Source organism: Ruegeria sp. O4 (genome assembly GCF_056535125.1).
Window position 1 is genome coordinate 1 of the sequence record NZ_JBQERO010000022.1, and the last position, 56,639, is coordinate 56,639.

Here is a 56,639-nt window from a genome sequence, read left to right on the forward strand (position 1 = left end):
CAGAGCCAATGATCCCAAACGCATGTTCAATACCATGCATCTGCAAAACCTTAACAAAGGCCTCTTCCGTCGTCATCTTCATAGGGGTGTTCTCCAAGCAAGAGTGAGAAAACCGGGCACCGGGACCCGGGGGTTGATATGGTTTTGGCGTAAGGGTGCGACCTGCGTTAGGGCCAGACGCGTCTGCGGAATATGTCCAGTGCGATCTCAGGCAGACCGGATGGCATCCGCGATCAGTTCGACGCCGGGGCCTATGCGGTTGGTCGAAATTGAAGAGTACCCGAGGCGGTAGAAATTCTGCGGCCTGTCGGGCCCCGAGAAAAACGGAGCACCCGGTTCGATATGAACACCCTGGTTCTGCAGCTTTAGCGCAAGCTGCGTTGTGTTGACGTGCTCGGGGGCCGACATCCACATTGATGAGCCGCCCATTACGCCCCGTCCAGCCACTGTGAGCCCGCTTTCTTCGATGGCTTTGTCCATCGCATCGCGCCGCTCTTGCAGGGCTTTCGACATACGTCGGATCTGCGCGTCGTAATGGCCCAATGACAGAAAATACGCTGCCGTGCGTTGAATATGACCCGGCGGGTGGCGCAGGACCAACGAGCGAAGAGCACGAGCTTCGCGGATGAAAGGCTCGGATCCGACCATGTATCCAAGCCGCAATCCCGGAAACAGCGACTTGGAAAAACTGCCGACGTAAATCACGCGCCCATCCCGATCCATGGACTTGAGTGCAGGCGAAGGTGCGCTGCGAAAGGCCATTTCGAATTCATAGTCGTCCTCGACAACCATTGCATCCAGATCGCGTGCCCGATCCAGTAGCTTGTTGCGGCGGTCGATCGGCATCGTCGCGGTTGTCGGGCTTTGATGGCTGGGGGTGGTAAAGATGACATCCGCTTCGTCGGGGATCGCTTCTGGTGGCAAGCCGTCGCGATCGACGCTCAGGGGGGTCACAGCGCAATCCCAGTGGTTCAAAAGGCTTCGCAGCGCGTAGTAGCAGGGATCTTCGATTACGGCCGTGCGTTTGTGTGTCAGCAAGATGCGTGAGGCCAGCCAAAGCGCGTTCTGCGCGCCCAGGGTGATCAAGATCTCTTCGGGGCGGGCGACGATACCACGGCGCGGCAGGGTGTGGCGCGCGATGAATTCGATTAGCAACGGATCATCCTGATCCACGTAATCCCCTGTCAGCGAATCGAAGTCTTTGTGCCCCAATGCGCGAACCGCGCATAATCTCCAGTTGGCGTGATCAAACAGGGTTCGGTCGGCCTGACCGTAGATGAACGGATAGCGGTATTCGCGCCAATTGCTGGGTTTCGGCAGGACGTCGCTGTCCAGAAAGCGGCGCGCCAATGCCCTGTCCCAGTCGACAGATTCCGTGCCGCGCTGCACGGGCGAGTATTTGGGCGGAACCGGTGCGTTTTGCGAGACGTAATATCCTGACCTTCCCTTTGCCGTCAGATAATCATTTGCCAGCAACTCGGTATAGGCCAGCGTCACCGTGATGCGGCTGACACCTAGATGTGCGGCCAGCTTTCGCGAGGATGGCAGTTTTTCCCCGACATGAAAGCGACCGGACAGAATGCCCTCGGCAATCATCTGCTGGATCTGGGCCTGCAACGTGCCCTGACCGTTAAGCTCAAGAAAGAATGTTTCGACCGATATCCCCATGCCTGCTTATAGGTTGGACTTAAGGCAGGGGCAATCTGGACTTACAGCGTCATGGAAAATTTTCCCAAGGTGGGTTGACCAGGGTTCTTTGTGAAACTACAAAACTAGAAATCTAGTTTAATGGAGGCAATCCATGTGGGAAACTGCTGCAGCCGGATTTTCCGCCATGGGCTCGGAAGCCCGGCTGAAAGTCCTCAAGACACTGGTGCGGGCTGGTGAGGCCGGTCTGACCGTTGGCGAAATCCAGAACCGGACGGGGATTGCTCCGTCGACTTTGGCGCACCATCTGCGGTTTCTTGCAGCCGGAGGTGTGGTTGAACAGGAAAAGATCGGTCGCACCACGATTAACCGAGCCTGTTTTGATGAATTGAAGATGCTGGCGCAGTTTATTCTCAGTGAATGCTGCGCTGACGCGGTTGGAAAGGCGGCCAACGATGGCTGAATTGACGCAATCCCCCCGACTGACCGCCAAAGGCGCGATGGAGATGATCAAGACGCCCTGGGCATTGATCGCCGTCATTCTTGTGGCGGTGGCCGTTCTCGACCCCGGCAACCTGCGTGAGGTTGCGAGTTTTGCAGTCAGGGCCTTGGCGCATACAGGACAATATATCCTGTTTGCCGTGCTTCTGTTGTCATACCTCAAGGCAACCGGGGCTGAGGTGATGGTGGCGCGCGCATTTGAAGGGCGCGAGACCCGGATGATCTTTCTGGCCGCCCTGTTCGGCGGACTTGCACCATTTTGTTCTTGCGAAGTCATTCCCTTTATTGCGGGCTTGCTTGCACTCGGAGCGCCGCTGTCGGCCGTGATGGCGTTCTGGCTCAGCTCGCCGTTGATCGACCCGCCGACGCTTTTGATTACGGCTGCCGCGCTGGGATGGCCCTTTGCCATCGGTAAGGCGGTTGCCGCCGTTGCGCTTGGCCTGTTCGGCGGGTTCGCGGTTCGGTTACTGATGCGGCAGGGGGCATTTGCCCAGCCCTTGCGCGAATACAAACCTGCCGGGTGTTGCGGATGTGGTCCGAAAGCGGATGACAAGCCGGTCTGGAAGTTCTGGCAAGAGCCCGAGCGTCGCGTTCGGTTTCGTTCGGAATTCGTACACAACGGGCTGTTCCTGCTGAAGTGGCTGGCACTGGCCTATGTGCTCGAAGCTTTGTTGGTCAACTATGTGCCTGCGGACCTGATCGCTGGCGTCGTTGGCGGAGAAGGCGTGCTGCCGATCATCGTTGCTTCTCTGGTGGGGATGCCGGCCTATCTGAACTCTTACGTCGCGCCGCCGCTGCTGGCGGGTCTGATCGATCAGGGCATGACCGCGGGGGCTGCGATGTCGTTCATGGTTGCCGGTGCCGTCAGTTCCATACCGGCGATGGCCGCAGTCTGGTCATTGGTCAAACCGCGCGTGTTTGCGACTTACCTGAGCCTTGGTGTGGGGGGCGCAATAATCGCAGGCATCATCTTTCAGGTGGTATGAACGAAAAAGCCGCCCGGTGTCAGCATCGGGCGGCTTTTTCGTTGGATATCTCGATCAACCGGATTCGCAGAGACGGGGCAGTTTGAACCGATACCGGGCTTCGCCGCTTTTGACGTAAATGCGTTTTTCCACGCAGGCCGTCGTTCCAACGGTTTGTGAAATCTGCGACTCGGTCGACGTAATCGACGTGGCCGATCCATCGGGCAGGCGAACCGAGGCTACGACGCCGTTCTTCAGGTCCCCGTTCACCGGGGTTGCGGACAGAACCGGTACGATCAGGAAAGCCTCGTGTTCGTGTTCGCCTTCGTCCCCCAGCAGAAACAAGGTGGTGACGATGGCGATCATGACAACACCACCCGCCAGACCCAGCCCCCATGTCCTGAGAAAGGCGTAGATCGTTACGGCGCGGTGCGGGCCGAAAATCGCAGAAAGAATGCTCAGCATGACAAGTCCGTCAAAAAAGCCCCAGCCGTTCCGACCGGGGCTGATTGTCTGTTACAGACGAGGATCATCCTCGTCTTCATCATCCGCCCCGCCTTTGGGCAGGTTGAAGAAACTGTCGGCGTCGATGATAGGCTCGTCGTCTTTTTCATCCGACCGATCATCGGACAGCGAGAAGGTTTCCAGACCTTCGATCGCGGTCGGGATTTTCGGCGCAGCGTCCATTTCCAGCGACTGCTCGGTCGAAACCAGCTTGCGACGCTCGTCATCGCTCATCACGCCGCCTTCGGCCGCTTTCTTGGCAGCGGCCTTCTGCACGATCGCATCCAGTTCGGACTGTTTGCACAGGCCCAACGCAACCGGGTCGATCGGCTGCATGTTTGAGATGTTCCAGTGCGTGCGCTCGCGGATCGACTGGATGGTCGGCTTGGTGGTGCCAACCAGCTTGGCGATCTGGCCGTCGCTGAGTTCGGGGTGGAACTTGACCAGCCACAGGATCGAGTTCGGACGGTCCTGACGCTTGGACAGCGGGGTATACCGCGGGCCACGGCGCTTTTCTTCGCCGGATGCCGCCGGGTTGAACTTGAGCTTCAGCTTGTGCAGCGGGTTGTTCTGCGCGGCGTCGATCTCATCCTGAGTCAGCTGGTTGTTTGCGATCGGGTCAAAGCCCTTTACGCCTGCGGCCACATCGCCATCGGCGATGCCCTGCACTTCCAGTTCGTGCATCCCTACGAAATCCGCGATCTGCTTGAAGCTGATCGTGGTGTTGTCCACCAGCCATACGGCGGTTGCCTTGGCCATAAGCGGTTTTGCCATCAGCCCGTCTCCTATACATACATCTTTCCCGTCGCCGGAATTCGGCGGCCCCTTGGTCTTGGGGCAGGTTTCCGTTGTCGGGGAACTTGGCCCGTATATAGTCGCCACGCAGCAAGAAGGGAAGAGGCGAATGCGCTGGGTCGTATTGTGGGTCTTCAGCGCGATGACAGCGCTGGCCGAAGGTGAAAAAGCAGGTGAGTTCGACTATTACGTCCTGTCGCTTAGCTGGTCGCCCAACTGGTGCGCCCGTGAAGGGGACGCGCGCGGGTCAGACCAATGTGACGACCGGCACGACCACGGATGGATCCTGCACGGGCTCTGGCCGCAATTTCATCAGGGCTGGCCATCCTTCTGCCGCTCGCCCGAGGCGCCGCCAACACGCCGCATGACGCGGGAAATGGAAGATATTCAGGGTAGTGCGGGCCTTGCATGGCATCAGTGGAAGAAACACGGCACCTGTTCGGGGCTATCTGCGCCCGACTATTTCGCCCTGTCCCGGCGTGCCTATGACGCTGTCGAACGCCCGCAGGTCTTCCGCAAGCTGGACGCATCCGTCAAACTGCCGGCTTCGGTGGTCGAGGATGCGTTTTTGAAAGCCAATCCGGAACTGGAGCGCGATATGATCACGGTCACCTGCAAACAGGGCTATATCGAAGAGGTCCGCCTATGCCTGTCGCGCGACCTTGATCCGGTGCCATGCGGCCGCGATGTAATTCGCGACTGCACCGCCAAGGACGCGCTGTTCGATCCGATTCGCTAGAGCTTCTTGTTCTGGCAGTCCCGCGCATAGTCCAGCGCCTTGGCGGTGCCTTTCAGATCAATCGCCATCACCACCTCGCCTGCGGGATTGTAAACCGTCATCGTCTTGTTCTGGGCAATCGCGGTGACGAAATTCCGGTCGGTAAAAAACACCGTCGCACCCGGCACTTTGCGTTCATTGAACCCGATAGCGGTGGCATCAAAGCTCTTGCCGTCCAGTTCGAACCGGATGGGATAGCTTTTGCCTTGTTCAATATTGCCCCAGGCCTTGTTGTAAACGGCGAAGTACCCGCGATTACCCAGTGCGTCATAGCCCAGCCGCACGACCGAGAGGTCCTGATAGACCGTCTGGATCAGACACCCGTTCCCAAGCGCCGGGTCCATCATGATGTTCCAGCCTTCGACAAAGCCCTTGTCGACCAGTTCCTGCGACAGGGCAGCGGTTGCGGAGAAGGCGGCGAGGGTGAAGGCGAGAAGTCGGGTCACAATTGGTCTCCAGTATTGAGTAACTTGTTTGCCGCAACCCTATTTGACGTGCTGGACCAAACAAAGGGGCCATCTGCCTTAGAAATTACTAATTTTCTTTTGATCCTACCCGCTCAGATTTACATTTGCTAAAATGAAATCCAAAGCCATTTGTTCCGATCAATGCCTCTCGATACTTTGACGATACAATACTGGATGTCAGCATTCAAAAGTCTATTTGTAGCTTGTTTCTTAACCTCTTCGGTCATTCTGGACAGGGCGGTGTTCGCTGAAGTCAGCGGCAAGTTCCAATTTGACGCCGAATCCTACTGCGAAACGCATGGATGTAAGAAAGGCCCATCACTTTTTGATCCGCAAATCTTGGATCATGAGTGGCAACCTTTTGAAAGCTCAGACCTGTTGGTTTGGGGCGCGGACGTTTGTCTCGGGTATTTTCTGACCAAAGATGAGAGCGCGTGGAATGGCGGCATGACAGAAGACAAAGTTGGCGACAAACATGGGATCTATGTAGTCTTAGGCAATTTCTTGGCGCGGATTCACATCTTCGACTGGCCACCCATAGATGCCGCCAGCCCATATTCCGAATATGGGGTTTTTCAGTGCGAAACTACGAGCCGGCCTGAATACAAGCTGGACGCCGAGCGCAGCACAGAACTCAAAAAGTGGGTCGAGTTCAGGCTGACAAAGGAGGAAGGATGGGTCGGAAGCATCGAAAGCTTCACCGGGTACCTGAAAGGACTATTTAGGAGTGATGCTCTCGGCCTAACGATTCATTTCGAAAACTACAGTGGAGCGCGCGTCCGGTTTGAAGCGGACTATTGGGGGCCGCCGGTGCTGATTGACGAAACTGATGGGCTTTATTGATGTGCTAGTGTCTACAACCGGCTACAATTCCTTTCGCGCCCTGAGCGCCGCCGTGATCGTTCCGTCATCCAGATAATCCAACTCTCCGCCGATGGGCACGCCTTGCGCCAGTGAGGTCAGGCGCACCTGGCCTTCCAGCTGATCGGCGATGTAATGGGCGGTGGTCTGGCCGTCGACAGTGGCGTTCAGGGCAAGGATCACTTCGGTGATCCCTTCGGCCAGGACCCGATCCCTGAGGCGAGGAATGCGCAGCTCGTCCGGGCCGATACCGTCCAGTGCAGACAGTGTGCCACCCAGCACGTGATAGCGGCCTTTGAAGACCCCTGACCGTTCCATCGCCCAAAGGTCGGCGACGTCCTCGACCACGCAGAGTTCGCCGGTCGCTCGGGCCTCGCTATTGCATATGTCACAGATATCCGTGGTGCCCACATTGCCGCAACTCAGGCATTCGCGGGCGGTGATGGCCACTTGCTGCATGGCGTCTGACAGGGGCGTCAGCAGCAGAGCGCGTTTGCGGATCAGGTGCAGCACCGCGCGGCGGGCCGAGCGCGGGCCCAACCCCGGCAGTTTGGCCATCAGGTCGATCAGATTGTCGATTTCGCTGTTCGTGCCCATGGCCTGTCCTGCTTTGCGCCGGAGGGAGCCTCCGGCGGGAGTATTTGGGAAAAGATGAAGCTCAGAATGGTAGCTTGATGTCTTTGGGTAGGCCCATGCTTTCGGTCAGCTTGCCCATCTCTTCCTGTGAACGTTCGGCAGCTTTGGCCTGAGCGTCCTTGATGGCGGCCAGGATCAGGTCTTCGACCACTTCCTTGTCGTCGCCGTTGAAGATCGACGGGTCGATGTCCAGCCCCTTGAGTTCACCCTTGGCTGTGGCCGTTGCCTTGACCAGCCCCGCACCGGATTCGCCGACAACCATCATGTTGTTCAGCTCTTCCTGCATTTCGGTCATCTTGGTTTGCAGGTCTTGTGCGGATTTCATCATCTTGGCCATGTCGCCCAGTCCGCCAAGCCCGCCGAGTCCTTTCAGCATCAGTCGTCTCCTGTGTTTCTGTTTGGTTCTAAATACGGACCGCAGGCAGGCGGCACAAGAGGTCTCCCGCCTGTCCTGATCAGAGCGTCGCCGACCGATCAGTCATGCGCCTGCATTCCCACCCTCAGTTGTATCGTGGAGGGGCGTGAGTATGCCGGTTTCTTGAAACTTGGACCCACAAGCTTAGGGCTAATCCTCTTCGAAGGGGTCCCATTCATCTTCGACCTCGGGAAGGGCCTCGGTCTCAACCTTGGCGGCGCGCTGCTCCGGTGTTTCGATCCGAATGATCTTTGCCTTGGGGAATTGCGTCAGCACGGCCTGAACCAGCGGGTGTTCTTCGGCCTCGGCTTTCAGGGCAAGTTCGGCCCGGTCCCGTACTTCCGCAATGGTCGCCGCATCTCCGTCCGAGACAATGGAGACGGCCCACCGATTGCCGGTCCATCGTTGCAGGGCAGAGCCCAATCGCGACGCCAAATCCGACGGTGCCTGAGGCGTCGGGGTGAATTCGATCCGGCCGGGCTGATACGACACAAGGCGCACGCCGCTTTCCACCTCGACAAGCAGTTTCACATCGCGGTTTGTGCGGATCAGTTCCACCACATGCCCGAAGGTTGGATAGCGGGCCAGGGCCGTCTGTGCATCCTGCGACAGTGCGGCAACCGGTGCGCCACCCGCTCCGCGCGGGGGCGATGTATAAGCAGGCGGCGGGGTCGCGTTGGATTGCGTTGCCACCGGGGCCTGTCGCGACATTGACATGCCTCCGCCCGGCCCGCCGGGAGGCGGAGGTGGGGTGTCTTGCAGCCGTTTGATCAGTTCTTCGGGGCTGGGCAAATCAGCGACATGCGTCAGCCGGATAACGGCCATCTCGGCGGCCATCATCGCGTTGGGCGCCGCAGAGACTTCCTCCAGCGCCTTCAGCAGCATTTGCCACATCCGGGTCAGAACCCGCATCGGCAAAGCCTCGGCCATGTGCTGGCCCCGTGTGCGTTCGTCGGGGGAAACCGTCGGGTCTTCGGCCGCGTCAGGTGTGATCTTTACGACGGACACCCAATGCGTGATTTCGGCCAGATCGCGCAGCACGGCCAGAGGGTCCGCGCCTTCCGCATATTGCCCGCTCAGTTCAGTAAGCGCCCCTGCCGCGTCACCGCGCAGGATCATGTCCATCAGGTCCAGAACCCGACCACGATCCGCCAGACCCAGCATCGCACGGACCTGATCCGCCGTCGTCTCTCCGGCCCCGTGCGAGATTGCCTGATCCAGCAATGAGGTCGCGTCGCGGGCCGACCCTTCTGCAGCGCGGGTGATCAACGCCAGCGCATCGTCGGCGATCTGCGCGCTCTCGGCCCCGGCGATCTTGCGCAGCAGGCCGATCATGTCTTCGGGCTCGATCCGGCGCAGGTCAAAGCGCTGACACCGCGACAGAACCGTGACCGGCACTTTGCGAATCTCGGTGGTCGCGAAGATGAATTTCACATGTGCGGGCGGTTCCTCGAGCGTCTTGAGCAGCGCGTTGAATGCGCTGGTCGAGAGCATGTGAACCTCGTCGATGATGTAGATCTTGTAGCGTGCACTGGCGGCGCGATAGCGGACACTGTCGATGATCTCGCGGATATCGTTGACGCCGGTACGGCTGGCCGCATCCATTTCCATCACATCGACATGGCGACCTTCCATGATTGCGACGCAATGCTCGCACTGACCGCAAGGCTCGGTTGTCGGTCCTCCGGTTCCATCCGGTCCGATGCAGTTCATGCCTTTGGCGATGATCCGCGCCGTGGTGGTTTTTCCCGTTCCGCGAATGCCGGTCATGATAAAGGCCTGCGCAATCCGGTCGGCCTCGAAGGCGTTTTTTAGGGTGCGCACCATAGCATCTTGACCCACCAGGTCGGCAAAGGTTTCCGGGCGGTATTTGCGGGCGAGAACCTGATAGGCGGGGCTTGGCGTGTCTGTCATGTCTTCTCGCTCGGATTCGGTGCTTCGGCACAGCGTAGTGGCGGCGGCACTCCGCGTCCACTGTGGGGCGTGATGATTTTTTGTTTCAGAAACGGGCTGGTTTCCAACTAAACTGGTCCAGCGGATTTAATGACTCATTTCTTAAAGAGTACCTTGGGGGAGGACGCACTTCATGTCGCAGCTGGTCATTTTTGCTCTGCAGGTCGGAGGCGGAACGCTTGCCCTTACTTCAATGCCCGGGCGTGGCGGGGATTACGTCGGCGATCTGGATATGATTGCGGCTTGGAAACCGGGCCTTGTGATTTCAATGACGACGGATGTTGAAATGCTTCAGGATGGCGCGCAGCACTTTGGCAGCGACATCCAAAGCCGTGCCAGCCGGTGGGTTCACCTGCCGATCGAAGATTTTGGAGCACCGACGCAGGCGGTTCAGAAGGCCTGGCCAGAGGTCAGCGCCACGGCCCGACATGCGCTGTCGGGCGGTGGCCGGGTTCTTGTGCATTGCCGTGGGGGGTGCGGCAGATCCGGGATGATTGTTCTGCGACTGATGGTTGAATGCGGTGAACGCGCCAGCGACGCACTGGACCGCCTGCGGGCCGTGCGCCCCTGCGCTGTCGAAACCGATGCGCAGCTGGCCTGGGCGTCCCGGATCACCCCGGCACAGGTGGAAGTGGGATCAAGCTGACAGCTGCTGGGGTGCGTAGCCGGTTTTCCGGGGCCGGATCGTTGAAACCTCGATCATGGCGCAAGGCGGGTTCGCGACAATGCCCGAGGGCAGCGTGCTGAATGTAGGTCCGAAGATCAAATCGGCATAGGCATCAAGGTCCCGAATTGCCGTATCAGGGTGCGCCCCGCAGAAAACGCGAACGCTGTCGGATCGCGCTCGGATCGTTGCCATGCACCCTTCCGCGCAATGTGACAGCGCGCTGTTGCCTTCAAATTCGAAATCTTCGCTGGTGGCCGAAACCGCCTGCGCCATGGCTTCGGAAATCGAGCGGGCCAGTCGCGCCAAAGCCGGGCAGGTATTGCCCGTCCGCTGGCACACAGTTGCGCTGTATTCGTGTGACTTTGTCTTCCAGATCATCCTGCGCCCTCCGCGCGTGGTGGGCTGGATATTGGGGCAGGTGGGACAGCATCTCGCTGTCAGGACCTGCCCGGACACCCCGCCCGAGTTTCGGTTTCAGTTCCGATGGCAGGTCTCCTGACTTGCGGGTCATTGCTCTGCCGACCTTCCCAGCCCGTGGGCCAGTGGTATTTCGGCATTGCTTACCGCTTACAGTTGCGGGGGCAGTCGCGGACTTGGTTGATATCTGTGTGACCAGACAAACCGCACCGTGTTCCCTTTTCATCCCGACCTCTTGTGGGGGCCGGAAACCATCACACAACCGCTAGCGCCTGATCGCGTTCCGAGTCAAGCCGATCTTTAGGCCGGACGTTTGGTCATGCTGGATGCGGTTTACGTTCCGGCTTAGTTTCGTCGGCATCGAAGGCAGGCAAACCATTGTTTCAGCGAAAGCCGGGGATCATGTTGGATACGGAACAGACGGTGTTGATCGAAGATTTCCGCTTTCCGTCAGGGTCCGTGACCTTGTCGGCGCGGCTGTACCGGCCAGTGGGTGAGCCGGAAACCGTTGTCGTACTTAACAGTGCCACGGGTGTGCCGCGTGACTATTATCAACACTTTGCGCGATGGCTGGCTACCGAGCGGGGGATAGCTTGCCTGACCTATGACTATCGGGACTACGGGCTTTCTTTGGTCGGCCGCCTGAAAGACGCAACTGCAACAATGGCGGATTGGGCGTTGATCGACATGCCAGCGGCACGGGCCGAAATGCGCAGGCGGTTTCCAAAGGCGCAGCACTGGACCATCGGCCATTCGGTCGGTGCGATGCTGGGGCCGGTGCAGCCGGATATCGACCAGATCGACCGAATGATCGGTGTGTGTTCGGGACTGGTGACTTTGAAAGATCACCCATGGCCCTATCGGGGGTTGGCAGGGCTGTTCTGGTATGGCCATGCACCGCTGATGGTGCGGGCACTTGGCTATCTACCCGGCAAAGCAATCGGGTTTGGTTCGGACCTGCCCGCCTCGGTCTACTGGCAATGGCGCAAATGGTGTACAGCCCCTCTTAGCTACGTTCCCGAGATCGGGCAGAATTTGCCTGATGCGCATTGGGGCAGTTCTGGAACACCAGTGGATCTGTTCACGTTCGAAGATGACCAGATGGCTCCGCCCGAGGCGGTTTGGCGCCTTGCTGATTTGTATGGCCCCGAGGCCAGACGCCACCTTCTGAAGCCTGCTGAATTCGGACTGCCGGAAATAGGCCATATCGGAGCATTTGCCCGTCGCAATGCAGCGGTCTGGCCGCGCCTGATCGCCTGATCAGACGCGACGCAGGTTTTCCTAACACCTTGCAGTTATGGCCGTTTGCGAAGCTTCTTGTCCTGCATGACACCGCGCACCATCTTGCCGAACGCCTTGTCCCGCGCCCGCGATTGGGCAACGGTTTCCGAGTTTCGCTGATCTTCACGCCGCAGCTTGCGCCAACGGTCCAGCCGGGTCGGGTCAAGTGCGCCTTCGCCGATTGCGTTCTGCACGGCACAGCCGGGCTCGGTCTCGTGCTGACAATCCGAAAAGCGACAGCTTTGGCCAAGCTCCGTGATGTCCGAGAACACGTTGTCGATCCCGTCCTGAGCGTCCAGCAAACGCAGTGCGCGCATTCCCGGCGTATCGATCAGCCAGCCACCGTTACCCATCCGGTGCAACGCGCGCACCGTTGTCGTGTGTCTGCCCCGTGCGTCGTCTTCGCGAATTTCAGACGTGGCGAGGTTTTGATCCGTCATGGCGTTGCTGAGCGTCGTTTTACCTACGCCCGACGACCCGACCAGCGCGCCGGTCTGGCCTTTGGGGCACCATGCCAGAACCTTTTCGACATCTGCCGGGTCCAGCGCATTGACCGCCAGCACCGACAGAAAAGGGTCCAGAGATTGCACTTGTCCCGAGAAACTGCCGGGGTCATCCGACTGGTCAGCTTTCGTCAGGACAACGACCGGATAACATCCGGCCTGATGCGCCAGCGCCAGATAACGTTCCAGCCGGGGAAGGTTGAAGTCCGCATTGCACGAGCTGACGATGAACAAAACATCGACATTGGCGGCAATCAGTTGGGTTGCGGCACCTGTACCGGCAGCTCTGCGTTGCAGCAGGCTGCGCCGGTCCAAAAGGTGGCGCACGCGGTTTTCGGCGTCCGCAAGAACCCAATCCCCGACGGCATATGAACCGGTCGGATTATCCGGTGTCCGCAAAGGGATTTCACCATCCGGGCTCAGCCCGATCAGACGGTCCCGATGAACGGAGGCGACGCGAAAGGGCGTGTCGGAAGGAAAAGCCGCGTGTTGCGCGGCAAAGTGAGAGGACCATCCCAGGTCCGAAAGCGTATAAGACATTTATCTGCCTGTTTTCAGAAACAGCAATGCCAACGGATGGCAATCGCGCATCCGCAGGTCGTGTGTTCAGGCAGTCCGGTGATTCCGGTGAATCAGAACCAGTCTGCCCGAAGGGTTTTCACTACAATCATAAAGCCCTCCTGCGGCTGTGGTTCACGAAGTGAGAGGTTGGACATCGACCCAAGCGGGGCTCGTTGTGGCTGCTTCCTTCCGGACCTGACCAGGTTGGCGAGGCGCTCGCCCGCGCCAACCTCTCGAGTCCGAGATATAGGGAAGGCATCGGGAAAAGACAACCCATCAGAGCGTCAGGCGAATGCGTTCAAATCCCCTGCCATCCGAGCCCAGCGACACGGGATCGAACCTGTGCAACTCATCCAGATATTTCAGGGCACCCGGACCTGTGCGAAGAATTGTTGTCACGCCCCGTTGCGGCATCAGCGAGAACGGGTAGGGCTGCGTGGCGATCGGGTCGGGCGGAAGGTGCTGCGCCAGGTAAACCTGCACAAGGTCCTTGATGCTCAGCGGTGGCAGGCTGATCAGCTCAGACGTTGTCGCATGCGGGAAATGCCCGCCTCCGCTGGCGCGGTAATTGTTCAGCGCCATAACGAACATCTGCTCCGGTCGTACGGGACGGCCTGCATATGTCAGATCGCTGATCCGCTTTTGGTCGGGGCGGATTATTTTCCCCTGCGCATCGTAACGAGGCGGCCGCGTGGGATCGATCTGATAAGACAGTCCAAACACGATGTCGAAATTGTATCCGGCCCGTTCAGGGTTGATCAGCTCGGGTTCGGAACCGGGCTTTAACTGGTTGAATACGCTGGCCGACATCTCCAACCAGTCCAGCAAATGCGCGCCGCTGATCCGGATTGCACGCAACTCGTTGGGAAACACATGCAGATCCGCGACATGGCGCAAACATATTTCTCCGGCGGGTACCTCGGTATAATGGCGCGGGCCTGAGCGTCCGCCGGATTTGGCAGGCGAAACAACCGACAAAATCGGCAGATCCGCTAGGTCTGGTCCCTGCAAAAACGGGCGCAGTGCGGCGGCTTGCGCCGCAGCTACAAGGGTCAGCCCGCGATCCGGCGCACAGCAACTGAAATAGCTGTGCAATGTATCCGGGATATGTGCCACCGGTGCGGCAACGGATTGACGGGTCATACGATGTGCCACCTCACACAAGCCCGCAATTTCACTGTCTTCCCCGACGGCTGTGCCGTTGCTGATAACCGGGCGCAGTTCGACGCAGCAATCCCGGATTTGCACTTTGCCGTCCGGCCCGGCGGTCACGGCCAAATCGATAACCCCCAGGTAAGAGCCCGCTGATCCCGGCATGACAACGGGTGTTCCATGTACCAGCCCCGTCAGGTGATCGACCATCGGGGTATTGGCATGGCCCTCTCCTGGAAGTGTCAGGTGAGTGTGCCCGGCCACAATGGCATCGATGCCTTTGATCGCGGCCAAGGGTATCACGGCGTTTTCCATCCCTGCCACCGGTTCGTTGCCCCCAAGGCCGGAATGAGCAAGCGCCACGATGATATCACACCCCTCGTCGCGCAATGTCTGCGTCAGGGACTTTGCCGCAACCAGGATATCCTCGACGACGATATCGTCATCCAGATTATGCGCCTCCCAACAGGCCGTTTGCGGCGGAAGAACCGAGAAGATGCCGATGCGAACGGGAATGTCTTCACCGTTCAAAGATACAGTGCGGTCCAGAACGGTGTATCGCTGCCAGAGCTGTGGGCCGCGCGTGCGATACAGGTTGCTGCAAACGACCGGACAGGGGGCTTGCGTCAGGATGTTGCCCAATGACACCAGCCCGAACCCGAAATCATGGTTGCCCAGCCCGATCGCGTCATAATCCAGGGCTTCGAACGCCTTCATCATCGGATGGGCAGTGCCACTCTTTGCCGCCCAATCGCCCATTGGGGTTCCCTGCAACGAATCCCCGTTGTCAAACATCAGCACCAGCGCGCGTTCGGCCTCTTGTCGGGCAGCGCGGATCAGGCTGGCAGTGCGCGTTAATCCAATCGTCTGGTCTGGCGTGTCGGTGTAATAGTCAAAACCGGTCAGGTTCATATGCAGGTCGGTTGTGGCCAGAATGCGAATTTTCCCAATGTCACCAATGGGCTGTACCTGCGTCGAGGAGGGGATCTTCACTTTGAGTATTCTGCTATTGAATGTGTGTATTGATTAAATCCATCAAAATTCACTCTAGATGATTTTTCCGAGGCCACCATGCGGCTTTTCAGCGGCAGGGTGGTGGATTTTCTATCCCTGAATAGCCATTGCAACACGGGCTGAGACGTGGCAGCCCTGTGCGCAAGACCAAAAGGAAATCCAATGAAAAACGCAGAGCAGGTAACCTTCGGGGGTTCGGGCCTTGATCGGGCGGCGCAGTATCGCGGAGATGCGGACAAGCTGGCCGAGGCGATGCACAACCCGGCCGCCCGCTGTGTCTTGCTGTGGCGTGGAAAACTGCTGGTACAGGGTGAGGGGCTGGACCAGCTTGCCATGATCCCGATGACGCACCCGCTGATTAGCAATGGTCCCGGCGGCGTCATTGAATCCCCGGTGTTTTTGAGTCTGAGCGCTGACAGCGCCCCCGTGTTTGCCGTTGATATTTCCGCATGGACAGCCGAGGGGCTGGATCTAACAGGTCTGGGCGCGTTCGTGGACAAGTCCGAACAACAGCACCCGGAGTTACCGCAAGGCCACGTGTTTGCCGAGCTGCGCCGGATCATGACACGGCTGTCGGCACGCGACGCGGAACTGGCGGCCACGTCTAAGGCAATAATCGGGTGGCATGAAACACATCGCTATTGCGCCCGATGCGGTGCCGCCAGCGAGGTGTCGCAGGGGGGATGGCAGCGCAGTTGCCCGTCCTGTGGCGGGCAGCACTTTCCGCGCACCGATCCGGTTGTGATCATGTTGATCACGCATGGAGACAGCGTGCTGATGGGCCGGTCTCCGGGTTGGCCTGATGGGATGTTTTCCTTGTTGGCGGGATTTGTTGAGCCCGGCGAAACACTTGAGGCAGCAGTGCGCCGCGAAGTGATGGAAGAGGCGGGCGTGCCGGTGGGTGCGGTTTCGTACCTGTCCAGTCAGCCCTGGCCATTTCCGGCCTCATTGATGTTTGGATGTGCGGGTGAGGCGCTGTCACGCGACATCGTGATCGACCCGGTCGAGATAGAAGAGGCGATGTGGGTCAGCAAATCCGAAATGATGCAGGCCTTTGCCGGTGATCATCCTAGGCTATTGCCAGCGCGCAAAGGGGCAATCGCTCATTTTCTGCTTCAGAACTGGCTTGCAGATACTCTGGACTGAGGAAACATTAGCTCAGCAATAAAACAGCAAAGGTCATTATGCAGTTTTCAGCGCGCGAAGATATCGAGGCCCCCATCCAATCGGTATTCGACATGGTGTCGGATTTTGAACGATTCGAGCGTATGGCAATGCGCCGTGGCATCGATGTGCGCCGTTTGGGCGGTGGCACAGCGGTGACGGCCGGAACCGAATGGAATACGGAGTTCAAGCTGCGCGGAAAGCCGCGTCAGATGTCGGTGGTGATGACGGATTTCGACAGGCCTTCGCAAATGCGATTTGACGCTGCCAGCAAGGGCATTACCGGGTTCACGACCGTGGATTTTCTGGCCCTGTCCCCGCGCCGGACGCGCCTGAGCGTAGAAATGTCACTCGCCGCCAAGTCCCTGCCGGCACGGTTGCTGTTGCAATCCATGAAGCTGGGGCAATCCAGATTTCGCAAACAGTTCCAGGTGCGTCTCAGCGAATTCGCACGCGAGTTGGAGCAAAGGTACCTGCATGGCGGGTAAGACACATGATCGCACGGCAGGTGCGATGGGCCCGGACCACCTGAGTTTCAAACCCGCATCCGAAAGCGATGCCGAAGGGGTCGCTGGCGTTCTTCACGATCTGGTCTTGGTTGGCAAGCGGCGCAAAGCCCACGATGTCGATTTTGCCCTAAGGCACTATGTTCGCCACCCGGATCAAATACGGTGTACAATCGCCACGGACCCGAATGGTCACGTGCTTGGGTTCCAATCCCTGAAATATGCGGTCGAAAACCACCCCTACGACGTGTCAGTCGGGTGGGGCGTGATTGGAACCCATATCCGACCATCAGCCGCCCGGCTTGGGATCGGGCGCGCACTTTTCGCGCACACTCTGGACGCGGCCCGCGCGCATAGTCTCCCTGCTATCGATGCAACAATTGGCGCAGGCAATACCGAAGGTCTGGCCTACTACGAAGCCATGGGTTTCCGGACCTACCGCACGCAAGATGGGTCTGTGTCAAAGGTCTACCGGATTAACCGCTAGAGAGCGACGATTCCAGGCGCAGCGGCGCGGGACATTGGGAGCCACCGGCATTGCAAACAGCTTCGAAAAACGGGCAACATCCAAACAAGCCCAAAGGAATACCGTCGCGAACCGTGATTATCCGCGCGGATGTGCTGCCGGATAGACGCCCAGAACTTCGACATTGGTCGTGAAATGCTCAAGCTCGTCCATGGCCAACTGCACGTTGCGGTCTTCGGGATGCCCGACAATATCCGCGTAAAACTGCGTCGCGGTGAAGGAGCCGTCGACCATATAGCTTTCCAGCTTTGTCATGTTGATCCCATTGGTGGCAAACCCGCCCATCGCTTTGTAAAGCGCGGCAGGGATGTTGCGGACCTGAAACACAAAGCTGGTGATCATCCCATGATCGCCCCGGCGGGACAAATCCGTTTCGCGCGACATAACAAGAAAGCGGGTCGTATTGTCGTCATTATCCTCGATATGGCGGGCCAGAACGTTCAGGTTATAGATCTCAGCGGCCAGCTCGCTGGCCAGCGCGGCTGAATGCGGATTGCCTTCCTCGGCCACTTCGCGGGCGGCGCGGGCGTTATCGGGGCTGACACGGCCGCGGATGCCGTGTTCCTTAAGGAAACCTGCACATTGCGGCAGCAGCACCAGATGCGAATGCGCCTCGGTTATGTCTTCCAGTTTTGCACCCGGCACGGCAAGAAGGTTGATGTGAACCCGGACAAAGGCCTCATCGATGATATGCAGCCCGCTGTGGGGTAACAGCCGGTGAATATCGGCCACCCGCCCATAGGTCGTGTTCTCGACCGGAAGCATTGCCAGATCCGCATCGCCTGAGCGGACCGATTCGATCACATCCTCGAAAGTGCGGCAGGGCAGGGCTTCCATATCTGGCCGAGCGTTGCGGCAAGCCTCGTGACTGTAGGCGCCGGGTTCCCCCTGAAAAGCAATGCGATTGGTCATTTGGTCGATTCCATGCAACAAGTTCGCGATTTGGTCGTTTCGTCGCGGTGTCTATACCTTGCCTCTCGCAAGGGGAAGCCTTAGACAGCTGCCCAGACAGCTGAAATGGACTCGCGATCAATGTTCGACACGATGACAGTAACCAAGGCCGCCGCAGGCCTGTTCGGCACATTCCTGGTGCTGCTTCTGGCCAAGTGGGGGGCGGATGTCCTCTATTCTTCCGGTGGCCATGGCTCGGCTGAGGCCGCCTACATTATCGAAACCGAAAGCTCAGGCGAAAGCGCCGACGGTGAAGAAGTGGTCTTTGAAGACCTGCTGGCCGCCGCAGACGTCGAGAGCGGCGCAAAAGTGTTCCGCAAATGCACCGCGTGCCACAAGCTGGAAGACGGCGCAAACGGCACCGGCCCTTACCTGTACGGTGTGGTTAATCGCCCCGTCGCCTCGGCCAACGGCTTCACCGGTTACTCGGCCGGTATGCAGGCGCATGGCGGCAACTGGACACCCGAAGCGCTGGATGCCTTCCTGACCAAGCCCGGCGGCTATATCTCGGGCACATCGATGAGCTTTGCCGGCCTGAAAAAGCCGCAGGATCGCGCCGACGTGATTGCCTATCTGCAGACAATCGGCAACTGATTGCCTGACCGATCAGAACCATTCAAAGCCGCTGCCGCAACGCAGCGGCTTTTTTGTCTGAAGAAACCTTCACAAAGTGCTCACGCATTCTAAACTTGAATCTGCACGTGCTGGCACTTTAGCTAGCGGTTACGACATTGACGGTGACAATGACCGAGAGGATGAGCAATATGATATCCCTGATGCCTGCTGCACGTGATCTTGAGGTAAGGCCATGGGTTGGCATTTTGGGGCTCTGCGCCGCTCTGATTGCTCCGCATGCAGCACAGGCGCTGGATGAAGGCGTCACCCGCAGTCACGGGTATTCGTATTTCGGAAATCTGGATTACCCGGCGGATTATTCGCATCTGAATTATGTGAATCCCAACGCCCCCAAGGGTGGCGAGCTTTCGCTGGCAGCCTCTGGAACGTTCGATTCTCTCAACCCCTATTCACGCAAAGGGCGCGCCGGTGCGCTGACCACATTGCAATATGACCGTCTGTTTGAAAGTACCGAAGACAGTGTCGGGCAGTATTACGGCGTAGTTGCGGAAAGTCTGGAATATGACGAAGGGCGCAATTTCGTCATTTTCCATTTGCGCCCCGAAGCAACTTTTTGGGATGGCACGCCTGTCACGGCGGAAGATGTTGTCTACAGCCACCGTTTGTTCATCGAACAGGGGCTGCCGTCTTATGCGCAGGCCGTTGGCCGTATGGTGACAGGAGCCGAGGCGTTGGATGACCATACCGTAAAATTTACCTTCAATCCCGAAGTCACCCGCCGCAGCCTGATCGAAACCGTCGGCTCAACTCCTGTTTTCTCAAAAGCATGGTTCGAGGCGGATGAGACACGGCGGCTGGATGAACCGCGGCTGGAAGTGGCGGTGGGCTCCGGCCCCTACAAGCTCGACAGCTACGACATCAATCGCCGCATCGTTTACAAACGCCGGGACGATTATTGGGGCAAGGACCTGCCTTTCAATGTCGGGCGCAACAACTTCGATACAATCCGGGTTGAGTATTTCGCCGATCAGACGGCAGCGTTCGAGGGTTTTAAGGCGGGTGAATACACATTCCGGATCGAAAGTGACCCTAAGCTTTGGGCGACCGGGTATGATTTCCCAAAGCTGGATGAAGGCACAGTTATTCGGGATGAGATCGCGGATGGCAGCCCGCCGACACCTTCGGGCTTTGTCTTCAACCTTGGAAAGCCGCAATTTGCCGACAAGAATGTTCGCAAGGCCCTGGCCCTGGCCTTCAATTTCGAATGGACGAACGAGTCATTGTTGTTCGGCCTTAACACGCCGCGGAATTCTTTCACGCAAGGAACCCCGATCGAGGCGCAAGGCCTGCCTGAAGGGGCGGAGCTGGCGTTCCTGCAGGCGCTTGGCGACGTTGTTCCCGAAGATGTCCTGACGGAACCCGCTGTTGTGGCGCACGAATCAAACCCTGCACGCCTGAATGACCGAAAAAACCTGCGCAAAGCTGCCAACATGCTGGATGAGGCAGGCTGGTCCGTCGGCGAAGGCAATATTCGTCGCAATGCCGAAGGGCAGACTTTGAAGGTGAATATTCCATATCCTTCAAACCTGCCGACCTCGACTGCAACGATGATCGAAACCTATGTCCAGAACCTGCAATCCATCGGGGTGGATGCCTCGACCGAGAAAGTGGATCCGGCGCAATACACGTTGCGCAGCCGCGAGCGGGATTATGACATGGTCTATTCCACGCGCTACGGATCGTTCTTGTCTACCGGGGGCGGTCTGAGCCAGATGTACGGATCGGAAGAAGCGGCCTTTAGCCTGTTCAATCCGGCAGGTCTGGCCAGCCCCTTGGTCGACGCAATCATCGAAGCGTCCTTTGAAACGGACAATCAGGCCGATCAGGACACGGCGTTGATGGCTTTGGATCGCGCCTTGCGGTACGAGTTTTTCGTAATCCCCGTGGGGTACATCGCAGAATACTGGACAGCATATTACGATATGTACGAATACCCGGAAAACCTGCCGCCCTATTCGCTGGGTTATCTTGATCTGTGGTGGATCAATCCGGAAAAACAGGCTGCGTTGAAAGCGAAAGGCGCGCTGCGATAACATGGGCGCCTATATACTAAGACGCTTATTGCTGATCATTCCGACCCTTCTGGGTATCATGATCGTCAACTTCACGCTGGTCCAGTTCGTACCTGGCGGGCCGGTCGAACAGATCATCGCGCAAATCGAAGGTCAGGGTGACGTGTTCGCCGGGTTCGCCGGTGGGGGCGATGCCGGAGCGGGTTCCGAACCGGCGGGCGGTGTCTTCGACGACAAATATGTCGGCGCACGCGGCCTTCCGCCCGAGTTTATTGCCGAACTTGAAAAAGAATTCGGCTTCGACAAGCCCCCGCTTGAACGGTTCGTGATCATGATGGGCAACTATCTGACGTTTGATTTCGGCGAGAGTTATTTCCGCTCGATCAGTGTGATCGACCTGGTGCTGGAAAAGATGCCGGTCTCGATCTCGCTGGGGCTGTGGTCGACCCTGATTGCCTATCTGGTCTCGATCCCGCTGGGTATTCGAAAGGCGGTCAAGGATGGATCGCAATTCGATACCTGGACAAGCGGGGCGATTATTGTGGCCTATGCCATTCCGGGCTTTCTGTTTGCGATCCTGCTGCTGGTGCTTTTTGCTGGCGGGTCATACTGGCAAATCTTCCCGCTGCGCGGCCTGACGTCGGACAATTGGGATAGCCTGAGTTTCTTTGGCAAGATCACGGATTATTTCTGGCACATAGCACTGCCGACGATTGCGCTGACGATATCTGCCTTTGCGACGCTGACCCTGCTGACCAAGAACTCGTTTCTGGATGAGATCAAGAAACAGTATGTCATGACCGCCCGTGCCAAAGGGCTGAGCGAGCGCAAGGTTCTCTATGGTCATGTCTTCCGCAACGCGATGCTGATCGTGATTGCAGGGTTCCCGGCCGTGTTCATCGGGGTGTTTTTTGGCGGGTCGATCATCATCGAGACGATCTTCTCGCTGGATGGTTTGGGCCGATTGGGGTTCGAGGCCGCCGTGGCCCGCGATTACCCGGTGATCTTCGGCACGCTGTTCATCTTCGGTCTGATGGGGCTGGTCGTTGGCATCATCAGCGACCTGATGTATGTGCTGGTCGACCCGCGCATCGATTTTGAAAAGCGGGAGGGGTAAATGGCTTTTTCCCCGCTAAACCAGCGCCGCTGGAGCAATTTCCGCCGCAACAGACGGGCCTTCTGGTCGCTGATCATCTTCGCGGTATTGTTCGGCCTGTCGTTGTTTGCCGAGTTCATCGCCAACGACAAACCCATCCTTGTAAAGTATCGGGGAGAGTACTTTACGCCGGTTTTCAACTTCTATGCCGAAACCGAATTTGGCGGTGATTTCCAGACCGAAGCGATCTATCGCGACCCCGAGGTTCAGTGCCTTATCGACAGCGGTGGATTGGAAGACTGTTTCGACGATCCCGAAGGCATCATCGAACAGATCGACGCCGGTACATTCCAGGCCGAGGGTTTTGAACGCGGCTGGTCGCTCTGGCCGTTGATCCCCTATTCCTTCAATACCTCGGTGGATCGGCCCGGCGCGGCGCCCCTGCCGCCCAACGGCCAGAACCTGCTGGGTACCGATGATACCAAGCGCGACGTGCTGGCCCGCGTGATTTACGGCTTTCGCCTTTCGATCCTGTTCACGCTGCTTGTGACGGGCGCGGCAAGCCTTATCGGGATTTTCGCAGGCGCCATACAAGGGTTCTTTGGTGGGTGGCTGGACCTGATCTTTCAGCGGATCATCGAGATCTGGTCCGCAACCCCGTCGCTTTATGTCATCATCATCATGTTTGCGGTGCTGGGGCGAAGTTTCTGGTTGCTGGTCGCGCTGATGATCCTGTTCAGCTGGACCGGGCTGGTTGGCGTGGTGCGCGCCGAGTTCTTGCGGGCGCGGAACCTTGAATATGTGCGCGCCGCGCGGGCGCTGGGCGTGGGCAACATGACGATCATGTTCCGCCATATGCTGCCCAATGCGATGGTGGCCACGCTGACCTTCATGCCGTTCATCGTCACCGGAACCATCGGCGGGCTGGCTTCGCTGGATTATCTGGGCTTTGGCCTGCCATCCTCGGCCCCCTCGCTGGGAGAGCTGACCTTGCAGGCCAAGCAGAACCTGCAGGCCCCATGGCTGGCCTTCACCGCCTTCTTCACCTTTGCCATCATGCTGTCGCTGCTGGTCTTCATATTCGAAGGCGTGCGCGATGCGTTTGATCCCAGAAAGACCTTCTCATGAGCTTGCTGGATGTGAAAAACCTCAAGGTCTCGTTCCGTCAGGATGGGCAGATCAACGCGGCGGTCAAAGGCGTGTCCTTCACCGTGGACCGCGGTGAAACCGTCGCGCTGGTGGGTGAATCCGGATCAGGAAAATCCGTGACGGCGTTATCGACCGTTTCCCTGCTGGGCGACAGCGCCTTGGTCGAAGGCTCGGTCACCTATGACGGGCAAGAGATGATTGGCGCCTCGGAACAGCGTCTGATGGATGTGCGGGGCAACGACATCAGCTTTATCTTTCAAGAGCCGATGACGTCGCTGAACCCTTTGCACACGATCCAGAAACAGATGGCTGAATCGCTGGCCCTGCATCAGGGTGTGGCTGGCGATGTGGCACGGGACAGGATTGTCGAATTGCTGACCAAGGTCGGTATCCGCGATCCTCAAGACCGGCTGGACAGCTATCCGCATCAGTTGTCAGGCGGTCAGCGGCAGCGGGTGATGATCGCCATGGCCCTTGCCAACAAACCGGACATCCTGATCGCGGATGAGCCGACAACGGCACTGGATGTGACCATTCAGGCGCAGATCCTCGAGCTGCTGGCTGAATTGCAGAAATCGGAAAACATGGGGATGCTTTTTATCACTCACGATCTGGGCATCGTGCGCCGCATCGCCGACCGGGTCTGTGTGATGAAAGACGGCGAGATTGTCGAGACCGGCGTGACGGCCGAGATATTCGAAAACCCGCAGCACCCCTATACCCGCAAACTACTGGCGGCAGAACCGTCGGGTCAGCCTGAACCCGTTGCCACAGATGCGGAAGAGGTCGCACGCACCGACCACCTTAAGGTCTGGTTCCCGATCCAGCGCGGGTTTCTGAAGCGCACTGTTGGATATGTGAAAGCGGTGAACGACGCGACCCTCAGCGTGCGCGCGGGTGAGACGTTGGGGATTGTTGGCGAAAGCGGATCAGGCAAGACCACACTGGCGCTGGCCATGATGCGGCTGATCGCGTCCGAGGGTGGCATCACCTTTCGCGATCAGGATGTGCGCAAATGGTCCACGCGGGAACTGCGCCGGTTGCGCAAGGACATGCAGATCGTATTTCAGGACCCGTTTGGCAGCCTCAGCCCGCGGATGACCTGTCAGCAGATCATTGCGGAAGGTCTGGCCATTCACAAAGTCGACCCGGACCGCGCGCCACGCGAACTTGTGGCCGAGGTGATGACCGAAGTGGGGCTTGATCCGGCAACGATGGATCGATACCCGCACGAGTTTTCCGGCGGTCAGCGTCAGCGCATCGCCATTGCCCGCGCGATGGTTCTGCGGCCCAAACTGCTGGTCTTGGACGAGCCAACCAGCGCGCTGGATATGACCGTTCAGGTTCAGATCGTCGATCTGCTGCGCAATCTGCAACAGAAATACGGGCTGGCCTATCTGTTCATCAGCCATGACCTGAAAGTGGTCCGTGCCATGTCGCACAACGTGATCGTCATGCGAAACGGCGATGTGGTCGAAATGGGCGCGGCAGAGGATTTGTTCGAAAACGCCCAGACCGACTATACCCGCGAGCTGATTGCAGCGGCGGGCTGAGAACAGCCCGCCCGGTGTCGCGCGTCAGGCGCTGGCTTTTTCCCGTGCAGATGACTGGGGCACAGGCCCGCGCAGTTCCTCGTAGTGATCAAAGCTCAGCTTGACCCACCCGGTCCCGCGCGTGGCACTGGCAAGGGTGCGGTGCAGTTCGTCCTCGGCAACGGCGGGCAACTGGGCGTTGAATATCTCCCAGCCCGTCGCATTCGGGTTGCCCTCAAATCCCAGAACCTGCCCCTGAAGGGTGCTGATCGTTGGCACAAGATCGCCCACAAAAGCCGAGGGCAAGTGTATCTCGGCGCTCAGGATTGGTTGCAGGACAACCGGCTTGGCCTGCGGCAACGCCTCGCGCACGGCGTTTTTGCCTGCGGTCCGGAAGGCATAATCCGAACTGTCCACATTGTGGTGTTTGCCATCGCTCAGGGTCACTTTGACATCAACCACGGGAAAGCCCTCGGGGCCTTGTTCCAATGCGTCCTTGGCCCCGTGTTCCACCGACGGGATGTAGTTCTTGGGAACGGCACCGCCCTTGACCACTTCATCGAACTGGAACCCCGATCCGCGCGGCAAAGGCGCGACCGAAATCACCACATCTGCAAATTGCCCCGCACCGCCGGACTGTTTGCGATGGCGATGGCGATGCTCAACCGTTGAGCGGATGGTTTCACGATAGGCGGTTTCCACCTGTTCCGCCTCGATCTCGATCCCGAAATCCTCGGCCAGTTTGGCGGTCACGCGGCGCATGTGCTGCGGACCCTGCGAGCCCAGAATCGAATGACCGCTCATCTCATCCTGTTGCAGGTGCAGGCCCGGATCGATTTCGGCCAGACGGCTCAGGGCGTTTGACAGGCGCACATCGTCCCGCTCATGCGCGGGCGAGACGACCTGACGATGCGCAACCGGATGAGACGACGCCCATTCCGGCAGTTCCGTCGCAGAAGAACTGTCATAAATGTATCCGGGGTTGAGGTGATCGGATTTGACCGCCAGTCCGATCTGCCCAGCCTCCAGCGTGGCGATCTGGGTCTTGGCGTCCAGAGTTGTCAGGTTGCCGACCGTTTCACCGCCCAACGCCTCATGCGCTTTTACCCCGTCCCCAAGGCCGCGCAGAACGATGATCTTTCCGATATGCTTTTTGACATCCGCAAAGCCAGCAATGGCACGGGCGCTTTCGGCGGCCTCGTCCCGTCCGGCAGCAATATCAAACTCGGGGGCCTCATGACGCAGCGCTTTCATCAGGCGCGTCAGCCCGTTGCCGTGGCTTGCGGCGCCCAGACAAGCGGGGATCAACTGATGATTCTGTAGAACTTGCGCGGCCAGCTCATAAACCTCATCGCTTGGGGGCTGTTTGTCTTCGATCAACTGTTCCAGCAGGTGATCATCGAAATCGGAAAGCGTCTCAAGCAACTCGGTCCGGGCTTCCTGCTCGCGATCCTCGACAGATTTGGGCAGCTCAATCAGGGCCGACGGCTGGCCCTCCTGATACTTCCACGCCCGTTCCGAGATCAGATCGACCGCGCCGATGATCGTGTCGCCCTCGCGGATCGGAACCTGACGCAGGGCGATGTGGTGCGTGCAATAGGTTTGCAGCGCCGCGATGATGTCGCGGATGCGGCCATTGGGGTTGTCCATGCGGTTGATGAAAAGAAAACAGGGAATGCCCGCCTCTTCCACCAGCCGAAGATAAGGCGCGCACAGCACGGCGGCATTTGGATCGGGCGGTACCACGATAACGGCTGCATCCGAGATTGCCATGGCAGGCCCGACATAAGCGAGGGAATCGCCACCCCCATCCACATCGATCGCGCACCAGGGCTCGTCCAGGTAAGAAAAACCGTGCAAGTGCACGGTTCCGGAAACATCGAATGTGGTCGGGCGCCCGTCGAGGCGGCTGATGGCCTCGACCAGGGTAGATTTGCCCGACTGGCTGGGCCCGAGGACGGTGAATACGCGCATGAGTGTTGTCCCTCTTTCAGGTTGCAGAATGGCTGCACGAAAAGGGCCATCCGACGCAGTCGCGTCAGCTAGGACTGTCTGTAATTTGCCCGCCTCAGGCCGCAGGGCGAAACATCACCCCACAGCTTGAGTGTGGGAAAAACCGCAGGCGTGCGTCAAGCCCCCGATGTGTTTTGTGCTTTACGGGCTGATTGTTGCCCGCAAAAAGAGAGGTCAGATCGCCGAACTGTGCCCGGCTTTGCTGAGGTCGTATGCGTCAAAGCTGCGGGCAACCATCCGGGTCAGCGCGCGCGCCTCGGGGGGAATGAACAGCCCTTCCTCGCTGATTTGCAGCAGCCCGTCGAATGAGGCGTTGGCGGCACGATACATCTCGTTCAGCGCTGCGGCTGAGATATCGTGATCGCGCAGGATTTCAGACGAATCGATCCGGAAATCGCACATCAATGCTTCGATCAGACGGGCGCGCAGAATGTCCTGACCTTTGAACAGGTGCCCGCGGGATGTCGAGAACTGCCCGTTGCGAATGGCCTTGGTATGAGCAGACGTAGCCGGGGCATTCTGCGCATAGCCTTGTGGAAAGCGCGAGATCGAGCTGGCCCCGACACCGATCAGAACATCGGCCTGATCGTCGGTATAACCCTGGAAGTTCCGCTTCAGACGACCCGCGCGCAGGGCATGGGTCAGCCCGTCATCCTGCGTGGCAAAATGGTCAATGCCGATCTCGGCGTAGTTGTCCCACAGGAACAGGCGGCGGGCGGTGTCGAACAGTTCCAGCCGTTGTTCGGGCGTTGGCAGTGCGTCCGACGGGATCAGTTGCTGCCGTTTGGCCATCCACGGCACATGGGCGTACCCATAAAGCGCCACGCGGTCCGGGCTGAGCGACAAAAGCTTCTGCACGCTTTCCGTCATCCGGGCCTTGGTCTGATGGGGCAGCCCGTAAAGGATATCCGCGTTCAGGCTGGCAATGCCACGTGCGCGGATCATGTCGATCGCGTCGCGCGTTGTATCGTAGCTTTGAATGCGGCCAATGGTTTTCTGGATTTCATCGTCGAAATCCTGCACTCCAATCGAGGCGCGGTTCATGCCTGCCTCTGCCAGCGCATCCAGACGCGCCTCGTCAATCTCGTTCGGATCGATTTCAACCGAAAACTCGGCGTCCGGCCCCATGGGGACGATCCCCAGAATGTGCTGTGCCAGATCGCGCATCAGCTGGGCATTCAGCAACGTTGGCGTACCGCCGCCCCAGTGCAGGCGCGACAGGACCACACCCGCGGGCAGGCGCGCCGCCAGCAGGTCCAGCTCGGCTTTCAGAACATCCACATAGGCAATCACCGGATTGTCGGTTTGTGTGCCTTGCGTTCTGCAGGCGCAAAACCAGCACAGCCTGCGGCAGAACGGGACGTGGATATAAAGGGATATGGCGCTGCCGGGTTTGATTCCCGAAATCCAGTCGCCAAACATGTCCGCCCCCACGTCATTGTTGAAATGGGGCGCTGTGGGATAGCTTGTGTAACGCGGTACTTTCGCGTCAAAAAGTCCAAGCTTTGCCAATTGTGGTTTCACTATCATGACGATACCCTTAGGGGGCAGGCGACTTAGGTGCTTTGACGGAGATCAAGTGGAAACGCAGATGACAATAAAAGCACAGTTCGATCACTCAAATTGCGAAGACTGCCCGATACGACATCGCGCGGTCTGTGCCCGCTGTGACGCGGACGAGCTGGAAGCGCTTGACGGCATTAAATATTACCGCAGTTTCGAGGCGGGTCAGACCATCATCTGGTCGGGTGACCAGATGAATTTCGTCGGCTCGGTCGTATCGGGGATCGCTTCGCTGACGCAAACCATGGAAGACGGGCGCACCCAGATGGTCGGCCTGCTTCTGCCCAGCGATTTCGTCGGTCGCCCGGGGCGCGACGTTGCGCCTTACGATGTGCAGGCGACAACGGATGTCGTGATGTGCTGTTTCCGCAAGAAACCATTCGAAGAGCTGATGGACGAAACGCCTCACATCGCGCATCGCCTGCTGCAGATGACATTGGACGAGCTTGACGCCGCCCGCGAATGGATGCTGGTTCTGGGTCGCAAGACAGCGCGCGAAAAGATTGCCAGCCTGATTTCGATCATTGCCCGGCGGGATGCGTCGATTGGTCAAAAGGGCCTGTCAGGACCGATCGTGTTCGATCTGCCCCTGACCCGAGAAGCCATGGCGGATTATCTGGGACTTACGCTTGAGACGGTCAGCCGCCAGATTTCAGCTCTGAAAAAGGACGGTTTGATCTTACTGGAAGGCAAACGTCACGTGACCATCCCCGATCTTGGGCGACTCATGGAAGAAGCAGGCGACGATTCCGATGGCGGGTTTCTGGTCTGACCAGTCTTTCGTTCGGCAGAGTTCGCTTACCGCGACCAGCCGGTCGGTTCACGTACTAACATAGGAGTGTGGCATGGGGTTCAGCAGTCTGTTGGCAATGCTGTTCATTGGCGCAATCGCCGGATGGCTTTCGGGAAAGATCATGGAAGGCCGTGGGTTCGGCCTGATCGGCAACATCATCGTCGGCATCGTAGGCGCGTTCCTGTCGGGCATGATCTTTCCGGCGCTTGGTTTTTCCGTTGGAGGGGGCCTGTTCTCGTCGATCCTTTTCGCGACAATTGGGGCGGTGATCCTGTTGTTCCTGATCGGCCTCATCCGCCGGGGGTGAAAAAAGCCGCCTGTCGAGGCGGCTTTTTAACTTGATTGGGTCAGTGCGCCAGGAACACCGGAACCGAGGATTGTTCCAGCATGTTCCGGGTCGCCCCTCCCAGAATGGCTTCGCGAAAGCGGGAATGGCCATAAGCGCCCATCACGATCATGTCCGATTCGGTATCCGTCGCGTGGCGATTAAGGATATCCGAGACTCGGGTCATGGTCTTGCTGAGCACGTCGATCTCGCATTTGACACCATGACGGGCCAGCATCTGGGACAGCATCCCACCCGGGTCTGACCGGTCCGGCCCATGCTGTGGCGGGTCGATGACCACAATACGGACGATCTCGGCCTGTTTGAGGAAGGGCAGGGCCCGCCGGATGGCGCACATGGCCTCGACGCTTTCGTTCCAGGCGATCATGATGTTGCCCGGCGCTTTCAATGGCGCGCCGCTGTCGGGAACTACAAGAACCGGGCAATGTCCTTCGAACATGGCCGCTTCGATAATGGGTTCGGCCTCGGCCCCCCGACCATCACCATACGGATGCGGCAGGATCACAAGGTCGGAAAACCGGGCCCGGTGCGCGACGTGGCGCCCGATATCAGCAATCTGTGCAACGCCGTGTTCGGCGGACCAGCGTACGCCGGATTTGCCGAGATAATCATTGGCAAAGGTCAGCAAATCCTGTGCCTCGGCATTGGCCCGGTTCAGCGTTTCCTGAACGATCAACGCATTGGCACCCGCATAATAATAACCTGTCTGACTGCGATCGACACCCAGACACAGGACTTCGGCATGGGCATCCTGAGACTCGGCCAGGGCCACAATCTGCGCCAAAGCAGCCTGTGCAGTCTGCGTTTCGGTCATGACTGTGAGAAGAGATTTATACGCCATTTTGACCTCATGTTTCGGGCAATTGGTCTCATGTGACCTGTTAGCCCTTTTCTACTACCATGCGTGTCATAGAAAACGCTGGGCTGTCTTGATACAGATCAAAGCAATGAAGGTGGCCGTGCTTCAGAACGGCAGCCAGTCAAATGGGTTTCGCGCGTCACAAGAATCAAAAACGCGCGGAGCATGGCAAAGGGACGCAATATGTCGAATTACATCAAGCTGATCGTGCTTGGTCTGATCGCGCTGTTTGCAGCGATCGGAACCAATTATGCACGCGATTTGGCGTATCAGGTACATGCGCTGCTGGTGATGCTCATCGCCGGTGGCCTGTTCATCTGGACGCTTCGAAACACTGACGAGCCAGGTAATCAGATCGACCGCTCGGGCGAATACATGGATGGCGTGATCCGCTATGGCGTGATCGCAACTGCCTTCTGGGGCGTGATCGGGTTCCTCGCCGGGACCTTTATCGCGTTTCAGCTGGCGTTTCCGGTACTGAACTTCGAATGGGCGCAGGGTTATCTGAACTTTGGTCGTTTGCGTCCGTTGCACACCTCGGCAGTCATTTTTGCCTTTGGCGGTAACGCATTGATCGCAACCTCGTTCTACGTGGTTCAGCGTACCAGCGCGGCGCGGCTTTGGGGCGGAAACCTCGCGTGGTTCGTGTTCTGGGGCTATCAGCTGTTCATCGTGCTGGCCGCAACCGGCTATGTGCTGGGCGGAACGCAGTCCAAGGAATATGCCGAACCTGAATGGTATGTCGATCTGTGGCTGACCATTGTCTGGGTCGCCTATCTGGCTGTCTACCTGGGTACGATCATCAAGCGGAAAGAACCCCACATCTATGTGGCCAACTGGTTCTATCTGGCCTTTATCGTCACCGTCGCCATGCTGCATCTGGTCAACAACATGACCATCCCGGTCAGCATCTGGGGTTCGAAATCGGTCATCGTCTGGTCGGGTGTGCAGGATGCCATGATCCAGTGGTGGTATGGCCACAACGCTGTGGGCTTCTTCCTGACCGCGGGTTTCCTGGGCATGATGTACTATTTCATCCCGAAACAGGCCGAACGTCCGGTGTTTTCCTACAAGCTGTCGATCATCCACTTCTGGGCGCTGATCTTCCTGTATATCTGGGCCGGTCCACACCACCTGCACTATACCGCGCTGCCTGACTGGGCGTCGACGCTGGGCATGGTGTTCTCGGTGATCCTGTGGATGCCGTCCTGGGGTGGTATGATCAACGGTCTGATGACCCTGTCGGGGGCCTGGGACAAGCTGCGCACCGATCCGATCATCCGCATGATGGTCATCTCGGTCGGCTTCTACGGCATGTCCACCTTTGAAGGTCCGATGATGTCGATCCGTGCTGTGAACAGCCTCAGCCACTACACCGACTGGACCATTGGTCACGTGCATTCGGGCGCGCTGGGCTGGAACGGCATGATCACTTTTGGTGCGCTGTACTTCCTGGTGCCTGTCCTGTGGAAGCGCGAGCGTCTGTACTCGCTGCAAATGGTCAGCTGGCACTTCTGGCTCGCCACGATCGGCATCGTGCTTTATGCCGCGTCGATGTGGGTCACCGGTATCATGGAAGGCCTGATGTGGCGTGAAGTGGATGCAAACGGCTTCCTGGTGAACTCGTTCGCTGACACCGTGGCCGCCAAGTTCCCGATGTATGTGGTGCGTGCTCTGGGTGGCGTGATGTTCGTCGCTGGCGCCGTGATCATGTGCTACAACCTGTGGATGACTGTGCGGAAAGCGCCGGCCAAAGAGGCCAGCCTGACCGTCGCGGTCCCGGCTGAATAGAGGGAGGGCCGGAGCAATGGCAATTCTCGACAAACATAAGATCCTCGAGACCAACGCGACCCTCCTGCTGATCTTCAGCTTTCTGGTCGTGACCATCGGTGGCCTGGTGCAGATCACCCCGCTGTTCTATCTTGAGAACACCATCGAGAAGGTGGAGGGCATGCGCCCTTACACCCCTCTCGAAATGGCAGGGCGTGAGATCTACATCCGCGAAGGCTGCTATGTCTGTCACAGCCAGATGATCCGCCCGATGCGGGACGAGGTCGAGCGCTATGGCCACTACTCGCTGGCGGCTGAATCGATGTATGACCACCCGTTCCAGTGGGGATCAAAGCGTACCGGGCCTGATCTGGCGCGTGTCGGTGGCCGCTATTCGGATCAGTGGCAGATGGACCACCTGCGCAACCCGCAGTCTGTGGTGCCTGAATCGGTGATGCCGAAATACGGCTTCCTCGAACATCGCAAGATCGACGGCAAGTATATCGGTGACATCATGGCGACCAATGCGGTTGTCGGCACCCCCTATACCGACGAGATGCTGGAAAACGCGGTTGCCGATTTCAGCGCGCAGGCCGATCCTGACAGTGACTACGACGGTCTGCTCGAGCGGTACGGTGACAAGGTTAACGTGCGCAACTTCGATGGTCAGCCTGAACTGACCGAAGCCGATGCGCTGATCGCCTATCTGCAAATGCTGGGTACGCTGGTCGATTTCTCGACCTTTACCCCGGATGCAAGCCGTTAACAGGAGGGTGTGATGGAAGAATACACACTTCTTCGACAGTTCGCGGATAGCTGGATGCTGCTTGTGTTGTTTGTCTTCTTCGTTGGCATCGTGATCTGGGTTTTCCGCCCCGGTGCCAGCAAGGAATACAAGGACACCGCCAACATCCCCTTCCGGCACCAAGACAAACCCGCCACACCCAAGGAGGCGCGGCAATGAGCAAGACACCTGATAAACAGCCGGGCGATCCTAATACAACCGGGCACAGCTGGGACGGAATCGAGGAATTCGACAACCCCATGCCGCGCTGGTGGCTATGGACCTTCTACGCCACCATCTTCTGGGGCGTGATCTATACGATCATGTTTCCGGCCTGGCCCCTGGTCCATGGCGCGACAGCCGGTGTGCTGGGATGGTCAACCCGTGAAAACGTACAGCAGGACATGGTTGCCTTCGAAGAGGCAAACGCGCCCTGGAACGCCAAGCTGGTGGAAACTTCGCTGGAAGACATCTCTAAGGATGCAGAGCTTCAGCAATATGCCGTGAACTCGGGCGGTGCGGTGTTCCGGACCTGGTGCGCACAATGCCATGGTTCGGGTGCGCAGGGTGCGCCGGGTTTCCCGAACCTGCTGGATGATGCCTGGCTGTGGGGCGGAACGCTGGACGACATCGTCTACACCGTCAGCTACGGTGTCCGGAACGAAGAAAGCGACGATGCGCGCTATTCCGAGATGCCGGCATTTGGCGAAATCCTCGAACACGACGAAATCACGCAGGTGGTCCAGTACGTCATGTCGCTGAGCAATGCCCAGACCGACGATGCGGCAGCGCAGGCAGGCAAAGTTGTCTTCGAAGACAACTGCGCGGCCTGCCACGGCGAGGATGGCACAGGTGATATCTTCCAGGGTGCGCCGAACCTGACTGACGCGATCTGGCTTTACGGTGGCAGCGAAGAAACGCTGACGGAAACCGTAACTTACAGCCGCTTTGGCGTCATGCCGAACTGGGATACCCGCCTGACCGAGGCGCAGATTCGCGCCGTATCTGCCTATGTCCACCAGTTGGGCGGCGGTCAGTAAAATATAAAGAACACCTTCGGGCGGTTCGCCGCCCGAAGGCTGGGGCACCGGCTGTTCCATCTGTTCGCGCGTTTCCTGAACAGCCGGTGCTTTTTTCCAACAATAAGGCCACTTAAACCTGTGGTCCAGATTCAGGTTTACTGTTCCCTGCGTCAAAAGTTGCTCGGATCCACTTCGCGCGGGTTTTTAATCCACCAATGACCTTCCGGCAGCCAACGGCGTTTGTGGCGACCCGGCTTTGGCGCATCGCGAATATGCGGTGCATTGATCCGGGTTGCGGTCATGAAAGATCTGGCAAAAACAGTCAGCATGGTTGGTCTCCTCTGCATGGGTATCTCTGCAATAAAGATTGACCTTTGAGGTGCTGAATGCGACTCAAATACCATTCCATGGTGTAAGTCAGGGTTACATATGAATTGGTTGTCGCTTCCCCCGTTGGCCGCGCTGAGGGCGTTTGCGGCATTTTCTGAGAAGCGCAATGTGGTCGAAGCTGGGGCTGCGCTAAACGTAAGCCATGCGGCGATTAGCCAACAGTTGCGCGTACTTGAGAAACATCTGGGTGCTGCCTTGCTGGATCGAACCGGCAAAGCCCTGACCCTGACCGCCGATGGTGAACACCTGGCCCGAGCCCTGCAACTGGGGTTTGGCGCGATCGAGGCGGCAGTGGGGGATTTGGCGCGGTCTGGTCAGGATCGCCCGGTCCACGTGTCGCTGACATCCTCTTTTGCAGCCTCATGGCTGATGCCGCGCCTACCGGCCTTTCGCGATACCCACCCCGAGGTGAACCTGATCCTTGATCCCACCGCGGAAATTGTCGAACTGCGACCGGGTGGGATCGATATTGCCATTCGGTACGGCCCCGGCGGTTGGACCGGTGTGCAATCTGAAATGCTGTTGCAGTCGCCCGTGGTCATCGTCGCCGCCCCGAAACTGCTGGGGGAAAAGACATCATGGACCCCGACCGAACTGGCCCAGCTCCCCTGGCTTGAGGAAATCGGCACCACCGAGGCGACGACCTGGCTGGCCGAACACGGTGCCGGTCCTGAACGCGGTGCGGGTCGAACCGAGCTGCCGGGAAACCTGGTACTGGACGGACTGAGGGCCGGGCAGGGGGTCACTGTCACAGTGCGACATTTCGTCGAGCCTGACATTAAGGCCGGTCGCATCGTTGAGCTTTATGCAGAGCCGGATACGCGCGGTTACCATATTGTGACGCCAAATTCGGCACTTAGACCCGCAGTAAAGACATTTGTGACGTGGTTGAGGCGTCAGGCTCGGGAAATGTGATAAAAGGTGTCTGTACGATGCGCGTTTTGACCCATGTCAAAGTTGCTATGCGCGTGATCTGGAAGAACACACACTCAGAAGAGCCAGTACCGGAGCCAGCCTGTGAGCGATTCCAACCCCACCCCCAGCCTATACGCCGCACGAGAACCGATCTTTCCGAGACGCGTTTCCGGGCCATTTCGGAACCTGAAATGGATCATCCTTATCGTGACACTGGGCATTTACTATGTAACGCCCTGGATCAGATGGGATCGCGGCCCCAGCCTGCCGGATCAGGCCGTGCTGCTGGATCTGGCAAACCGGCGCTTCTATTTCTTCTGGATCGAAATCTGGCCGCACGAGTTCTATTTCGTGGCGGGCCTGCTGATCATGGCGGGGCTGGGTCTGTTTCTGTTCACATCTGCACTTGGGCGGGTCTGGTGCGGTTATGCCTGCCCGCAAACGGTCTGGACTGACCTTTTCATTCTGGTCGAGCGCTGGATCGAAGGCGACAGGAACGCCCGTCTGCGCCTGCATCGTCAGGAAAAGCTGGATTTCCGCAAGGCGCGGCTCCGGGTGACGAAATGGGTAACCTGGTTCCTGATCGGTCTGGCCACCGGCGGCGCCTGGGTGTTTTATTTTGCGGATGCGCCGACGCTGCTCCGCGATCTTGTGACGGGTAACGCACATCCCATCGCTTACACGACGATGCTGGTTCTGACTGGTACGACCTTCTTTTTCGGCGGGTTCGCCCGCGAACAGATTTGTATCTACGCGTGTCCTTGGCCGCGCATTCAGGCCGCGATGATGGATGAAGACACGCTGGTCGTAGGATACCGCGAATGGCGTGGTGAGCCGCGCGGCAAAGGCAAGCGGACAGCCGATTCAGAGTTGGGGGATTGCATCGACTGCATGGCCTGCGTGAATGTCTGCCCTGTCGGAATCGATATCCGGGATGGTCAGCAGCTTGAATGTATCACCTGTGCCCTGTGTATCGACGCGTGTGATGACATGATGGCCAAGATCGGCAAACCACGCGGGCTGATCGACTATATGGCGCTCAGCGACGAGCCGCGCGAACGCGCAGGCCAGCCGCCCAAGAATATCTGGAAGCATATCTTCCGGCCCCGCACGATCCTGTACACCTCGTTGTGGTCACTGGTGGGGTTTGCGCTGCTGTTCGCCCTGTTCATTCGCTCTGACATCGATCTGACCGTAGCGCCCGTGCGCAACCCGACCTTTGTCACCCTGTCAGACGGCACCATTCGGAACACCTATGATGTCAGACTGCGCAACAAGCACGGCGAGGACCGCCTGTTCAAATTGTCTCTGGCGGGCGATCCGTCGATGCGACTGGAAATTGAGGGAACCAAGATCGATACTGTGAATGTCACGGCGGATACGGCACAATTGACCCGTGTATACATCGTGGCATCCCGTGACAGCGGTCCGGCGGCAGCAGAAGCGACACCAGTGCGGATCTGGGTCGAAGACCTCAGCAGCGGCGAACGCGCTTACAAAGACACCACGTTCAACGGACGGGGGAACTGATCATGGCCGAACGTAAATTCACCGGAAAGCACGCTCTGGCGGTGTTTGTCGGTGCCTTTGGCGTGATCATCGCGGTGAACCTTGTGCTGGCTTATAATGCGGTGAAGACGTTTCCCGGGCTGGAGGTCAAGAATTCCTACGTTGCCAGCCAGGAGTTCAACGATCGCCTGAAAGAGCAGCAGGCATTGGGCTGGACGGTTCGGGCAGAAACCAAAGGTGGCCTTCTGATCCTGCATATTACGGACGCGACCGGTGCACCGGTTCAGGTCAGCGAATTGCAGGCGGTGGTTGGCCGCGCAACCCATGTGCGGGACGATTTTGCACCGAATTTCACCTTTGACGGCGCGGCCTATGCCACACCTGCCACGCTGGGCAAGGGCAACTGGAATATCCGGTTGGTCGCGCGTGATGGCAGTGGCGCCGAGTTTTCGCAGCGCGTTCCGCTGTACGTGAAAGGGTAGCCGATGACGGCGCAGCTTTCATCCGGTACGGCGGCCTGTCCGGGGTGTCTGGCAGCACCAGCAGAACCCGCGCGCCCGATTCCGGAAGATGTGCAGATTGCCTTGTCGCTGCCGGGCATCCACTGCTCGGCCTGTATCGCGACGGTCGAACGTGAACTGAACGCCCATCCTGGTGTCGAAGACGCGCGGGTCAACCTGACTCTGAAACGGGCGATGATCAAAGCCGCGCCGGAAACCCGCGCGGCCGATCTGATCCCGGTGCTTGAACGGGCAGGTTTCGAAGCGCACGAGCTTGACCCCGGCGCTTTGTCGGCAACACAGGCGGACAAGGCGGGGCGTGACCTGCTGATGCGACTGGCCGTCGCCGGGTTCGCATCCATGAACGTGATGCTGTTGTCGGTGTCGGTCTGGTCCGGTGCAACAGACGCGACGCGCGACATGTTCCACTGGATTTCCGCTGCAATCGCGCTGCCTGCCATTGCCTTCTCGGCGCAACCGTTCTTTGCCAACGCCTGGAGCGCCCTGCGGGTGCGGCGGCTGAACATGGATGTGCCGATCACGCTGGCGATCCTGCTGGCGCTGGTCACCTCCCTGTGGGAGACCGCACTGAGCGGAGAGCACGCCTATTTCGATGCCGCGCTGACCCTGACTTTCTTCCTGCTGGCGGGCCGGTATCTTGATTACCGCACCCGCGCCGCAGCCCGATCCGCCGCAGAAGAGCTCACCGCTCTGGAAGTGCCGCGCGCGATCCGTATCGTGGACGGGGTGGAGGCCGAAGTTGCGGTGGCCGATCTGAAGGTCGGTGATCTGATCCTTGTGCGCCCCGGTGGCCGAATGCCGGTGGACGGTCAGATCGTGTCTGGTCAGTCCGAACTGGACCGTTCGCTGTTGACGGGGGAAACCCTGCCGGTGTTTGCCGAAGCCGGCCAGTTGGTCAGCGCGGGCGAGGTCAACCTGACAGGACCGCTGACCCTGCGCGCCACAGCAGTGGGTCAGGATACGTCGCTGCACCGGATGGCGGATCTGGTGGCCATCGCTGAATCGGGGCGGTCCCGCTATACCTCGCTGGCCGACAAGGCCGCCAAGCTTTATGCGCCCGGTGTCCACATCCTTTCGGCGCTCAGCTTTGTGGGGTGGTACATCTATTCGGGCGATTTGCGCACCGCTCTGAACATTGCCGCAGCGGTTCTGATCATCACCTGTCCCTGCGCCTTGGGTCTGGCTGTTCCAGCAGTGACCACCGCTGCCTCGGGCCGGTTGTTCCGCAAGGGTATGCTGATCAAGCACGCAACCGCGCTCGAACGGTTGTCCGAGACCGACACCGTGGTTTTCGACAAGACGGGCACACTGACCTCGGGGGCGCCGGAACTGGTCAATCTTGGCGACCACGCCCGCGCACAGGTCGAGGTTGCTCTGGCCCTGGCCGAGGCCTCTGCGCATCCCTTGTCCGTGTCATTGGCAAAGGCCGCGCGACAGGCCGGGATCAAACCGGCTAACGTCCGGGACATAACCGAAGTGCCGGGATACGGCACCGAAGGGGAATACCGCGGTCAACCTGTTCGTTTGGGCCGGGCCGCATGGGTTGGCGCACAGCAGGGCGCGGAAACGTCCGCCTGGCTTGCAATTGGCGACGATGCGCCCCTAGCATTCCGTTTCTCGGACGCGCTGCGTCCGGGCGCGGACGAGGCAGTGGAAGCGTTGCGCGCGTCAGGCAAGCACGTGCTGCTGATCTCAGGGGATTCGATGGGTGCCGTGCAATCATTGGCCGAGAAGCTGGGAATAACGGATTGGGTCGCCGAGGCTTTGCCGCAGGACAAAGCACAGCGCATTCAGGACCTCAGGGGCCAGGGCCGCAAAGTTCTGATGGTAGGGGACGGCCTGAACGATACGGCTGCTTTGGCGGCGGCACATGTGTCGATCTCTCCGGCCTCGGCGCTGGATGCGGCGCGGGTTGCCTCGGACATCGTTCTTCTGGGCAATGACCTTCTGCCCATCGCGGATGCCTGCGATACGGCCATCAAGGCCACCCGTCGCATCCGCGAGAACTTTCAGATCGCAACCGTTTACAACGTGATTGCCGTTCCGCTGGCCGTGATCGGACTGGCGACACCGCTGATCGCGGCCTTGGCGATGTCGACCTCGTCGATTACCGTATCGCTGAACGCATTGCGGCTGAGGTAACCCTGATGGAAGTGCTTGCCTATCTGATCCCGATTTCCCTGTTTCTGGGGGGCGTTGGTCTGGTCGCCTTTATCTATACCGTTCGTTCCAATCAGTACGAAGACCCCGATGGCGACGCGCGCCGCATCCTGAGTGACGAGTGGGACGACAAACCCAAACCCTGACCAATCGCCCGATACGCACAGAGTTCATCCAAGCGCCCTTGAAATTGCCGCAATGCCCGGCTATGTCCGGCCCATCCGCAAGCAGAGAGAACACGCCAAATGGCCACCACCAACCCGATCCAGTTCATTCAGCAAGTCCGTGCCGAAGTTTCCAAGGTCGTCTGGCCGACCCGGCGCGAAGTGCTGTTGACCACGGTCATGGTCTTCATCATGGCGGCGCTGACAGCTGTGTTTTTTGCTTTGGTCGATCTGGGTATCCGGGGCGGCCTTCAGCTGATTCTGGGCGCTTTCGGCTAAGCCGGTTCAGGCGGGGGCAATTGCGACTGCCCCTTGCACCTCGCGCGATGTCAGAGTAGGTGACGCATATTCGGAATGGGCGTGTGGCGATTCGGGTCACGCGCCGCTTTTTATTCCGGATGACGTGATAGGATTTAAATGACGGGTGTGTCCGCAAGATGTGATACCCCGAAGACAAACAAGGACGACAGGTTCATGGCGAAACGGTGGTACTCGGTCAGCGTTCTTTCGAATTTCGAAAAGAAGATCGCAGAGCAGATCCGCACGTCGGTGGCTGAACAGGGCCTTGAGAACGATATCGACGAAGTTCTGGTGCCCACCGAAGAGGTGATCGAAGTGCGCCGGGGCAAGAAGGTCACCACCGAACGCCGCTTTATGCCGGGTTACGTGCTGGTGCATATGGAAATGTCGGATCAGGGCTATCACCTGATCAACTCGATCAACCGCGTCACCGGTTTTCTGGGTCCGCAGGGCCGCCCGATGCCGATGCGCGACGCCGAGGTGAACCAGATCCTCAACCGCGTTCAGGAAGGCGAAGAAGCGCCCAAGTTGATGATCACCTTCGAGATCGGCGAGAAGGTCAAGGTCAACGACGGCCCGTTCGAGGATTTCGACGGCATGGTCGAAGGCGTGGACGACGAAGCGCAGAAGCTGAAAGTATCGGTCTCGATCTTTGGCCGCGAAACCCCAGTTGAGCTGGACTTTACTCAGGTCACGAAGCAGAGCTAAGCGCGCTTCCAGAGAAATTCGAAACGCCGCGATGTGAAAGCATAGCGGCGTTTTCGTATCTGTGCCGCAGAAAGCACAACGATCTACCTGCGCCAAAGTATCGACACAATTTGTTGATTATTTCCAGAACGGCGACAATTGAGGGATTACTAGAAAATGACAGCTTTTGCGCAAGATGTGTTGGCCGTCAAAAGCAAAGAAGCACCCAATGTTTCCAGTCTTCTTGTCGAAGTTGCTCGACGGACCGGGAGAAGTCCATTTTCGCTGGCCTTTGACTTTTTCAAGCTTCGCAAGAAACGCGGAAAGCTGAGGTTTTACGAGTACTTTCTTTACGAGCTTTATGATCGGGAGCGTTGGTCTGATATTGAGCGTGAGGAGTTCGTTTCATCTCATGTCCACTGGCCGCTTGTAAATGCTTGCAACAACAGTCAATGGCAGGCCCTCACCGAAGACAAATGGTTGTCTGCGTGTTTCCTCGAACACAACAGGCTGCCCGTGCCGAAAACTTTGGCTGTCTTTGATCGCAGCGCGCGCCAGTTCGGTGGAACGCCAAAACTGACAAACGCCGAAGACTTGAAGTCCTTCTTTTCGACCCACGGGTCATGCTCGGTTTTCGCGAAACCTATCGTCGGGATGTGGAGCGCAGGTGCCATGCGCATTTCGGGGCACACTGATACGCATGTCATTCTGGACGGGCAGGAACCTCAAACCTACGAGGACTTCGCAAATTCGACACTTGGTGAAATCCCCTACATCTTTCAGGACTGTCTGAAACCACATGGTTTTTTTGACGGTATTACCGACGCTATTGCGACCGTGCGCAGTTTGAACATTATCGACGACAATCAACTTTCCGTTCCGTTTACAATGCTAAAGCTGCCCCTTGCGGGGAATGTTGCGGACAACTTCTGGCGGCCCGGCAACCTTCTTTGCAACCTGAACCCGGAAACCGGCGAGGTTAAGGCCATAGCCTCAGTTGAAGACGGTCGCCGAGTTGAACTTAGCTCTCTGCCGGAATGCGACCGCACTCTTATTGGTGAAAAACTGCCATTCTGGGCTGAACTGAAAAAGCTGAACCAAGAAATCGCTTTGTTGCACGCAGAAAATCACTTTGGATCAACGGATATCGCTCTTACAGAGAATGGCCCGGTTGTGGTTGAAGTGAACAATGGCTGCGCTTTTGAACTTGTGCAAATTGCGACTGGTAAAGGGTTTCTCGACGAAAAAATGAAAGAGTTCTTTAGCAAACACAATGTGAAATTCTAGAATATTGGCGAATGCGGCCTTCAACGTTGTCGGATAAGTTCCACTCGCACGTGATTTCAGGGCTCGTATTCTTGTGTCAGGTCATTGTGATAAGCCAGAGGGGCGTACAGCCAGTAATAGTTCGCCCCAAAGAACGCCCAGCAAGCTTTTGCTGACCAGAACGCAGTGCCTTTTGTAGGCCGGGTTCTTTTTTGATTTTGGAAGCGTAACACCGCGGTGCATTTGGCACCGCGGCGGTTTAGTTTAAGACGCGGAGTCTCGACGCCGTTTCGCGTTTGGGCTTACTGCGACTGAACCATGGCTGCGCGCAAAAGCTGCGGGCGGTCGGTCTGGGACGGCAGGAAGACCGCCTGCGACCCGGCATCCAGCGCCGAAAGGCTTGCATCATACCATTGCATCGCAAGATCGCGGCGCGCCTGAACACCAAAGCCTTCGCGCAGATGGTGACCGACCAGTTCTCCGTATGCGGGTTCACCCATGGCAACCAGCATCAGCGCAGACCCAACTGCGGTATCCATGTTGTCCTGACGATATCCCATCGCAAGGCAGACCTTGCTGGTTGCGGCAAGATCAGCAGGGCTAAGACCCGAATCCAAGGCAAGCTTGCGCACCTGGGTTTCAGCCTCTGATTTCGAGTTGATAGACAGCGCGTCAACTTGCGGTGCCAACATGTCGCCAAAGGCGGCGCACTGGTCTGCGACCTGATCGGGTGTAAGACCCTGAATGCCCTGCATCAGCTCTTCGCCCTGTGCCATCGCATAGCTGCGGGCAAGGCAGAATTGTTCGCTGAGCGCAAAGTCAGGATCGGACATGTTAGACAGGGTCGTATAGCCGCCATTGGTCGACGTTTGCAGCATGACCCCGCTGCACCGATTGGCCAGCGACGGGCCTCCGGTTCCGCCGGAAAACAGGCTCGGCAGGCTGGCTGTCGTGGTTTCAGTGGCGCTTGTTGCGGGTTCGGCCTGTTGAGGCGTGATAACCGGGATGGCCGGTGCCTGGGTCTGAGGTGCAGCCGCCAAGGCAGAGCCGGTTTGCACCTGTTGGCGATAGGCCATCAAAAGCGGTTGACCCGAAAGCTGGGTTGCCGCCTGCCCACCGCTTGTCGCCCAGTAATAGGCCTGCATCAGAAAGTCATACTGATAGGGCTGGAAGTCATAGCCATTCACAGGATAGCCCATGGACACCTGGTAGCGTTCGATCGCCGACCGGGTTCCATGCCCGACCTGCCCATCGACACGCCCGGCGTTATAGCCGAAATAGTTGAGCGCGGTCTGCGTTTGCGCCCCTTGCGAGGTCGATGGAATGCCCGACCGGTAGGTCTGGCTCGAAGACCGGGACTTTTTCTTTTGCTGGTCTTTGCCGATCGCGTATCCGACGACCCCGCCAACGACAGCACCGCCGATAAAGTCGCCCGCATCGGCCCGCGCGGTCTGGGGAACGGCCGCTGCAAAAGACAGCGCAGCGATTAGAGTAGTTAATAAACGAAATATCATGACGAACCTCCGAACAAATTTGTTCTGCCCAAGTATAGCACAGCTACGGCATGGCTCGGTCATTTATACTACTTCAAAGATCGACGCCCTGAGGGGATTACCGCCAAGCGACGGATTCGCCGATATTGCTCAAGCGATTTAAGCCTTTAACATCCAGTGATACCTTGGGGTTCATGCCGACTTGTAACTCCTTGGGTTGGCCGGAAAGGGTGGCAGTTTCTTGCCCACGGGTTTCAATGATGTTGGTCATCGACTTTAAACTCGATTCGGTGATCCCGAATTGAAAGGCAGGCCACTTGCCAACCCCCATGATCCCCTGTAAACGCCGCCTCTATCGTCTTCGGGCGAGATTCTCTCGTGGGAGGTTACCGGGGTCGCGATCCCGGGCCGGACCACGCAACAAAATCCGGGTGAGACGCGTTTCACCCTAGTTGAAAGGAAAACCAAATGGCCAAGAAGCTTGCTGGTACAATGAAACTGCAGGTTCCTGCAGGTCAGGCGAACCCGTCGCCGCCAGTTGGTCCGGCGCTGGGTCAGCGCGGCATCAACATCATGGAATTCTGCAAGGCGTTCAACGCCAAGACCGCAGATATGGAGCCCGGCGCGCCGTGCCCGACCGTGATCACCTACTATCAGGACAAGTCCTTCACCATGGACATCAAGACGCCGCCCGCGTCTTATTACCTGAAAAAAGCTGCTGGTCTTAAGCCGGTCGGTAAGCGTAACCGCCCCCGCGGCGCGGAAAACCCAGGTCGCGAGACCGTGGCAACCGTGACCTCCAAGCAGGTTCGTGAAATCGCCGAAGCCAAAATGAAAGATCTGAACGCCAACGACGTCGAAGGCGCAATGCAGATCATCCTGGGCTCGGCCCGCTCCATGGGCATCGAGGTGAAGTAAGATGGCAAAACTCGGTAAACGTACCCGCGCTGCGCGCGAAGCCGTCGCTGGCAAGGAAAACCTGTCGGTGGACGAAGCTGTTGCCCTGGTCAAAGCCAATGCAACTTCGAAATTCGACGAGACTATCGAAATCGCGATGAACCTGGGCGTTGACACCCGTCACGCAGACCAGATGGTGCGCGGCGTTGTCGGCCTGCCGAACGGAACAGGCAAAGACATGCGCGTTGCTGTCTTCGCACGTGGCGCGAAGGCTGACGAAGCGAAAGAAGCAGGCGCGGATATCGTTGGCGCAGAAGACCTGATGGAAACCATTCAGGGCGGTACCATCGAATTTGATCGCTGCATTGCAACCCCGGACATGATGCCGATCGTCGGTCGTCTGGGTAAGGTTCTGGGCCCCCGCAACCTGATGCCGAACCCCAAGGTTGGCACCGTGACCATGGACGTGAAAGCAGCCGTGGAAGCAGCCAAAGGCGGTGAAGTTCAGTTCAAGGCGGAAAAAGGCGGCGTTGTACACGCAGGTGTTGGTAAAGCGTCGTTTGACGAAGCCAAGCTGGTCGAAAACATTCGCGCCTTCGTCTCGGCTGTTGCCCGGGCCAAGCCGTCGGGTGCCAAAGGCACCTACATGAAGAAAATCGCGCTGAGCTCGACCATGGGCCCCGGCGTGACCGTTGATGTGGCAGAAGCTTCGGGCGAATAAGTCTGATCTTCGTCAAAGCAATGTTGCGGGCGGTCCAAACGGACCGCCCGTTTTCGTTTAACTGAACGGCAACGCGGTGTGGCTGGCTGTATCTCCGGTCAGGGTGAAGAAGCTCCGGTCTTCAATGGGCGTCCATTTTCCTGTGCCCTTGTCCAGCGGCTCGGACGCAATGACCTTGCCGCCGTGGTCCAGACCTTCCCCGAAATACAGGGACGGGCTGCGCTGATCGCTGGAATACCGAAAGGCATACAGGTTCTGCCCATCCGAAAAGGCGACGGCCATGCGATCCGGTTGCGTCCGATGACCGTCAAGCGCATCGATCTGACGCAGAGTTGCGACAACAGCGTCCTGCGGCGCATCATCCAGCCCGTTTGCCAGCAGGAGCAGAAACAGAAGCTCTGAATCCGTCGACCCGCGCCGCGCCGCATAAAGTTCGTCCGGCAGTGAGGATTCAAGCCGTCTTCGCAAACGCCCGAACTCGCCAATCTGGCCATTATGCATGAAGGACCATTTGCCAAACGTGAAAGGGTGGCAGTTTGCGCGCGACACTTCGCCGAACGTCGACGCGCGGACATGGGCCAGAAACAGCGAGGATTTTATCATCCTGCAAAGATCGACCAGGTTACCATCCGACCACGCGGGCAGGACATCCCTGTACAGGCCGGGGCGATCCTGGTCTGCGTACCAGGCCATACCAAAGCCATCGCCATTGACGGCAAGTTTAGCTTCGGCCGCGTGCTGGCTTTGCTCCAGCAAGGAATGCTGGGGCCGGATGACGATGTTTTCAAGCGGGATACTTGGTCCGCAATAGGCGGCAATTCTGCACATTTGTTCAGATTCTTCTTGTTTCTGAGAAAAATTGTCGGGTTATAGTCTTGAACTTGGAACAATGTCACGAACTATTTTGCGCTCAGCCCTGAAATTCGACCAAATCAATTGCTCGTCACCGCACTTAATCTTGTGGTTCTGGTCATCCCTTGTTGCGTCTGATTAATCCCAATTTACCTCTTGGAAACCCCGGCCATCTGTCCTAAGTAGACCTGCGGAATAAAGCGTGCGATTCGTCGTGCGCTTTATTTTGTTTCGTCCAAGACGGTGGGTGGTGCCATATGGCCCCTTAATTCCCTGCCTGAGACGGGTAAGACCAAAGAATTCTGAGGGTCCCACCCTCGGGCGAGTTTTGGCCAATCCCGTAACAACGGACCTGAACGCCGGGGCGCAAGCCGCGGCAAATATGAGCCGGGGTGAGAACTCACCCCTAACTTGGAGAGAACTGTGGATAGAGCCCAGAAAGAGAAAGTGGTCGAGGAACTCGGCCAAATCTTCGAAAGCTCTGGCGTCGTAGTGGTTGCCCACTACGCCGGTCTGACAGTTGCCGAGATGCAGGACCTTCGCGCACGTGCCCGTGACGCGGGTGGCTCCGTGCGTGTTGCCAAGAACAGGCTCGCCAAAATCGCCCTCGAGGGTAAGCCGTGTGCAAGCATGGCCGACCTGCTGACAGGGATGACCGTTCTGACCTATTCCGAGGACCCCGTGGCAGCAGCCAAGGTGGCCGAGGACTTCGCCAAGGATAACAAGAAATTTGAAATCCTCGGCGGTGCAATGGGCGAGAACGCTCTGGACCGCAAAGGCGTTGAAGCCGTTTCGAAAATGCCGTCTCGCGAGGAGCTTATTGCTTCGATCGTGGGCTGCATTGGCGCACCTGCTTCGAACATCGCCGGCGCGATTGGCGCACCTGCAAGCAATATCGCAAGCATCCTTTCCACCATCGAAGAGAAGGCGGAAGCTGCGTAAGCGGTTGGCACTGAATGATCTGCGTAGGGTACCTACCCTGACGTTGGAACACACATTGTAAACGGAAAGAGCTGATAAAATGGCTGATCTGAAAGCACTCGCAGAAAGCATCGTGGGTCTGACCCTGCTGGAAGCACAAGAACTGAAAACCATCCTCAAAGACGAATACGGCATCGAGCCCGCAGCTGGCGGCGCCGTAATGGTCGCAGCAGCTGGTGGCGACGCCGGTGGCGCAGCTGAGGAAGAAAAAACCGAATTCGACGTCGTTCTGAAGAACGCCGGCGCTTCGAAAATCAACGTGATCAAAGAAGTTCGCGGCATCACCGGTCTGGGCCTGAAAGAAGCCAAGGAACTGGTCGAAGCCGGCGGCAAGATCAAAGAAGGCGTGTCGAAAGACGAAGCCGAAGACGTCAAAGCCAAGCTGGAAGCAGCTGGCGCCGAAGTCGAGCTGGCCTAAGCCTGGTCTCAGGCGCATCGCTGATGCGCCGAAAATTTTGGCTGGATCCGGAGAAATCCGGGTCCAGCCGAACCTGTCTTAGAAAGGGCCTCACGGAATGGGGCGTTTTCTAAGACACGGTTTTCGGATCGGGAGGCCGCCTTCGGGACGGTGGCCACGAATTGATCCGGACGTGTTGTCTCGATTGTGCAAGATGCCGGGGCCCGACGGTGTCTTTGCCCGCTGAGAACATCGAAAGGTGACATCTGACATGGCTCAAACGTTCCTTGGCCAGAAACGTCTTCGTAAATATTACGGCAAAATCCGCGAAGTACTGGAGATGCCGAACCTCATTGAGGTACAGAAATCTTCTTATGATCTTTTCCTGCGCTCCGGCGATGCAGAACAGCCCACAGACGGCGAAGGCATCAAAGGCGTGTTCCAATCGGTTTTCCCGATCAAGGATTTCAACGAAACCTCTGTTTTGGAGTTCGTGAAATACGATCTGGAGAAACCCAAATACGACGTCGAAGAGTGCATGCAGCGCGACATGACCTACAGCGCACCGCTGAAGGTTACCCTGCGCCTGATCGTGTTCGATGTTGATGAGGACACCGGCGCGAAATCGGTAAAAGACATCAAGGAACAGGATGTCTTCATGGGCGACATGCCCCTGATGACCCCGAACGGCACCTTTGTCGTCAACGGCACCGAGCGTGTGATCGTCTCCCAGATGCACCGCTCGCCCGGTGTGTTCTTTGACCACGACAAGGGTAAAACCCATTCCTCGGGCAAGCTGCTGTTTGCCTGCCGCATCATCCCGTATCGCGGCAGCTGGCTGGACTTCGAGTTTGATGCCAAGGATATCGTGTTCGCCCGTATCGACCGCCGCCGCAAACTGCCTGTGACAACCCTGCTTTATGCGCTGGGTCTGGATCAGGAAGCGATCATGGACGCGTATTACAAAACCGTGTCCTACAAGCTGGACAAGAAGAAGGGCTGGGTCACGCCGTTCTTCCCCGAGCGTGTTCGCGGCACCCGTCCGACCTATGACCTGATCGACGCGAAATCAGGTGAGGTGATTGCCGAGGCAGGCAAAAAAGTCACCCCGCGCGCGGTCAAGAAGCTGATCGACGAGGGCACCGTCACAGAACTGCTGGTTCCGTTCGATCACATCGTTGGCAAGTTTGTCGCCAAGGACATCATCAACGAAGAAAACGGCGCGATCTATGTCGAAGCCGGTGACGAACTGACGCTGGAATATGACAAGGATGGCGACCTGATCGGCGGTACCGCGAAGGAACTGATCGACGCGGGCATCACCGATATTCCGGTTCTCGACATCGATAACGTCAATGTCGGACCCTACATGCGCAACACCATGGCGCAGGACAAGAACATGAACCGCGAAAGCGCGCTCATGGATATCTACCGCGTCATGCGTCCGGGTGAACCGCCCACCGTCGAAGCGGCGTCGGCCCTGTTCGACACCCTGTTCTTCGACAGCGAGCGGTATGACCTGTCCGCCGTTGGCCGCGTGAAGATGAACATGCGCCTGGCACTGGACGCGCCGGATACCCTGCGTACCCTGCGCCGCGAAGACATCGTGGCCTGCGTCAAGGCTCTGGTCGAACTGCGCGACGGCAAAGGCGACGTGGACGATATCGACCACCTCGGCAACCGTCGTGTGCGTTCGGTCGGTGAACTGATGGAAAACCAGTACCGCGTCGGTCTGCTGCGCATGGAGCGCGCGATCAAAGAGCGTATGTCGTCGGTCGAGATCGACACCGTCATGCCGCAGGACCTGATCAACGCGAAACCGGCTGCTGCTGCTGTGCGTGAATTCTTCGGCTCGTCGCAGCTGTCGCAGTTCATGGACCAGACCAACCCGCTGTCGGAAGTCACCCACAAACGCCGTCTTTCGGCGCTTGGCCCCGGTGGTCTGACGCGTGAGCGTGCGGGCTTTGAAGTGCGCGACGTGCACCCGACCCACTATGGCCGGATGTGCCCGATTGAAACGCCGGAAGGCCCGAACATCGGTCTGATCAACTCGCTGGCCACCTTCGCCCGCGTGAACAAGTATGGCTTCATCGAAACACCTTACCGCGTCGTCAAGGACGCCGAGGTGACCGATGAGGTTCACTACATGTCCGCGACCGAGGAAATGCGTCACACCGTGGCGCAGGCGAACGCGACGCTGGATAAGAACGGCAAGTTCATCAACGATCTGGTTTCGACCCGTCAGGCAGGCGACTACACCCTTGCCCCGCGCGAGAATGTGGACCTGATCGACGTGTCGCCGAAACAGCTGGTTTCGGTCGCGGCATCGCTGATTCCGTTCCTTGAAAATGACGACGCCAACCGCGCTCTGATGGGCTCGAACATGCAACGTCAGGCGGTTCCGCTGCTGCGGGCCGAGGCACCGCTGGTCGGTACCGGGATCGAGGAGAAGGTCGCAATCGACTCAGGCGCTGCGATTCAGGCGAAACGCGCCGGCATCATCGACCAGGTCGATGCCCAGCGTATCGTTATCCGTGCCACCGAGGATCTGGAACTGGGTGACGCTGGCGTTGACATCTATCGTCTGCGTAAGTTCCAGCGCTCGAACCAGAACACCTGCATCAACCAGCGTCCGCTGATCAAGGTGGGTGACACCGTCCAGAAGGGCGAGGTCATTGCCGACGGTCCGTCGACCGATATGGGTGAACTGGCCTTGGGTAAGAACGTGGTCGTCGCGTTCATGCCGTGGAACGGTTACAACTACGAAGACTCGATCCTGATCTCGGAACGTATCGCGCGTGACGACGTCTTTACCTCGGTCCATATCGAGGAATTCGAAGTCGCCGCCCGTGACACCAAGCTGGGCCCGGAAGAGATCACCCGCGACATCCCCAACGTCGGTGAAGAAGCGCTGCGCAACCTCGACGAGGCGGGCATCGTTTACATCGGCGCGGATGTTGAGCCGGGCGATATTCTGGTCGGCAAGATCACTCCGAAGGGCGAAAGCCCGATGACCCCGGAAGAAAAGCTGCTGCGCGCCATCTTTGGTGAAAAAGCATCTGATGTGCGCGACACCTCGTTGCGCGTGAAGCCGGGCGATTACGGTACGGTCGTCGAGGTTCGCGTCTTCAACCGTCACGGTGTCGAGAAAGACGAGCGTGCGCTGCAGATCGAGCGTGAGGAAGTCGAACGTCTGGCCCGTGACCGGGACGACGAGCTGGCGATCCTTGACCGCAACATCTATGCGCGTCTGCAAGGTCTGATCCTGGGTAAAACCGCTGTCAAAGGCCCGAAAGGTGTCAAGGCAGGGTCGGTGATCACCGAGGATCTGCTGGACACCCTGACCCGTGGTCAATGGTGGCAGCTGGCGCTGGAAGACGAGCAGGACGCACAGATCGTCGAGGCCCTGAACGAGCAATACGAAGTGCAAAAGCGCGCTCTGGACGCCCGTTTCGAGGATAAGGTCGAGAAAGTCCGCCGTGGCGACGACCTGCCGCCGGGTGTGATGAAGATGGTCAAAGTCTTCATCGCCGTGAAGCGCAAGCTGCAGCCGGGCGACAAGATGGCCGGTCGTCACGGGAACAAAGGTGTGATCTCCAAGGTTGTTCCGATGGAAGACATGCCGTTCCTGGCCGATGGGACCCCGGTCGACTTCTGTCTGAACCCGCTGGGTGTGCCTTCGCGTATGAACGTCGGTCAGATCCTTGAAACCCACATGGGTTGGGCCGCGCGCGGTCTGGGTCTGAACATCGATGAAGCTCTGGGTGAATACCGCCGTTCCGGCGACCTGACCCCGGTGCGCGAGGCGATGAAGCTGGCCTATGGCGAAGATGTCTACGAAGAAGGCATCACTGGCATGGACGAGGAAACGCTGATTGAGGCAGCGGGCAACGTGACCCGCGGTGTTCCGATCGCAACCCCGGTCTTTGACGGTGCCAAAGAGGCTGACGTCAACGACGCACTGGTGCGTGCGGGCTTCTCGGAAAGCGGTCAGTCGGTTCTGTTCGACGGTCGTACGGGTGAGCAATTTGCACGTCCGGTGACCGTGGGCATCAAGTACCTGCTGAAACTGCACCACCTGGTGGACGACAAGATCCACGCGCGTTCGACCGGGCCCTACAGCCTGGTTACCCAGCAGCCGCTGGGTGGTAAGGCGCAGTTCGGTGGTCAGCGCTTTGGTGAGATGGAAGTCTGGGCTCTGGAAGCTTACGGCGCCGCCTACACTCTGCAGGAGATGCTCACCGTGAAATCGGATGACGTCGCCGGCCGGACCAAGGTCTATGAGTCGATCGTCAAGGGCGAGGATAACTTTGAAGCGGGCGTACCGGAATCGTTCAACGTTCTGGTGAAAGAAGTCCGCGGCCTCGGCCTGAATATGGAACTCCTGGATGCGGAGGTCGATGAGTGACGAAGGGATGCCGGGCTGAAGCCCGGCCTACCATCTGATCCGGCGTAGGCCGGGCTTCAGCCCGGCACTGCGTGACCCCCGCACCCTCTAACTCTGAGGTAAAGAGATGAACCAGGAAATCACCAACAACCCGTTCAACCCGCTGACGCCCCCGAAGGTCTTTGACGAAATCAAAGTCTCGCTGGCGTCGCCCGAACGGATTCTGTCTTGGTCCTATGGCGAGATCAAGAAACCCGAAACCATCAACTACCGGACGTTCAAGCCCGAACGTGACGGTCTGTTCTGCGCGCGTATCTTTGGCCCGATCAAAGATTACGAATGTCTGTGCGGCAAATATAAGCGGATGAAGTATCGCGGCGTTGTCTGCGAGAAATGCGGTGTGGAAGTCACCCTGCAGAAAGTCCGCCGCGAGCGTATGGGCCACATCGAACTGGCCGCGCCCGTTGCACATATCTGGTTCCTGAAATCGCTGCCGTCCCGCATCGGTCTGATGCTGGACATGACGCTGCGCGATCTGGAACGCGTTCTGTACTTTGAAAACTATGTCGTCATCGAGCCCGGTCTGACCGACCTGACCTACGGCCAGATGCTGACCGAAGAAGAGTATATGGATGCGCAGGATGCCTTTGGCATGGACGCGTTCACCGCCAATATCGGTGCCGAAGCCATCCGTGAGATGCTGGCCCAGATCGATCTGGAAGCCGAAGCCGAACAGCTGCGCGCTGATCTGGCCGAAGCCACAGGCGAGTTGAAGCCCAAGAAGATCATCAAGCGTCTGAAGGTTGTTGAATCCTTCCTCGAGTCGGGCAACCGGCCTGAATGGATGGTCATGACCGTGATCCCGGTCATCCCGCCGGAACTGCGTCCGCTGGTTCCGCTGGATGGTGGCCGTTTCGCGACGTCGGATCTGAACGATCTCTATCGCCGCGTGATCAACCGGAACAACCGTCTGAAGCGTCTGATCGAATTGCGCGCGCCTGACATCATCGTCCGCAACGAAAAGCGGATGTTGCAGGAATCCGTGGATGCTCTGTTTGACAACGGCCGTCGTGGCCGGGTGATCACCGGCGCCAACAAGCGTCCGCTGAAATCGCTGTCGGACATGCTGAAAGGCAAGCAGGGTCGCTTCCGTCAGAACCTTCTGGGGAAACGCGTCGACTTCTCGGGCCGTTCGGTCATCGTGACCGGTCCGGAGCTTAAGCTGCACCAGTGTGGTCTGCCCAAGAAGATGGCGCTGGAGCTGTTCAAGCCGTTCATCTACTCGCGCCTTGAAGCCAAAGGTCTGTCTTCGACCGTGAAACAGGCGAAGAAACTGGTCGAGAAAGAGCGTCCCGAAGTTTGGGATATCCTCGACGAGGTGATCCGTGAACACCCTGTCATGCTGAACCGTGCGCCGACGCTGCACCGTCTTGGCATTCAGGCGTTCGAACCGGTCCTGATCGAAGGCAAAGCGATCCAGCTGCACCCGCTGGTCTGTTCGGCCTTCAACGCCGACTTCGACGGCGACCAGATGGCCGTTCACGTCCCGCTGAGCCTTGAGGCACAGCTGGAAGCCCGTGTTCTGATGATGTCGACGAACAACGTTCTGTCGCCTGCAAACGGCGCGCCGATCATCGTTCCGTCGCAGGACATGATCCTGGGTCTGTACTATGTGTCGCTGGAACGTGCGGGCATGCCGGGCGAAGGCAAGGTCTTTGGTTCGATCGACGAAGTTCAGCACGCGCTGGATGCGGGTGAGGTGCATTTGCACACCAAAATCACCGCGCGGATCACGCAGATCGACGAAGAAGGCAACGAAGTTCAGAAGCGCTATGAAACCACTCCGGGCCGTCTGCGTCTGGGTGCCCTGCTGCCGATGAACAACAAGGCACCGTTCGATCTGGTCAACCGCCTGCTGCGGAAGAAAGAAGTGCAGCAGGTGATCGACACCGTCTACCGCTACTGCGGCCAGAAAGAGTCGGTTATCTTCTGTGACCAGATCATGTCGATGGGCTTCAAAGAAGCGTTCAGGGCGGGCATCTCGTTCGGCAAGGACGACATGGTCATTCCAGACGACAAGTGGGGCATCGTTGATGACACCCGCGATCAGGTGAAAGACTTCGAACAGCAGTACATGGACGGCCTGATCACTCAGGGTGAAAAGTACAACAAGGTTGTCGATGCCTGGTCGAAGTGTAACGACCGCGTCACCGAGGCGATGATGAGCACCATCTCGAACGTCGCCAAGGCCGAAGACGGGTCTGACATGGAACCGAACTCGGTCTACATGATGGCCCACTCCGGTGCGCGGGGCTCGGTCACTCAGATGAAACAGCTGGGCGGTATGCGCGGCCTGATGGCCAAGCCGAACGGTGACATCATCGAGACGCCGATCATCTCGAACTTCAAGGAAGGTCTGACCGTTCTTGAATACTTCAACTCGACCCACGGTGCCCGTAAGGGTCTGTCGGATACCGCTCTGAAGACGGCGAACTCGGGTTACCTGACCCGTCGTCTGGTGGACGTGGCGCAGGACTGCATCGTTCGTGAGATCGATTGTGGCACCGAGCGCGCAATCACTGCCGAAGCTGCGGTCAACGATGGTGAGGTTGTCGCCTCGCTGGCCGAGCGTATCCTGGGCCGTGTGGCGGCTGACGATATCCTGCGTCCGGGTACGGATGAGGTGCTTGTTGCGGCTGGTCAGCTGATCGACGAACGTATGGCAGACACCATCGACGAAGCGGGCGTTCAGTCGACCCGCATCCGCTCACCTCTGACCTGCGAGTCTGAGGAAGGCGTCTGTGCCACCTGCTACGGTCGTGACCTTGCTCGCGGTACCATGGTGAACACGGGTGAGGCTGTCGGCATCATCGCCGCCCAGTCCATCGGTGAACCCGGTACACAGCTGACGATGCGGACCTTCCACATCGGTGGTGTTGCGCAAGGTGGTCAGCAGTCGTTCCAGGAAGCCAGCCAGGCTGGCGTCGTATCCTTCGAGAACCCGCAGATCCTGGTCAATGCCGCAGGCGAAAGCCTTGTCATGGGCCGCAACATGAAGCTGGTGATCAAGGACGATCACGGCGAAGAGCGCGCCAGCCACAAGCTGGGCTACGGCTCCAAGCTGTTCGTCAAGGAAGGCACCAAGGTGGCCCGCGGCGACAAGCTGTTCGAATGGGATCCCTACACCCTGCCGATCATCGCCGAGAAAGCCGGTACCACCAAATACGTCGATCTGGTTTCGGGCCTTGCCGTCCGTGACGAGACCGACGAAGCAACCGGCATGACCCAGAAGATCGTGATCGACTGGCGCGCCGCCCCCCGTGGCAGCGACCTCAAGCCCGAGATCATTCTGGTCGGTGACGATGGCGAACCGGTCCGCAACGATGCGGGCAACCCGGTTCACTATCCGATGTCGGTGGATGCGATCCTGTCGGTCGAAGATGGCCAGAAGATCGAAGCCGGTGACGTTGTTGCGCGTATTCCGCGTGAAGGTGCCAAGACCAAAGACATCACTGGTGGTCTGCCGCGTGTGGCCGAACTGTTCGAAGCCCGCCGTCCGAAAGATCACGCGATCATCGCAGAAGCCGATGGTTACGTGCGCTTTGGCCGCGACTACAAGAACAAGCGCCGCATCAGCATCGAACCGGCTGACGAGTCACTGGAACCCATCGAGTACATGGTACCCAAGGGCAAGCACATCCCTGTTGTCGAAGGCGACTTCGTACAGAAGGGCGACTACATCATGGACGGTAACCCGGCCCCGCATGACATCCTGTCCATCATGGGTGTCGAGGCGCTGGCGAACTACATGATCGACGAAGTGCAGGATGTGTATCGTCTGCAAGGCGTGAAGATCAACGACAAGCACATCGAAGTCATCGTGCGCCAGATGCTGCAGAAGTGGGAGATCCTAGATTCAGGCGACACCACCCTGCTGAAAGGCGAACATGTCGACAAGCAGGAGTTCGACGCAGCCAACGAAAAGACCATCGCCCGCGGTGGTCGTCCGGCACAGGGCGAGCCGATCCTTCTGGGGATCACCAAGGCCTCGTTGCAGACGCGTTCGTTCATCTCGGCGGCGTCGTTCCAGGAAACCACCCGCGTACTGACCGAAGCGTCCGTGCAGGGCAAAAAGGACAAGCTGGTCGGCCTGAAAGAGAACGTCATCGTTGGTCGCCTGATCCCCGCCGGTACCGGTGGGGCCACGCAGGCCGTCCGCCACATCGCGCAGTCGCGCGACAATGTGGTGATCGAAGCCCGCCGGGAAGAGGCCGAAGCGGCCGCTGCCCTGGCTGCGCCGATCATGGATGATGATCTGGTCGGGGATGAGCTGGACGTTCTGGTGGAAACACCCGAAAGCCGCGAGTAATCGCCCGATTGACAAGTTTAGGAAGGCCCCGCGATTTCGCGGGGCCTTTCGTTTTTGCAGGGCTGAAACGCGCACCACGCTTAAGGCGGTTCCAGACCACTGGAATATCGCGCTCGCCGTATGAGACCTGCAATAACAGTAGGGTTTTTCTGGTTTAGCCTAAACTGTGCTACCATCCGCCATGAGTTCACACAGGTGACGGGGGTGGATGATGAGAGCTGTCACAAAGTTGTCGCGCGTATTTTCGGTTTTCGGTCTGGGCCTGATGGCCGCCTGCACGGACTATGCCTATGTGGGGATGCCACCGGGCCAGCCATCGCGTGAGATCGTGATCCCGAACGGCACGACGCGCCTGATCCCGATCTCCGGATCGATCGTCGGGTTGGCTTATGATGAGCCGCGACGGCGGATCTTCCTGCGCAATCTTCCCGGCACCCAACTACAGGAGTTGGACCGAAATGGCCGTGTCCTGCGTACCTTTGCGGCACAGCGGGTTCCGGCCGGATGCGGTGGCATCACACCTGACGAGTTTCCCATCAAGGAATGCGGGTTGGCCCTTCGGGGAAGCGACGGGCATTTGTTCCTCGACCATCCGAACGGGGTGATGATCGCGGAACTGACCCGCGACGGGCAATTTGTGCGCAACATAACCCTCAGCCAGCCACAGGGGCCGATTGGCGGGCTGGCCTTTGATGAAACGACCGGCACGCTTTATGTGCTGTTCATCCGCAATCGCCTGATCGCCGAGGTGGATTTGAACGGCACGGTCCTAAGGACAATCCGGGCGACCA

Annotated in this window: 53 protein-coding genes, 1 other RNA gene and 1 riboswitch (1 of these 55 running past the window's edge); of the genes, 35 read left to right on the top strand and 19 right to left on the bottom strand. The window is 58.5% G+C overall.

The window, feature by feature from the left end; all coding sequences use genetic code 11:
- Positions 1-207 precede the first annotated feature (207 nt).
- Positions 208-1,668 (bottom strand): MocR-like pyridoxine biosynthesis transcription factor PdxR, encoded by a 1,461-nt coding sequence (gene pdxR, locus ACR0J7_RS17830; protein ID WP_267363605.1) that lies wholly within the window; start codon positions 1,666-1,668, stop codon positions 208-210.
- Between the two features lie 133 nt (positions 1,669-1,801).
- Between pdxR and ACR0J7_RS17835 the strand changes: the two genes are divergently transcribed.
- Both ACR0J7_RS17835 and ACR0J7_RS17840 read left to right on the top strand, forming a co-directional pair.
- Positions 1,802-2,110, top strand: coding sequence for an ArsR/SmtB family transcription factor (locus ACR0J7_RS17835; RefSeq protein WP_480915159.1), 309 nt, complete (start codon positions 1,802-1,804; stop codon positions 2,108-2,110).
- Positions 2,103-3,134 (top strand): permease, encoded by a 1,032-nt coding sequence (locus ACR0J7_RS17840; RefSeq protein ID WP_480915161.1) that lies wholly within the window; start codon positions 2,103-2,105, stop codon positions 3,132-3,134. The genes ACR0J7_RS17835 and ACR0J7_RS17840 overlap by 8 nt, the downstream gene beginning before the upstream one ends.
- A gap of 54 nt (positions 3,135-3,188) precedes the next feature.
- On the opposite strand, the gene ACR0J7_RS17845 is transcribed toward ACR0J7_RS17840, so the two are convergent.
- Together ACR0J7_RS17845 and ACR0J7_RS17850 are read right to left on the bottom strand one after the other, a co-directional pair.
- On the bottom strand, positions 3,189-3,578 hold the full coding sequence (locus tag ACR0J7_RS17845) for a hypothetical protein (protein ID WP_267363610.1): 390 nt from the start codon (positions 3,576-3,578) through the stop codon (positions 3,189-3,191).
- 51 nt (positions 3,579-3,629) lie between these two features.
- Positions 3,630-4,391 carry a DUF1013 domain-containing protein gene (locus tag ACR0J7_RS17850; RefSeq protein ID WP_480484669.1) on the bottom strand — a complete coding sequence of 254 codons (762 nt, stop codon included), beginning with the start codon at positions 4,389-4,391 and terminating at the stop codon, positions 3,630-3,632.
- Positions 4,392-4,521: 130 nt separating this feature from the next.
- On the opposite strand from ACR0J7_RS17850, the gene ACR0J7_RS17855 reads away from it, so the two are divergent.
- Complete coding sequence (locus ACR0J7_RS17855; RefSeq protein ID WP_480488860.1) at positions 4,522-5,151, top strand: ribonuclease T2 family protein; 630 nt, start codon at positions 4,522-4,524, stop codon at positions 5,149-5,151.
- Here ACR0J7_RS17855 and ACR0J7_RS17860 read toward each other — a convergent pair.
- Entirely contained in the window at positions 5,148-5,636 is a 489-nt protein-coding gene (locus ACR0J7_RS17860; protein WP_480900838.1) for a hypothetical protein, read from the bottom strand. The genes ACR0J7_RS17855 and ACR0J7_RS17860 overlap by 4 nt on opposite strands.
- A gap of 195 nt (positions 5,637-5,831) precedes the next feature.
- On the opposite strand from ACR0J7_RS17860, the gene ACR0J7_RS17865 reads away from it, so the two are divergent.
- The gene (locus tag ACR0J7_RS17865; protein ID WP_480915163.1) at positions 5,832-6,500 is read left to right on the top strand and encodes a hypothetical protein; all 669 of its coding nucleotides are present in this window, start codon (positions 5,832-5,834) and stop codon (positions 6,498-6,500) included.
- 21 nt (positions 6,501-6,521) lie between these two features.
- On the opposite strand, the gene recR is transcribed toward ACR0J7_RS17865, so the two are convergent.
- From recR to ACR0J7_RS17880, 3 genes are all read right to left on the bottom strand, one after another.
- On the bottom strand, positions 6,522-7,115 hold the full coding sequence (recR, locus tag ACR0J7_RS17870; RefSeq protein WP_480915165.1) for a recombination mediator RecR: 594 nt from the start codon (positions 7,113-7,115) through the stop codon (positions 6,522-6,524).
- Between the two features lie 61 nt (positions 7,116-7,176).
- On the bottom strand, positions 7,177-7,530 hold the full coding sequence (locus tag ACR0J7_RS17875) for a YbaB/EbfC family nucleoid-associated protein (protein WP_209507712.1): 354 nt from the start codon (positions 7,528-7,530) through the stop codon (positions 7,177-7,179).
- A 189-nt stretch (positions 7,531-7,719) separates the two neighbouring features.
- Positions 7,720-9,483: a DNA polymerase III subunit gamma/tau gene (locus ACR0J7_RS17880; protein ID WP_480508551.1), complete on the bottom strand. Its 1,764-nt coding sequence runs from the start codon at positions 9,481-9,483 to the stop codon at positions 7,720-7,722.
- A gap of 172 nt (positions 9,484-9,655) precedes the next feature.
- On the opposite strand from ACR0J7_RS17880, the gene ACR0J7_RS17885 reads away from it, so the two are divergent.
- Positions 9,656-10,168: a protein-tyrosine phosphatase family protein gene (locus ACR0J7_RS17885; RefSeq protein WP_480488864.1), complete on the top strand. Its 513-nt coding sequence runs from the start codon at positions 9,656-9,658 to the stop codon at positions 10,166-10,168.
- Here the strand turns inward: ACR0J7_RS17885 and ACR0J7_RS17890 are convergent.
- Positions 10,160-10,567, bottom strand: coding sequence for a hypothetical protein (locus ACR0J7_RS17890; RefSeq protein ID WP_480484675.1), 408 nt, complete (start codon positions 10,565-10,567; stop codon positions 10,160-10,162). The genes ACR0J7_RS17885 and ACR0J7_RS17890 overlap by 9 nt on opposite strands.
- A gap of 90 nt (positions 10,568-10,657) precedes the next feature.
- Positions 10,658-10,876, bottom strand: a riboswitch (cobalamin riboswitch).
- A gap of 132 nt (positions 10,877-11,008) precedes the next feature.
- Here ACR0J7_RS17890 and ACR0J7_RS17895 point away from each other — a divergent pair.
- Positions 11,009-11,866 (top strand): alpha/beta hydrolase family protein, encoded by an 858-nt coding sequence (locus tag ACR0J7_RS17895; RefSeq protein ID WP_480915167.1) that lies wholly within the window; start codon positions 11,009-11,011, stop codon positions 11,864-11,866.
- Between the two features lie 35 nt (positions 11,867-11,901).
- Here the strand turns inward: ACR0J7_RS17895 and rsgA are convergent, their stop codons facing one another.
- The 3 genes from rsgA to ACR0J7_RS17910 all read right to left on the bottom strand — a co-directional run bounded on the left by rsgA (position 11,902) and on the right by ACR0J7_RS17910 (position 15,096).
- The gene (gene rsgA / locus ACR0J7_RS17900; RefSeq protein ID WP_480774312.1) at positions 11,902-12,930 is read right to left on the bottom strand and encodes a ribosome small subunit-dependent GTPase A; all 1,029 of its coding nucleotides are present in this window, start codon (positions 12,928-12,930) and stop codon (positions 11,902-11,904) included.
- Positions 12,931-13,088: 158 nt separating this feature from the next.
- Positions 13,089-13,187: signal recognition particle sRNA small type (gene ffs, locus ACR0J7_RS17905), an RNA gene on the bottom strand.
- A gap of 40 nt (positions 13,188-13,227) precedes the next feature.
- A complete protein-coding gene (locus tag ACR0J7_RS17910) occupies positions 13,228-15,096 on the bottom strand; it encodes a bifunctional 2',3'-cyclic-nucleotide 2'-phosphodiesterase/3'-nucleotidase (RefSeq protein WP_480915169.1) in 1,869 nt (622 codons plus the stop codon).
- A 183-nt stretch (positions 15,097-15,279) separates the two neighbouring features.
- On the opposite strand from ACR0J7_RS17910, the gene nudC reads away from it, so the two are divergent.
- Genes nudC through ACR0J7_RS17925 form a run of 3 tightly spaced genes read left to right on the top strand, consistent with a single transcriptional unit; the run spans position 15,280 to position 17,274 of the window.
- Positions 15,280-16,263: an NAD(+) diphosphatase gene (nudC, locus tag ACR0J7_RS17915; protein ID WP_480484679.1), complete on the top strand. Its 984-nt coding sequence runs from the start codon at positions 15,280-15,282 to the stop codon at positions 16,261-16,263.
- A gap of 38 nt (positions 16,264-16,301) precedes the next feature.
- Positions 16,302-16,769 carry an SRPBCC family protein gene (locus tag ACR0J7_RS17920; protein ID WP_480484680.1) on the top strand — a complete coding sequence of 156 codons (468 nt, stop codon included), beginning with the start codon at positions 16,302-16,304 and terminating at the stop codon, positions 16,767-16,769.
- On the top strand, positions 16,759-17,274 hold the full coding sequence (locus tag ACR0J7_RS17925; protein WP_480547351.1) for an N-acetyltransferase family protein: 516 nt from the start codon (positions 16,759-16,761) through the stop codon (positions 17,272-17,274). The genes ACR0J7_RS17920 and ACR0J7_RS17925 overlap by 11 nt, the downstream gene beginning before the upstream one ends.
- A 117-nt stretch (positions 17,275-17,391) precedes the next feature.
- Here the strand turns inward: ACR0J7_RS17925 and ACR0J7_RS17930 are convergent, their stop codons facing one another.
- On the bottom strand, positions 17,392-18,225 hold the full coding sequence (locus ACR0J7_RS17930; RefSeq protein ID WP_480915171.1) for a prephenate dehydratase: 834 nt from the start codon (positions 18,223-18,225) through the stop codon (positions 17,392-17,394).
- Between the two features lie 120 nt (positions 18,226-18,345).
- Here ACR0J7_RS17930 and ACR0J7_RS17935 point away from each other — a divergent pair, with 120 nt between their 5' ends.
- The 5 genes from ACR0J7_RS17935 (at position 18,346) to ACR0J7_RS17955 (ending at position 24,710) form a co-directional block, all read left to right on the top strand.
- The gene (locus ACR0J7_RS17935) at positions 18,346-18,858 is read left to right on the top strand and encodes a c-type cytochrome (RefSeq protein WP_480538875.1); all 513 of its coding nucleotides are present in this window, start codon (positions 18,346-18,348) and stop codon (positions 18,856-18,858) included.
- A gap of 170 nt (positions 18,859-19,028) precedes the next feature.
- Positions 19,029-20,933 (top strand): extracellular solute-binding protein, encoded by a 1,905-nt coding sequence (locus ACR0J7_RS17940; protein WP_480560560.1) that lies wholly within the window; start codon positions 19,029-19,031, stop codon positions 20,931-20,933.
- Between the two features lies 1 nt (position 20,934).
- Positions 20,935-22,029, top strand: coding sequence for a microcin C ABC transporter permease YejB (locus ACR0J7_RS17945; RefSeq protein WP_267363536.1), 1,095 nt, complete (start codon positions 20,935-20,937; stop codon positions 22,027-22,029).
- Positions 22,030-23,136, top strand: coding sequence for an ABC transporter permease (locus ACR0J7_RS17950; protein ID WP_480488877.1), 1,107 nt, complete (start codon positions 22,030-22,032; stop codon positions 23,134-23,136). It abuts the gene before it with no gap.
- A complete protein-coding gene (locus ACR0J7_RS17955; RefSeq protein ID WP_480915172.1) occupies positions 23,133-24,710 on the top strand; it encodes an ABC transporter ATP-binding protein in 1,578 nt (525 codons plus the stop codon). Before ACR0J7_RS17950 ends, ACR0J7_RS17955 begins: the two co-directional genes overlap by 4 nt.
- A 24-nt stretch (positions 24,711-24,734) precedes the next feature.
- Here ACR0J7_RS17955 and ACR0J7_RS17960 read toward each other — a convergent pair whose 3' ends face one another.
- Together ACR0J7_RS17960 and hemN are read right to left on the bottom strand one after the other, a co-directional pair.
- On the bottom strand, positions 24,735-26,663 hold the full coding sequence (locus tag ACR0J7_RS17960) for an elongation factor G (protein ID WP_480915174.1): 1,929 nt from the start codon (positions 26,661-26,663) through the stop codon (positions 24,735-24,737).
- 213 nt (positions 26,664-26,876) lie between these two features.
- A complete protein-coding gene (gene hemN / locus ACR0J7_RS17965) occupies positions 26,877-28,232 on the bottom strand; it encodes an oxygen-independent coproporphyrinogen III oxidase (RefSeq protein ID WP_480588755.1) in 1,356 nt (451 codons plus the stop codon).
- Positions 28,233-28,293: 61 nt separating this feature from the next.
- Between hemN and fnrL the strand changes: the two genes are divergently transcribed.
- Positions 28,294-29,037 (top strand): transcriptional regulator FnrL, encoded by a 744-nt coding sequence (fnrL, locus tag ACR0J7_RS17970; RefSeq protein WP_267363531.1) that lies wholly within the window; start codon positions 28,294-28,296, stop codon positions 29,035-29,037.
- 73 nt (positions 29,038-29,110) lie between these two features.
- Positions 29,111-29,365, top strand: a complete 255-nt coding sequence (locus ACR0J7_RS17975; protein ID WP_209598278.1) for a GlsB/YeaQ/YmgE family stress response membrane protein — start codon at positions 29,111-29,113, stop codon at positions 29,363-29,365.
- 40 nt (positions 29,366-29,405) lie between these two features.
- Here ACR0J7_RS17975 and ACR0J7_RS17980 read toward each other — a convergent pair whose 3' ends face one another.
- A complete protein-coding gene (locus tag ACR0J7_RS17980; RefSeq protein WP_480488885.1) occupies positions 29,406-30,245 on the bottom strand; it encodes a universal stress protein in 840 nt (279 codons plus the stop codon).
- 201 nt (positions 30,246-30,446) lie between these two features.
- Here ACR0J7_RS17980 and ccoN point away from each other — a divergent pair, with 201 nt between their 5' ends.
- From ccoN to ccoP, 4 genes are read left to right on the top strand one after another with little or no spacing between them, the layout of a single operon-like run.
- A complete protein-coding gene (ccoN, locus tag ACR0J7_RS17985; RefSeq protein WP_480484687.1) occupies positions 30,447-32,054 on the top strand; it encodes a cytochrome-c oxidase, cbb3-type subunit I in 1,608 nt (535 codons plus the stop codon).
- 16 nt (positions 32,055-32,070) lie between these two features.
- Positions 32,071-32,799 (top strand): cytochrome-c oxidase, cbb3-type subunit II, encoded by a 729-nt coding sequence (ccoO, locus tag ACR0J7_RS17990; RefSeq protein WP_480484688.1) that lies wholly within the window; start codon positions 32,071-32,073, stop codon positions 32,797-32,799.
- 12 nt (positions 32,800-32,811) lie between these two features.
- A complete protein-coding gene (locus ACR0J7_RS17995; RefSeq protein ID WP_267363526.1) occupies positions 32,812-32,997 on the top strand; it encodes a cbb3-type cytochrome c oxidase subunit 3 in 186 nt (61 codons plus the stop codon).
- Positions 32,994-33,857, top strand: a complete 864-nt coding sequence (gene ccoP / locus ACR0J7_RS18000; protein WP_480484689.1) for a cytochrome-c oxidase, cbb3-type subunit III — start codon at positions 32,994-32,996, stop codon at positions 33,855-33,857. Before ACR0J7_RS17995 ends, ccoP begins: the two co-directional genes overlap by 4 nt.
- Before the next feature lie 152 nt (positions 33,858-34,009).
- Here ccoP and ACR0J7_RS18005 read toward each other — a convergent pair whose 3' ends face one another.
- Positions 34,010-34,168, bottom strand: coding sequence for a hypothetical protein (locus ACR0J7_RS18005; protein WP_480488890.1), 159 nt, complete (start codon positions 34,166-34,168; stop codon positions 34,010-34,012).
- A gap of 100 nt (positions 34,169-34,268) precedes the next feature.
- Between ACR0J7_RS18005 and ACR0J7_RS18010 the strand changes: the two genes are divergently transcribed.
- The 8 genes from ACR0J7_RS18010 (at position 34,269) to ACR0J7_RS18045 (ending at position 41,772) form a co-directional block, all read left to right on the top strand.
- Positions 34,269-35,144, top strand: a complete 876-nt coding sequence (locus ACR0J7_RS18010) for a LysR family transcriptional regulator (RefSeq protein WP_480547339.1) — start codon at positions 34,269-34,271, stop codon at positions 35,142-35,144.
- Positions 35,145-35,246: 102 nt separating this feature from the next.
- Complete coding sequence (gene ccoG, locus ACR0J7_RS18015) at positions 35,247-36,674, top strand: cytochrome c oxidase accessory protein CcoG (protein WP_480871445.1); 1,428 nt, start codon at positions 35,247-35,249, stop codon at positions 36,672-36,674.
- Positions 36,675-36,676: 2 nt separating this feature from the next.
- Positions 36,677-37,135 (top strand): FixH family protein, encoded by a 459-nt coding sequence (locus ACR0J7_RS18020; RefSeq protein ID WP_480915176.1) that lies wholly within the window; start codon positions 36,677-36,679, stop codon positions 37,133-37,135.
- Between the two features lie 3 nt (positions 37,136-37,138).
- Entirely contained in the window at positions 37,139-39,316 is a 2,178-nt protein-coding gene (locus tag ACR0J7_RS18025; RefSeq protein ID WP_480915178.1) for a heavy metal translocating P-type ATPase, read from the top strand.
- A gap of 5 nt (positions 39,317-39,321) precedes the next feature.
- Positions 39,322-39,480 (top strand): cbb3-type cytochrome oxidase assembly protein CcoS, encoded by a 159-nt coding sequence (gene ccoS / locus ACR0J7_RS18030; RefSeq protein ID WP_209507770.1) that lies wholly within the window; start codon positions 39,322-39,324, stop codon positions 39,478-39,480.
- 99 nt (positions 39,481-39,579) lie between these two features.
- The gene (gene secE, locus ACR0J7_RS18035; protein ID WP_170427365.1) at positions 39,580-39,777 is read left to right on the top strand and encodes a preprotein translocase subunit SecE; all 198 of its coding nucleotides are present in this window, start codon (positions 39,580-39,582) and stop codon (positions 39,775-39,777) included.
- A gap of 195 nt (positions 39,778-39,972) precedes the next feature.
- Positions 39,973-40,506, top strand: coding sequence for a transcription termination/antitermination protein NusG (gene nusG, locus ACR0J7_RS18040; RefSeq protein ID WP_209507773.1), 534 nt, complete (start codon positions 39,973-39,975; stop codon positions 40,504-40,506).
- A gap of 156 nt (positions 40,507-40,662) precedes the next feature.
- Positions 40,663-41,772: a sugar-transfer associated ATP-grasp domain-containing protein gene (locus ACR0J7_RS18045; RefSeq protein WP_480560548.1), complete on the top strand. Its 1,110-nt coding sequence runs from the start codon at positions 40,663-40,665 to the stop codon at positions 41,770-41,772.
- Between the two features lie 281 nt (positions 41,773-42,053).
- Here the strand turns inward: ACR0J7_RS18045 and ACR0J7_RS18050 are convergent, their stop codons facing one another.
- Together ACR0J7_RS18050 and ACR0J7_RS18055 are read right to left on the bottom strand one after the other, a co-directional pair.
- Complete coding sequence (locus ACR0J7_RS18050) at positions 42,054-43,265, bottom strand: peptidoglycan-binding domain-containing protein (RefSeq protein WP_480484695.1); 1,212 nt, start codon at positions 43,263-43,265, stop codon at positions 42,054-42,056.
- Between the two features lie 97 nt (positions 43,266-43,362).
- Complete coding sequence (locus ACR0J7_RS18055; RefSeq protein WP_480492731.1) at positions 43,363-43,515, bottom strand: hypothetical protein; 153 nt, start codon at positions 43,513-43,515, stop codon at positions 43,363-43,365.
- Positions 43,516-43,712: 197 nt separating this feature from the next.
- Between ACR0J7_RS18055 and rplK the strand changes: the two genes are divergently transcribed.
- Complete coding sequence (gene rplK, locus ACR0J7_RS18060; RefSeq protein WP_010440985.1) at positions 43,713-44,162, top strand: 50S ribosomal protein L11; 450 nt, start codon at positions 43,713-43,715, stop codon at positions 44,160-44,162.
- A 1-nt stretch (position 44,163) separates the two neighbouring features.
- A complete protein-coding gene (gene rplA, locus ACR0J7_RS18065) occupies positions 44,164-44,862 on the top strand; it encodes a 50S ribosomal protein L1 (RefSeq protein WP_209507781.1) in 699 nt (232 codons plus the stop codon).
- A gap of 57 nt (positions 44,863-44,919) precedes the next feature.
- Here the strand turns inward: rplA and ACR0J7_RS18070 are convergent, their stop codons facing one another.
- On the bottom strand, positions 44,920-45,690 hold the full coding sequence (locus tag ACR0J7_RS18070; RefSeq protein ID WP_480488896.1) for a class II glutamine amidotransferase: 771 nt from the start codon (positions 45,688-45,690) through the stop codon (positions 44,920-44,922).
- A 447-nt stretch (positions 45,691-46,137) separates the two neighbouring features.
- Here ACR0J7_RS18070 and rplJ point away from each other — a divergent pair, with 447 nt between their 5' ends.
- The 5 genes from rplJ to ACR0J7_RS18095 form a co-directional block, all read left to right on the top strand.
- Complete coding sequence (gene rplJ, locus ACR0J7_RS18075) at positions 46,138-46,656, top strand: 50S ribosomal protein L10 (RefSeq protein ID WP_209507785.1); 519 nt, start codon at positions 46,138-46,140, stop codon at positions 46,654-46,656.
- Between the two features lie 79 nt (positions 46,657-46,735).
- Positions 46,736-47,113, top strand: a complete 378-nt coding sequence (gene rplL, locus ACR0J7_RS18080; RefSeq protein WP_209507787.1) for a 50S ribosomal protein L7/L12 — start codon at positions 46,736-46,738, stop codon at positions 47,111-47,113.
- 250 nt (positions 47,114-47,363) lie between these two features.
- A complete protein-coding gene (gene rpoB, locus ACR0J7_RS18085; protein WP_267365333.1) occupies positions 47,364-51,500 on the top strand; it encodes a DNA-directed RNA polymerase subunit beta in 4,137 nt (1,378 codons plus the stop codon).
- A 106-nt stretch (positions 51,501-51,606) separates the two neighbouring features.
- The gene (rpoC, locus tag ACR0J7_RS18090; protein ID WP_480488900.1) at positions 51,607-55,848 is read left to right on the top strand and encodes a DNA-directed RNA polymerase subunit beta'; all 4,242 of its coding nucleotides are present in this window, start codon (positions 51,607-51,609) and stop codon (positions 55,846-55,848) included.
- A gap of 211 nt (positions 55,849-56,059) precedes the next feature.
- Positions 56,060-56,639: the 5' portion of a hypothetical protein gene (locus tag ACR0J7_RS18095; RefSeq protein WP_480488901.1), read on the top strand. It continues 200 nt past the right edge of the window; the window shows 580 of its 780 coding nt (coding positions 1-580); its start codon is at positions 56,060-56,062; its stop codon lies off the right edge, out of view.

Bases quoted from the DNA above. Each gene is read 5' to 3' on its own strand.
- pdxR (WP_267363605.1), bottom strand. From the start codon at position 1,668: ATGGGGATATCGGTCGAAACATTCTTTCTTGAGCTTAACGGTCAGGGC.
- ACR0J7_RS17835 (WP_480915159.1), top strand. From the start codon at position 1,802: ATGTGGGAAACTGCTGCAGCCGGATTTTCCGCCATGGGCTCGGAAGCC.
- ACR0J7_RS17840 (WP_480915161.1), top strand. From the start codon at position 2,103: ATGGCTGAATTGACGCAATCCCCCCGACTGACCGCCAAAGGCGCGATG.
- ACR0J7_RS17845 (WP_267363610.1), bottom strand. From the start codon at position 3,578: ATGCTGAGCATTCTTTCTGCGATTTTCGGCCCGCACCGCGCCGTAACG.
- ACR0J7_RS17850 (WP_480484669.1), bottom strand. From the start codon at position 4,391: ATGGCAAAACCGCTTATGGCCAAGGCAACCGCCGTATGGCTGGTGGAC.
- ACR0J7_RS17855 (WP_480488860.1), top strand. From the start codon at position 4,522: ATGCGCTGGGTCGTATTGTGGGTCTTCAGCGCGATGACAGCGCTGGCC.
- ACR0J7_RS17865 (WP_480915163.1), top strand. From the start codon at position 5,832: ATGTCAGCATTCAAAAGTCTATTTGTAGCTTGTTTCTTAACCTCTTCG.
- recR (WP_480915165.1), bottom strand. From the start codon at position 7,115: ATGGGCACGAACAGCGAAATCGACAATCTGATCGACCTGATGGCCAAA.
- ACR0J7_RS17875 (WP_209507712.1), bottom strand. From the start codon at position 7,530: ATGCTGAAAGGACTCGGCGGGCTTGGCGGACTGGGCGACATGGCCAAG.
- ACR0J7_RS17880 (WP_480508551.1), bottom strand. From the start codon at position 9,483: ATGACAGACACGCCAAGCCCCGCCTATCAGGTTCTCGCCCGCAAATAC.
- ACR0J7_RS17885 (WP_480488864.1), top strand. From the start codon at position 9,656: ATGTCGCAGCTGGTCATTTTTGCTCTGCAGGTCGGAGGCGGAACGCTT.
- ACR0J7_RS17890 (WP_480484675.1), bottom strand. From the start codon at position 10,567: ATGATCTGGAAGACAAAGTCACACGAATACAGCGCAACTGTGTGCCAG.
- ACR0J7_RS17895 (WP_480915167.1), top strand. From the start codon at position 11,009: ATGTTGGATACGGAACAGACGGTGTTGATCGAAGATTTCCGCTTTCCG.
- rsgA (WP_480774312.1), bottom strand. From the start codon at position 12,930: ATGTCTTATACGCTTTCGGACCTGGGATGGTCCTCTCACTTTGCCGCG.
- nudC (WP_480484679.1), top strand. From the start codon at position 15,280: ATGAAAAACGCAGAGCAGGTAACCTTCGGGGGTTCGGGCCTTGATCGG.
- ACR0J7_RS17920 (WP_480484680.1), top strand. From the start codon at position 16,302: ATGCAGTTTTCAGCGCGCGAAGATATCGAGGCCCCCATCCAATCGGTA.
- ACR0J7_RS17925 (WP_480547351.1), top strand. From the start codon at position 16,759: ATGGCGGGTAAGACACATGATCGCACGGCAGGTGCGATGGGCCCGGAC.
- ACR0J7_RS17930 (WP_480915171.1), bottom strand. From the start codon at position 18,225: ATGACCAATCGCATTGCTTTTCAGGGGGAACCCGGCGCCTACAGTCAC.
- ACR0J7_RS17935 (WP_480538875.1), top strand. From the start codon at position 18,346: ATGTTCGACACGATGACAGTAACCAAGGCCGCCGCAGGCCTGTTCGGC.
- ACR0J7_RS17940 (WP_480560560.1), top strand. From the start codon at position 19,029: ATGATATCCCTGATGCCTGCTGCACGTGATCTTGAGGTAAGGCCATGG.
- ACR0J7_RS17945 (WP_267363536.1), top strand. From the start codon at position 20,935: ATGGGCGCCTATATACTAAGACGCTTATTGCTGATCATTCCGACCCTT.
- ACR0J7_RS17950 (WP_480488877.1), top strand. From the start codon at position 22,030: ATGGCTTTTTCCCCGCTAAACCAGCGCCGCTGGAGCAATTTCCGCCGC.
- ACR0J7_RS17955 (WP_480915172.1), top strand. From the start codon at position 23,133: ATGAGCTTGCTGGATGTGAAAAACCTCAAGGTCTCGTTCCGTCAGGAT.
- ACR0J7_RS17960 (WP_480915174.1), bottom strand. From the start codon at position 26,663: ATGCGCGTATTCACCGTCCTCGGGCCCAGCCAGTCGGGCAAATCTACC.
- hemN (WP_480588755.1), bottom strand. From the start codon at position 28,232: ATGATAGTGAAACCACAATTGGCAAAGCTTGGACTTTTTGACGCGAAA.
- fnrL (WP_267363531.1), top strand. From the start codon at position 28,294: ATGACAATAAAAGCACAGTTCGATCACTCAAATTGCGAAGACTGCCCG.
- ACR0J7_RS17975 (WP_209598278.1), top strand. From the start codon at position 29,111: ATGGGGTTCAGCAGTCTGTTGGCAATGCTGTTCATTGGCGCAATCGCC.
- ACR0J7_RS17980 (WP_480488885.1), bottom strand. From the start codon at position 30,245: ATGGCGTATAAATCTCTTCTCACAGTCATGACCGAAACGCAGACTGCA.
- ccoN (WP_480484687.1), top strand. From the start codon at position 30,447: ATGTCGAATTACATCAAGCTGATCGTGCTTGGTCTGATCGCGCTGTTT.
- ccoO (WP_480484688.1), top strand. From the start codon at position 32,071: ATGGCAATTCTCGACAAACATAAGATCCTCGAGACCAACGCGACCCTC.
- ACR0J7_RS17995 (WP_267363526.1), top strand. From the start codon at position 32,812: ATGGAAGAATACACACTTCTTCGACAGTTCGCGGATAGCTGGATGCTG.
- ccoP (WP_480484689.1), top strand. From the start codon at position 32,994: ATGAGCAAGACACCTGATAAACAGCCGGGCGATCCTAATACAACCGGG.
- ACR0J7_RS18005 (WP_480488890.1), bottom strand. From the start codon at position 34,168: ATGCTGACTGTTTTTGCCAGATCTTTCATGACCGCAACCCGGATCAAT.
- ACR0J7_RS18010 (WP_480547339.1), top strand. From the start codon at position 34,269: ATGAATTGGTTGTCGCTTCCCCCGTTGGCCGCGCTGAGGGCGTTTGCG.
- ACR0J7_RS18020 (WP_480915176.1), top strand. From the start codon at position 36,677: ATGGCCGAACGTAAATTCACCGGAAAGCACGCTCTGGCGGTGTTTGTC.
- ACR0J7_RS18025 (WP_480915178.1), top strand. From the start codon at position 37,139: ATGACGGCGCAGCTTTCATCCGGTACGGCGGCCTGTCCGGGGTGTCTG.
- ccoS (WP_209507770.1), top strand. From the start codon at position 39,322: ATGGAAGTGCTTGCCTATCTGATCCCGATTTCCCTGTTTCTGGGGGGC.
- secE (WP_170427365.1), top strand. From the start codon at position 39,580: ATGGCCACCACCAACCCGATCCAGTTCATTCAGCAAGTCCGTGCCGAA.
- nusG (WP_209507773.1), top strand. From the start codon at position 39,973: ATGGCGAAACGGTGGTACTCGGTCAGCGTTCTTTCGAATTTCGAAAAG.
- ACR0J7_RS18045 (WP_480560548.1), top strand. From the start codon at position 40,663: ATGACAGCTTTTGCGCAAGATGTGTTGGCCGTCAAAAGCAAAGAAGCA.
- ACR0J7_RS18050 (WP_480484695.1), bottom strand. From the start codon at position 43,265: ATGATATTTCGTTTATTAACTACTCTAATCGCTGCGCTGTCTTTTGCA.
- ACR0J7_RS18055 (WP_480492731.1), bottom strand. From the start codon at position 43,515: ATGACCAACATCATTGAAACCCGTGGGCAAGAAACTGCCACCCTTTCC.
- rplK (WP_010440985.1), top strand. From the start codon at position 43,713: ATGGCCAAGAAGCTTGCTGGTACAATGAAACTGCAGGTTCCTGCAGGT.
- rplA (WP_209507781.1), top strand. From the start codon at position 44,164: ATGGCAAAACTCGGTAAACGTACCCGCGCTGCGCGCGAAGCCGTCGCT.
- ACR0J7_RS18070 (WP_480488896.1), bottom strand. From the start codon at position 45,690: ATGTGCAGAATTGCCGCCTATTGCGGACCAAGTATCCCGCTTGAAAAC.
- rplL (WP_209507787.1), top strand. From the start codon at position 46,736: ATGGCTGATCTGAAAGCACTCGCAGAAAGCATCGTGGGTCTGACCCTG.
- rpoB (WP_267365333.1), top strand. From the start codon at position 47,364: ATGGCTCAAACGTTCCTTGGCCAGAAACGTCTTCGTAAATATTACGGC.
- rpoC (WP_480488900.1), top strand. From the start codon at position 51,607: ATGAACCAGGAAATCACCAACAACCCGTTCAACCCGCTGACGCCCCCG.